We start from the raw sequence: 52,824 nt of genomic DNA on the forward strand, positions 1-52,824 counted from the left end.
CGCCTCGGCGAGGGGGCGTTCGTCGTGGCGGAAGCGGTAGGCGTGGTGACCGTCCGTCAGGTCAGCCAGGCAGGCGCGCAGGGTGGCCACTGTCCGGGGGTCGTCCGCTGCCGGGGCGCCGCGCAGCGGGGGCAGCAGGAGGGCGAGGTCGACGGCCGGGTCCTCCGGGGAGCGCTGCCAGCGGCCCGAGGGGTGCAGGGCGTGCCGGGTGGTGTGGGCCAGGATCCGGTCCGCCAGGCCGGACCAGCGGGCGGCCGTCCCGGGGGAGAGGCCGGCCGGGCCGGCGGTGTCCGGGGCGGCCACGGCGCGCAGGCCGGCGGCGCAGATCAGCCGGCTGTGGGTCCAGGCGCGCGGGGAGAGCTCCCAGATCCCCGCGTCCGGTTCGCGCCAGCGCCGGGTGATGGTGTCGGCGGCGGTGTGCAGGGCCCGGTGGTCCTCGGGCCCGAGGCGTCCGTGCCGGGCCGCCGCCGCGTACAGCAGCAGTGCCTCGCCGAAGGCGTCGAGCTGGAACTGGTCGGTGACCTGGTTGCCGACCAGGTCGTGGCCACCCGGGTAGCCCGGCAGGTCGATCCGGCGCTGCTCGGGCACCCGGCCGCCGCCGACGGTGTAAGCCGGGGCCAGCTGGGGCCCGTCCTCGGCCAGGCGGGCGGTGGTGAAGCGGACCGCCCGGTCGAGCAGCGGGTACGGGCCGCAGGCGGCCACGGCCTGGCCGGCCAGGCACTGGTCGCGGATCCAGACGTACCGGTAGTCGTAGTTGCGCCCCGCCTCGGCCCGCTCCGGGAGGCTGGTGGTGGCCGCCGCGACCATGCCGCCCGAGGCGGACGAGGTCAGGCCGTGCAGCACCGCGTAGGCGTGCCGCGCATCGCGTCCGCTCCACACCTCGCCGAGCGGCGGCACGGCGGCCCGCCAGGCGCGCTCGGTGGCGCGCCAGCAGCGCCCGGGCTCGGGCGGCGGCCCGTCGAAGGCGCGGTCGGAGACCTCGAGCACCAGGTCGAGCCGCTCGCCCGGGGCGAGGGTCGGCTCGGCGGTGAGGCCCTCGTCCGGGGCGGGGTGGGCGTCCGGGCGGGACCAGCGGAGGTGGAGGCCGCCGACGCGCTGCTCCCAGGTGCCGTCCGGGGTGCGGTGCGGGGCGCCGACCCGGCGGGCGCCGAAGCCCGGGCCCGGGCTCAGGACGAGCCGGAGGCGGGCCGGGCCGTGCTCGGCGGTGATCCGGCGGAGCAGCACCAGGCGGTGCGGGTCGGCGGGCAGGGCCAGGGCCTCGCGGCACTCGACCGGACCGCTCTCGGTGACCCAGCGCCCGCGCCGGATCAGGCTGCCGTCCTCGTAGTAGCCGCCGGGGACGTGGCGGCCGAGGGGGGTCACGGCGTAGACCCCGCCGCCGCCGATCAGACCGGCGAAGAGGGGCTCGTCGTGCCAGCGCGGGGCGCAGAGCCAGGCGATCTCGCCCTGCGGTCCGACCAGCGCGCCGCGCTCGCCGTCGGCGAGCAGGGCGTACTCGCGCAGGCTCTGGGGTGGGTAGCCGGTCATCGGACCTCCGGGGCGGGGTGGGCGGGCGGGTGCGGGAGCTCGGCTCGACCGGCCCTGGGTTCAGCGCAGCCGGGGCAGCACCTGTTCGCGGTAGAAGGCGAAGAAGCCCTGCTGGGCCTGGCCGATCTGGCCGACGTACACCTCGTCGAAGCCGGCCTCGGCGTAACCGTGCAGCCGTTCGACGTGCTCCTCGGGGTCGTCGCCGCAGGTCACGGCGGAGGCGACCATCTCCTCGGTGACCAGCTCGGTGGCCTGTTCGAAGTGCCGGGGCGTCGGCAGCACCTGGGCCAGCTCGCCCGGCAGCAGTTCGCTGGGCCAGAGCCGGTGGACGGTGCCGACCGCCTGCTCGCGGTCCGGACCCCAGCAGACCTTGACCCCGCCGATCACCGGGCCCTCGCCGCCGGCCGCGCGGTAGCGGCCGATCAGCTCGCGGTCCGGGGTCATGGTGACCAGCCCGTCGGCGAAGCCGGCGGCCGCCTCGGCGGCCCGGGGGCCGAAGGCGGAGACGTACACCGGCAGCGGCCGGCTGGTGGGCGGGGTGTAGAGGCGGGCGTTCTCCACCGTGTAGTGGACGCCCCGGTGGGAGACCTGCCCGCCGGTGAACAGCTCGCGCATCACCGCCACCGCCTCCGCCAGCATCTCGGCCCGGACGGCGAACGGCGGCCAGTGGTCGCCCAGGATGTGCTCGTTGAGCGCCTCGCCGGTGCCGACGCCCAGCCGCAGGCCACCGGGCAGCAGCACGTCCGCCGTGGCCGCCGCCTGCGCCGTCACCGCCGGGTGGAGCCGGACGGTCGGGCAGGTGACCAGGGTGGTCACCGGAAGGTCGGTCACCTGGGAGAGCGCGCCGAGCAGGCCCCAGACGAACGGGCTGCTGCCCTGGGCCTCGTTCCAGGGGTGGAAGTGGTCGGAGACGGCCAGGTGGGTGAACCCGGCCGCCTCCGCGAGCCGTGCCTGGTCGAGCAGTTGGGCGGGGGTGAACTCCTCGCAGGAGAGGAAGTAGCCGCAGGCGGTCATGGCGGCCTCGCGGGGGTCGGTGGGAGTGCCTTCCGCAGGCGGCTAACCGGGGCAGGGGCGCTGAAACCCCGTTTCCGGCGGGCCGAGGCGGGTAGCCGGGAGGGTCATCGGTAGCCCGCACCCGGGCTCCCCGACCGGATTTCGGAGGTGACCTCGATGGACGCGCGCGAGGGCGACGGGCCTGGCCGAGCCGTACGCATCCCCGGGCAGCCGGGGCGGCACTCGGCGGCGCAGCGCCGCCCGGGGCCGGAGGCGGCGCCCGTGCGGCAGCCGGCGCTGGTCGAGCAGAGCGAGGAGCCGGGCGATGCGGAGCGCTACGCCGTCCTCGGCGAGGACTGACCGGCGGGCCGACCGGCCCGCGCACCGACCGGCTCACCACCGCCCCGGGCGGCGGCGGCCGGTGGCCGGGCACAGCGCCCACTACCCGGCGCAGTGCTGGCGGCCCGGGGCGATCGCGTACGGGCTCGGCTGAGCGGGCGTGGTTCGCGCAGTGGCGGATGGGTAGCCGCCCGGCATGACGGATGGTGGAGCACCGAGCGCAGGAGGATTCGACGCTGCGGCCTGCGAGGCCTTCGACCTGTGCGACCTCTGTGGGGAGATCGTGGCGGATGAGGACCTGCTCGGGGCGCTGGTGCCGGACTCCTCGGCGCTGCACGAGAGCGACCCCGACCTGGACGGCAAACGGGTGGTGACCGCCTGCACGGCGGCGCACCTGGTCGTCCTGGTCGAACAGTACCGGGACCGGCCCTTCGTGCCCGAGGAGCAGTGGGCCGCCAAGGTCTGCCGTGCCCTGGCCGAGTTCGACGAACCGGTCACCCTGAGTCTGGTGGCCGAACTCAGCGGCCTCTCGGAGCAGCAGGCCCAGTCGGGGGTGGACTGGCACAACGACCGCGCCCGCGAGTGGCGGGCGCGGTACGGCGGTGCGGATTCCGGCGGTGCGGATTCCTGAGCTCCCGGGGCCCTCAGGGGGAGACGCTCTGCGCTGCCGGGGGCTCGGGCTGGTCATCCCGATCGTCCCGATCGTCCCGGTCGTCCCGGTCGGGAGGCTCTGGCGGGGCCGGGTGGTGGCGGGCGTCGGAGTGCTCGTCCGGGGTCGGGGTGGTCCGCTGGTCGTCGGCCGTCATGGCCCAGGACCGTCGTCTGGCGTTCACGTTGCCTCCCAAGGTGGTCGGTGGTCGGCGGGTACCCCCGATGGGTCCTGGCAACCAGGGGTGAACGGGGTGCATGAGGGAGTCGGTTCGGGGCAGGCGCGTTTGGGAGTCCGAACGACGGACCGGAATGGAGGTCACCGGGATGAGCATGGTGCAGGAATCCGTGGAGGTGGAGGTGCCGCTGCGGGCCGCGTACAACCAGTGGACGCAGTTCGAGGAGTTCCCCCGGTTCATGGAGGGGGTCGAGGAGGTCACCCAGCTCGACGCCAGCCACAACCACTGGCGGACCAAGGTCGCCGGGGTGACGCGCGAGTTCGACACCGAGATCGTCGACCAGCTGCCGGACCAGAAGATCGCCTGGCGCACGGTGGGCGGCGAGGTGCAGCAGATGGGCGTGGTGACCTTCGAGCGGCTGGACGAGCACCGCACCGCCGTCCGGCTCGCGATGGAGTTCGAGCCCGAGGGGATCGCCGAGAAGGCGGGCGCCGCGATGGGCGCCGTGGACCGGCGGGTCAAGGGAGACCTGCGGCGGTTCAAGTCCTTCATCGAGGAGCGGGGCGTGGAGAACGGCGGCTGGCGGGGGCGGATCAGCCCCGGGTGAGTCGCGTCGCCGCGCCGCCGCCCCCGTCCGGAGTGGGTTTCCGGGCGGGGGCGGCGGTCTGTGCGGCGGCGGTCAGGGAGTGGTGGGTGGGCCGGGGTTGGGGGTGTCCGGGATGTGTGGCTGGTGCGGGCGGCCGTCTGGTGGGCCGGGGTTGGGGGCGTCCGGGGTGTGCGGCTGGTGTGGGCGGCCGTCCGGTGGGCCGGGGTTGGGGGTGTCCGGAGTGTGCGGCTGGTGTGGGCGGCCCTCGGGTGGGCCGGGGTTGACGGTCATGGTGCTCCTTCGGTGTCGGAGGCGGGCGCGCGTCGACGCCCCACGACTCGGCTGCCCGGGCGCGGCCGAGGGAAACCGGGTTTGCTGCCCTCCGGTCAGGGGAGACGCCGGTCCCCGACCGTGAGGAGAGGGTCATGTCGAACGACGCCATCGTGCTGCTGCGGGAGGACCACAAGGAGGTGCGCCGGCTGTTCCGCGCCTACCGGGAGTCGGCGGGGGACGATGCGGCCCGGGAGGGGACGGTCGAGCGGATCGTCGAGGCGCTGACCGTGCACACGTATCTGGAGGACGAGCTGGTCTACCCGAAGGTCCGGGAGCAACTTCCGGCGCTGGCCGGGGAGATGCGGCGGGCTGAGCAGGAGCACCACGTGGCCGATCTGCTCTGCGAGGAGCTGAGCCGGATGAGCAGCGGGGACGAGGAGTACGACGCGAAGGTGCTGGTGCTGATCGACGCGGTCGAGCGGCACATCGAGGAGGAAGAGGGCAGCTGGTTCCCGCAGGTGCGGGCCGCGCTGGGCCGCAAGGAGCTCCAGGAACTGGGCGAGCGGATGCTGGGCGTTCGGGAGACCGCCCCGCGCAAGCCGGAACGGGCCGGGGTGCTGCACCGGGTGGCGGACGCACTGGAGGGCTGAGGGAGGTGTCGAACGACCGGACCGGTGCGGCCGGGGCCCGAGGCCACGGCCGCACCGGTCCGAGGGGGTCAGTCCTGCTCGCTGAGCCGCTGCATGCCGACGCGGGCGAAGTGCAGGAAGTCCGCAGCGGTGAGGGCGGAGAGGCCGGAGCCGACCAGCCTGGTCGCGCCCGGGGCGAGCACCTGGCCGGCGGTGAAGCCGGTGGCCAGCCAGAGGCCGGTGCAGAACGGGCAGGTGATCAGCTCGCCGACGGCTCGCCGCAGGCCGCTGCCGCGGACCTCCTCGTCGAGCTCGGCGGGCCTCGACTGGCCGCGGACGTGGGTGAAGGGCAGCCGCAGCGGGCTGGTGACCGGGTCCTTGGCGACCAGCCGGGCCAGCCGGTGCACCGCACCGGCGGTCAGGGTGACGTCCCAAGGACCCGGGGCGGGCAGCGGCCGGCCCTTGGCCCGGGCGGCCGCCGCGAGGGCGGCCACCCCGGTCGGGTAGACGCCGACCGCGGCCAGGTAACCGGCGATCGGCTGCTCGCCGTCCGGTTCGTACGCCGCGCGCTCGGCGCGGGCGGCTGTCGCGACGGGCTTCACCACCGGTACCACCGGCGGCCGCCGCCCCGGCCCCCGGCCGGGAGCAGGAAGCCGATCAGCCAGATGACGAGGATCGCCAGGGCCACCCACCACAGTACGTGAACGGCGAACCCGACACCCCCGAGGATCAACGCCAGCAGAAGGACGAGGATGAGGACCAGCATGACCGTCACCTTTCGTAGCACGGGACTCGGCCAAGGGCGCGTCTGCCCTGGTCGGGCGAGTTCATGCCTGGGGGAAGCCGGTCCGGTGACCAGGGGGCGTCGGTGGTTTCCGGCGGCGGGGCGGGGGAAGGCGCGGGGTGGCCGGCGGTGACCGTGCGTGAGATCGGCAGGGAGAGTGATGAGCAGCCGCCCGATGGTGCTCAGGTTCGGGGTCGAAGAGGAGTTCCTGCTCGCCAACCCGGCGTCCAGGATGACCGTGGCCAAGGCGCACCTGGTGGTGCCGAGGGCCGTGCGGGTGCTCGGTGAACGCGCCCAGCACGAGTTCCTGGACACCCAGGTGGAGGGCTGCACCCCGCCGGTCGGCACGGCTGTCGAGCTCCGGGCCGAGCTGATCGCGATGCGCGAACAGCTGGTGCGGGCGGCGGAGGAGGCGGACTGCCTGCTGGTGGCCTCGGGCACCGCCGTGCTGCCCAGCCGGCACCCCCTCCCGGTGACCGACCGGGCCCGCTACCACCGGGTCGCCGCGCACGTCGGCCCGATCGCCGACCAGGTGGGCGGGGAGCTGTGCGGCTGCCACGTCCACCTCGGCGACCTCGACCGGGCCGAGGCGCTCGCGCTCAGCGCGCGGCTGCGGCCCTGGCTGCCGGTGCTGCAGGCGCTCTGCGCCAACTCGCCGTTCTGCGAGGGCCGCAACGGCGCCGCGAGCAGCCGCTCGCTGCGCTACCGGGCCTGGCCGACCTGCGGGCCGGCCCCCGCGCTGGACGAGGGCGGGTACGAGCGACTGCTGGGGTGGTTGACCGAGCGGAAGGTGATCCTCGACCGGCGGATGCTCTATTGGTACGCCCGCCCCTCCGAGCACCTGCCCACCCTGGAGGTGCGGGTGGCCGACACCAACGCGGACGTGGACACCATCGTGCTGTACGCGGTGCTGCTGCGCGGACTCGCGCACACCATGCTGGCCGCGCAGCACCGGGGGCGGCCCCGGCCGCCGGTCCGGCCCGGGGCGCTGCGCACCGCCCACCGGCTGGCCGCCCTGGGCGGGCTCACCGGCACCGGGGTGGACCCGTGCACCGGGGCGGCCGTACCGATGGAGCGGCTGGTGGAACGCCTGCTCGAGCAGGCCGCGCCGGGGCTGGAGCTCACCGGCGACCTGGTGCTGGCCCGGACGCTGACGCACCGGCTGCTGGCCACCGGGACGGGGGCGCAGCGCCAGCGGGCGGTCTTCGCCCGGAACCGGTCGCTGCCGGAGGTGGTGGACCACCTCGCGTACCTGACCGCCCGGTCCGGGCGGTCGGTGGTGGGGCGGGGCTGACCGGGGGTCAGCTGGGGGTGAGGAAGGCGCGGAGCCTGGCGGCCAGGCCGCGTTCGGGCGGCGGGAGACGGTCCGGGGGCTTCACGGCCGGGGGCTGCGGCTTGGGGTGGACGGCCGCGTGGGCCAGGGCCGCGCCGGTCTTCTCGCCGAGCCGGTGCAGGGTGGCCGCCGGGACGGCCGCCCGGACGGCCGGGAAGAGCTGAGCCTCCTCCTCGCCGAAGTGGCGGGTGGTCTCCTCGACCAGCCGGGCCACCAGCCGGTCGAACAGGGCCGAGGCGACGTCCGCGTACCGCAGGTCGGCCAGCAGCCCCTCCACCGTGCGGTGGGCGGCCAGGTTGAGACCGGCCAGGGTGCGGCCGTCGGCGAGGTGCCGGCGCACCACCGGGTGCAGCAGCCGCTCCTCGACGGCCAGGTGGCCCATCAGCTCCGCGCTGACCAGGTCGACCAGCCGCCGGCGCTCCGGATCGCCCAGCGGCACCCCGCCGAGGGCGCTGAAGTGGACGCGGACGGCGTCGTGCTGGACGAGGAGTTCCTCCAGCAGGTCTCCTTGGGGTGCCATGGCGAGTGCTCCCTTCGCGGGTGGCGCACGGGTACGGGACCCGCGGCTACCCGGTCAGCGGGCGGCGACACGTTCAGGCGGCCGCCAGGGCGGTGTCGATGCCGTGCAGGAAGGCGTCGAGGTCGTCCGGGCTGCGTGAGGTGAGCAGGCGCCAGCCGCCGTGGTCGTCGTCGACCAGCTCCTGATCCGTCCAGTGGGCACCGGCGTTGGTGAGGTCGGTGCGCAGGGACGGGAAGGAGGTGAGCCGCTTGCCGCGCACCACGTCGGCCTCGACCAGCAGCCAGGGGCCGTGGCAGATGGCCGCCACCGTGCGGCCCCCGGCGACGAATGCCCGCAGCAGCTCGACCGCCTCCGGCTCGGTGCGCAGGCTGTCGGCGTTGAGGGTGCCGCCGGGGATCAGCAGCAGGTCGTACCCGTCCGGGCCGACCTGGTCCAGGGTGTGGGTGGGCTCGACGCTCACGCCCGGCTCCTTGTCCCGCACCGTGGTGCCGACCTCGGTCAGCCCGGTGGTCGCGAGGTCGACCCAGGCGCCGCTCTGCCGCAGGTGGCGGACCGGGACGAGCAGTTCGTCCTGCTCCACGCCGTGGTCGGCCGTGATCGCGAGCGCGCGGATGCCTTCGTGGGTGAGGTCCATGGGTCCTCCAGCGGTCGGGTGTGGTCTGACCGGCGCGGGTACCCGCTCGGCGGGATCCGAAGCCGGGCGGGAGCCGGCGGTGTGGGCCGTCCGGGTGGGCGCGGTGGGGTGCGGGGCGGGGGCCGGAGACTGCGGGGGGTCGGTCGGGGGAGACTGGGGGATCCGACGGGCGGCGGTGGGAGGCAGGGCGTGCGGGGGCGGTTCGTGCCGGTGGTGTGGACGTGGCGGCGGGTGCTGGTCGCGGCGGTCGGGGAGGCCTGGGAGCGGGGCAAGTCGGTCGAGCTGCTGCAGCGGTCGATGGCCTTCGCGGCGCTGTTCTTCGTGACGCTGGTGCCGCTGCTGGTGGTGATCGCGGCGGCCTTCCCGGCACGCAACAGCGGGATCACCGAGTGGATCACCGAGGCGCTGGGCCTGAGCGGCCGGGGCGCCGACGCCGTGCGGGCGCTGTTCGCCTCCCGGGGGCAGGTGCTCAGCACCACCACCGCGTTCGGCCTGGCCGCGCTGGCCGTCTTCGGGATCTCGCTGATGGCCGCGATCCAGGGCGTCTACGAGCGGATCTGGGGCCTGGACCGGGGCCCGTGGCACGCCGTCTGGCGCCAGGTGCTGGGGCTGGCCGGGCTGACCGGCTACATCGTGCTGGCCGGCTGGAGCGGCACCACCCCGCTGGCGCAGCCGGCGCTGCGGATCCTCGGCTCGACGGTGGGCGGCCTGCTGCTGTTCTGGGTGCTGCCGTACCTGCTGCTGGCCGGCCGGGTGCCGTCCCGGCAACTGCTGCCCGGGGCGGTGGCCACCATGCTGGGGCTGGCCGGGTTGCGGCTGTTCTCCCGCTGGGTCTTCGCTCCGCTGCTGGTCTCCAACGCCGTCTCGTACGGCACGGTCGGCACGGTCCTGGTGGTGCAGTCCTGGCTGATCGGGGTCGGCTACACGGTGTACGGCGGAGCGCTGGTGGGGCGGGCGGTGGTGCGGGCCCGCCGGGTGTAGTGAGACCGGGCCCGTGGCCTTCACCCGATCCACCCATCGGAGGCGGGTGAGGCCGGGAGTTCGGGGCAGACGGGTGCCAGGAGTCCGGTCGGAGCGTGGTGGGTGGAGAGGTGGGGTGCCGGTTGTACTGGCTGAGCGTGCGGATGACGATGCGACTGCTGGTGGTGGAGACGTGGCACGAGTTGGAGGTCGAGTGCCAGTACTGGCCGGAGGATCCGTACGCCGTGCTGCTGGACTTCGGCACCGGGCGGACGGAGTGGATCCTCTCCCGGGAGGTGCTGACGGCCGGTCTGGTCGGGCCGGCCGGGGAGGGGGACGTGCACGTCGAGCCGGCCGACGGCGGCAGAGTGCACGTGGCGCTGGGCAGGGGCGAGCGGGTGGCGCTGTTGAGCCTGCCCGCCGACGGGTTGGACCGGTTCCTGGCCGAGACGCGGGAGCTGGTGCCGCCCGGCGCGGAGCCCGGCCGGATCGACTGGGACCTGTGCATCCGGGAACTGCTCTCGGCCTGAGCCGACTCCGGGGGTTGAGGCGGCGGAACCGGGACAGACGAGGGGCGGTCGGGTACCCCACAACCGAGAGGACGTCGCCATGACGCACATAGCCCGTCTGCCCGGAGCCTACGCCCGCCACTGGGACTGGCAGTTCCTCGGCGCCTGCCGCGAGTACGGCACCGAGCTGTTCTTCCACCCCTCCGGCGAACGCGGGCCCGCCCACGACGAACGGGAGCAGGCGGCGGTGGCCGTCTGCCGCCGCTGCCCGGTGCAGGTCGAGTGCCTGACCCACGCGCTCGCCGTCCGGGAGCCGTACGGAGTCTGGGGCGGGCTCACCGAGGACGAACGCCAGCGGTTGCTGGCCAGGAGGCCGCAGCGCCGGCGGCCGGCCGGTACGCGCAGCCGGGCCCGGCGGCAGGAGGTGGCGTGAGTGCGGGGGTCCGTGCTCGCCAGCCGCACCGGAGGTACGTCCGCGGCAGCGCGGTGGGCCGGGAGCGACGGCCCTGAGAGAAGACCGTGACGCGGACGGCGTCGCCGAGAGCAGAGCGGCCCGATCGGGGAGACTCCCCGGCCGGGCCGCTCTCGGCTGTCCGTACCGTTCCTGCTCGTCGTCACCGGCTCCGGCCGGGCTCAGCCGCCGGACGGGAGGTCGAACTCGGCCCAGACCGTCTTGCCGGTGCCGCTCTCGTGCGGGGTGGCGCCCCAGCGGCTCGCGAGCAGGGTGACGGTGTGCAGCCCGTGGCCGCCGACCTGGGTGGGGGAGTGCGGGCGGCGCGGCTGGGGCGGGGTGGTGGAGGCATCGAGCACCTCGACCCGAAGCAGCCGCTGGGTGGCGTGCAGGACGAGCTGGTCGGGCCCGCCGCCGTGGCGGCAGGCGTTGGTGACCAGCTCGGAGACCACGATCAGCACGTCGTCGGCGCGGGCCAGCCGGTCCGGGTCGGCGGTCGGCAGCCAACCCCAGTCGTGCAGCGCCTGCCGGGTCTGGTCGCGGCACCAGCCGACCGTGCCGGCGGCTCCGGTGAGGCCCAGCCGGCGGGTCTGGCCGTGCGGCGGGAGCGAGAGCAACACCGGCTGGTCGCTGGTCTGCGGATCGCTCACTCTCATCTGTCCTCACTCTGACGGCGGTGCGACGGGGGAGACGGCTCGGGCCGCTCCGGGGGTCTTCTGCCCGCTCAGCCCGAGCGGACACACGACCGGACAGGTCTACCGGGCGACGGCGGACTCCAGATCGGGTCGGATCTCGAACACGGCCCCGGCTCCGGTGATCTCGAAGACCCGGGCCACGGCAGGCTGGAGATCGGCCAGCACCAGCTCCCGGCCAGCCGACTCGGCGTCCCGCCGCGCGGTGAGCAGGGCGTTGAGCCCGGTGGAGTCGCAGAAGAGCAGCCGGGCACAGTCGACCACCAGGCGGTCGGCGCCGGGCGTGCCCAGGGCCTCGACCAGCCGTTCGTGCAGCAGGCCGACACTGTCCTGGTCCAGCTCGCCGGCCGCGGAGACGACCACGGCGCGGTCGTGCAGCCGGAGGTCCACCCTCAGGCGGTCGGCGGCGGGCCCGGGGCCCTCGGTGGCACTGCTCGGCATGACACTCCTCTGCGATGGGCGTGGCGCGAGCGCCAGTCTGCCACGAGGACCGCCCCCGGCGGCAGGGTGCTCCGCAGGTCGCCCGGTCGATGTGGATCAATCGGAAGCCCTTGGTGAAGAAGTCGTGAAGGCAGCTTTGGGTTCGGAGAACGCGGGCACGCGATGGCCTGTCACCTGTCGTCGGAACCGAAGGAGCGGGACATGTCGGCTGCCACTGCCGTGTCCGTAACCGTCACCCAGCTGGCCGAGATGGACGACCGGAGGAGCACCGCTGCCCTGATCGCTGAGGCCGGAGACCTGGCGAAGGTCTGCCCGGCCGATGCGCGGGAGCTGTCGAAGGTACTCTTCGAGCGGCTGCGCGCCGTCGGGGAGGAGAGTGACGAGTACGGGTACGTCCGGGCCACCCTGATCGAGCTCAACATGGCCCTGGTGCACTTCTGCGTGGGCCGTTTCGGTCACCGGCACGAGCCCGCCGAGGACATGGCCCAGGTCGGCACGGTCGGCCTGATCAAGGCGATCGACCGGTTCGACCCCTCGTACGGGGTGGAGTTCTCCACCTTCGCCATCCCCACCATCACCGGGGAGATCAAGCGGTTCTTCCGGGACACCGGCTGGATGGTGCACGTGCCGCGGCGGCTCCAGGAGCTGCGGATCAGCCTGGCCAAGGCCTCGGACGAGCTGGAGCAGTCCCTCGACCGGGCGCCCACCAGCGCCGAGCTGGCCGAGCACCTGGAGCTGCCGGAGGAGGAGGTCCGGGAGGGCCTGATCGCCGCCCAGGCGCAGAACGCGCACTCGCTGGACGCCCCCGCCACCGAGGGCGAGAGCCAGGCCGCCCCCGCGCTGGCGGCCAAGCTGGCCGTGGAGGAGAGCGCCTACGACCGGGTGCTCGCGCTGGAGACCCTGCGGCCGGTGATCGCGGAGCTGCCCGAGCGGGAGCGGCGGATCCTGTCGCTGCGGTTCTGCGAGGACCTCACCCAGGCCGAGATCGGCCGGGAGCTCGGCCTCTCGCAGATGCACATCTCCCGGCTGCTGGCCCGGACCCTCGGCACGCTGAGGGAGGCGCTGTCGGCCTGAGCCCCGTCCGATCCGAGTCCTGTCCGGTCCGAGCCCAGCTGGGCTCGGACCGGACAGGACTTCGTCGTCAGGCGGCCGGCTCCTCGGCGGGGAGGTCGAGGCCGCGCGAGGTGACCAGGTGGGCGGTGCCGTCGGTCAGGCGGTAGGCCAGGCCTACCACGGCGGCACGGCCGGCCGCCACGGCGTCGGCCAGGGTGCGGGAGCGCTCCATCAGCAGGTCGACGGTGTGCCTTATGTGGGCGTGGATGAACTCGCTGTCCTCGGTGCAGCCGGCCGCCCGGGCGGCGAGCACGCTCGGGGTGACCCGCTCGATCACGTCGCGGACGTAGCCGACGGCGGTGGTGCCCTCCTCCACCGCCGCGCGGGTGGCCGCGACCGCGCCGCACGCGTCGTGGCCGAGCACGACCACCAGCGGACTGCCGAGCACGTCGATCCCGTACTCGATGCTGCCGAGCACCTCGGAGCCGAGCACGTGGCCGGCCGTGCGGACCACGAAGAGGTCGCCCAGGCCGCGGTCGAAGATGATCTCGGCGGCGAGCCGGGAGTCGGAGCAGCCGAACAGCACCGCGAACGGACTCTGGATCGGCGCGGTGGCGGCGCGGCGGGCCGCGTCCTGGTTGGGGTGCTCCGGGGAGCCGTCGGTGAAGCGGAGGTTGCCGGCCAGCAGGGTGTCGAGGGCCGCGTGGGGAGTCATCGGGTCACCGTTCATGGGGCAAACCCTAGGGTGCGGCTCGTACGGACGTGTGGTCGGGTTCCCTCGCTCGGCCCTATCCGGCCCGGAGCGGGTGCGCACGGGGTCAGCGGGTCGGGCGGCGGCCGCCGCTGCGGAACCGGAGTGCGCCCAGCAGCAGCGCGGCCAGGAACACGACCACGCCGATCACCAGCAGGTAGAACAGCCCCTTGGCCACCGCGCCGATCAGGCCCAGGGCGACGGCGATCAGGATCAGCAGCAGGATCCAGGCCATGACGGCCTCCTCGGTCGGTCAGCGGCGGGCCAGGCGGCGTTCGCCGCTCGCGCCCGGGGTGTGGGTGAGTTGGTAGTGGGCGAAGACCGCCGGCTCCTGCTCGGCGGCCAGGACGCCGTCGAGCGGGATCCAGGGCGCCCGCTTGACCTGGGAGCGGGGGAAGGCCACCCGGAGGTAGCCGGGGCCGGCCACCGCCTCGTCCAGCGGGACGAAGACCAGGTGCCGTCTGGTCGGCAGGCCGGTGGTCACGGTGGCGAAGGCCGGTTCGTCGGTGCCGGTGTCCACGTACACCGACTCCAGCGTGCCGATCTTCTTGCCGCCCTCGTCGAGCACCGGCTGCTCGCGCCACTCCCTGATGTCGGCGGTGCGGATCATTCTCGGACCTCCCGTCAGCCGTGGCTGTCCATCTTCCCCGGCGGATACCCGCCGCGCGCGCCGTCAGGCATGGGCTCGGGCAGGACGGGCACCCGATCACCGGACCGAGGCCGTCGGACGGGAGGAGTGTTTCGTGGATCGGTGGGCCTGGCTGCGGTTGGCCGTGGTGGTGCTGCTGGTGGTGGGAGCGGGCTGGGGCGTGGACCGGCTGGTGAAGCTGGCGATCGGCCGGCTGCCGGCCGCCGCCGAAGGGGTGCCGCTCTCGCTGCTGCGGCGCTGCCGGGTGCCGGTGTTCGCGGCCTGCGCCTCGGCGCTGGCGCTGGCGGTGGAGCCCTCCTTCCCGCTCTCGCCCGGCACCCGGGGCGGGGTGCGGCACCTGCTCCTGCTGCTGACCATCGGCAACTGCGGCTGGCTGGCCGGGCGGGTGGTGGCCCTGGTGGCCGAGGCCGGCGTGCGGGTGACCGTGCGGCGCCGGGACGCCACCCGGGCCCGCCGGGCCCGGACCCAGGCCGACCTGCTGCGCCGGCTCAGCCAGGCGGCGATAGCCCTGGTGGCGCTCGCCGCGATGCTGATGACCTACCCGCAGGTGCGCACCCTCGGCACCAGCCTGCTGGCCTCGGCCGGCCTGGCCGGGGTGGTGGCCGGGGTCGGTGCCCAGAGCACGCTGGCCAACCTGTTCGCCGGCCTCCAGCTCACTTACGGCGACATGGCCCAGATCGGTGACGTGGTGGTGGTCAACGGCGAGTGGGGCACGGTGGAGGAGATCACCCTGACCTACGTGGTGATCGCCACCTGGGACCAGCGGCGGATCGTCATGCCGGTCTCGTACTTCACCAGCCGCCCGTTCGAGAACTGGTCGCGCCGCGACCCCGGCATCACCGGCACCGCCCTGCTGCACCTGGACCACAGCGCCCCGGTGGCGGAGCTGCGGAAGGAGTTCGAGGAGTTCCTGGACGGCCACGAGCTCTGGGACGGCCGCGGCCGGGCCTTCCAGGTGGTCGACACCACCCCCACCACGGTGGTGGTCCGCGCCCTGATGACGGCCCGGGACGGGGGCGACGCCTTCGAGCTGCGCTGCCAGGTCCGCGAGCGCCTGATCGCCCACCTGCGCGACCACCACCCGCGCGCCCTGCCCCGGCTCACCATCGCCGGCCCGCTCGGCCGACCCGGTGGCCCGGCGGACGGGACGGCCGGCTTTGCGCATGGAACCGGCGGGACGGGGCAGCCGAGCGGGGACGCACCGCGCCGCAGCGGCGCCGCGACCCGAGGAGGGACATGAGCGAGACCGAGATCTGGGGCTTCCGGCCGACGTCGGGCCACCTCGCCGGCAGCGATCTGGTCGGCTTCCAGGTGGAGGCCACCGACGGCCACATCGGCAAGATCGACCGGCACTCCGACGAGGCCGCCGCCTCCTACCTGGTGGTGGACACCGGGCCGTGGATCTTCGGCCACCTGGTGCTGCTGCCGGCCGGCACCGTGGTGCGGATCGACCACCAGGAGCAGCGGGTGTACGTGGACCGCACCAAGGCCGAGATCAAGGACGGTCCGCGGTTCCTGCCCGAGGAGCTGGTCACCGAGCCGGACATCCGGGACCGGTACAGCCTGTACTACGGCCCGTTCTACGGCCCGCCGAACCGCTGAGCGAAGCCATGACCCCGACCGGAGCGGGCCCCGAGGTCGGTGACCTCGGGGCCTACGTGGTGGACGACGGCGGGCGGCTCACCACGGTCAACGAGCGGGCCCTGCGGCTGCTCGCGCTGGAGCGGGCCGCGGTGCTCGGCCGGGACCACCACGAGCTGCTGCACCGCGCCCCGGACGGCAGCACCCTGCCCCGGGCCGGCTGCCCGCTGATGGACGCCGTGCTGGCCCGCACCGCGTGCAGCGGCTCCGGCACCAGCTTCCTGCGCGGGGACGGCCGGCTGCTGCCGGTGCACTGGACCGCCACCCCCTACCCCGGGGGCGGCCCCGGCGCCACCCTGGTGCTCTTCCACCCCAGTGCCGCCGACGCCCTGATCGGCGCCCCCGGCACGCTCACCGAGCTGGAGCGGCTCGGCCTGCTGGCCGAGACCACCACCTCGCTCACCTCCACCATGAACGAGGAGGAGACGGTGGACCGGCTGGCCCCGCTGGTGCTGCCCCGGCTGGCCGACTGGCTGGTGGTCGACCTGGTCGACGAGACCGGCGACGTCCGGCGGGCCCGGGTGGTCGAGCACCGGGACGGCCGGGTGGTGCGGCACCCGGGCCTGGAGGGCCCGATGCCGGTGGTCACCCAGCGCTCGCCGCTGCCGCTCTCGCGCGCGCTGCGCGGCGGGGCCGCCTCGGTGGCCGGCCCCGAGGTCTACCGGGGTGAGCCCGATTCGGGCATCGCCGTGGTGCAGCGCGAGCTCTTCGCCGCCACCGGCATGCACTCCGCCGCGATCGCCCCGATCCGTGGCGCCCGGGAGGTGCTCGGCGCCCTCACCCTGGGCCGCAGCACCAACCCCGTCCGGTTCGCCACCCGCGACCTCTCGCTGCTCGAGGACCTCACCCGCCGGACCGGCCTGGCCATCTCCAACTCGCGCCTCTACCAGCGCCAGCGCCGGGTCGCCGAGACCATGCAGCGCCATCTGCTGCCGCAGCTGCCGCGGGTGCCCGGGGTGGAGCTGTGCGCCCGCTACCTCTCCGCCCCGGACGCCTCGCAGGTCGGCGGCGACTGGTACGACGCCTTCGCGCTCTCCGAGGAGGCCACCGCGCTGGTGATCGGCGACGTGGTCGGCCACGACCTGGAGGCCGCCGCCGGGATGGCGCAGCTGCGCAACATGCTGCGCGCCCTGGCCTGGTCGCAGCAGGGCCCGCCGGGCAGGGTGGTCGACCTGCTGGATGCGGCGATGGGCCGGGTCGACGCGCTCACCACCGCCACCCTGGTGCTCGGCCGGCTGACCCGCCTGCCCGAGGCCGGCTGGCGGTGGGACTGGACCAACGCCGGCCACCCGCCCCCGCTGCTGGTCACCGCAGACGGCCGGACGGAGTACCTGCGGGCCCCGCGCAGCCTGCTGCTCGGCACCGGCGCCCGGATCGCCCGGGGCGAGACCTCCGTCCGCCTGCCACCCGGCTGCACCCTGCTGCTCTACACCGACGGCCTGGTCGAATCCCGCCACGAGGGCATCGAGCCGGGCTTCGCCCGGCTGCGCCGCCACGCCGCGAGCCTGGCCCACCACGGCCTGGAGGGCTTCTGCGACCGTGTCCTGGAACGCGTCCGGCCGCCGGACAACGACGACGACGTGGCCCTGCTCGCTCTCCGGGTGCCCCCGGAGGGCCGCTGAGCCCGGCCTCGGGTGGGGACGGGCTCAGGCGAGGGCGGCCAGCGCGAGCAGGAGGGCGGCCAGGCCGACGGTGAGCCAGGCGACGTAGTCGCCGATCAGGCCGGAGTGGAGGCGGCGGAGGGGGTGGAGCAGGGCGCGGTGGAGGCGGCTCGGGGAGCGGCGGGGGTCGCGGCGGGGGGCGCGGCGGACGGCGGCCAGGGCGAGGGCGGTGGCCAGGGCGGCGGAGAGCAGGCCGAGGGCCAGGCCGGAGGCGGTCCACCAGGCGGAAGGGGGCGGGGTGCCCGGGGGTGGGCTGGCGGTGGTGAGGGTGGCCGCGAGGTAGGCGCTGCGGTCGGTGAAGGCTGCGGCGGCGGTGGCCAGGGCGCGGGAGAGCGGCGGCAGCAGGCCGGTGGCCAGCCCGGCCAGGAGCAGGGCGGCCGGGACGGCGACCATCGGGACCGGGATGCGGCGGTGGGGCCCGCGGACCTCGGGTGCCTCGCCCTCGCCGGAGGTGGCGACCGGATCGTGGCCGACCGGGGGTGAGCCGAGGCCGGCGAAGACCCGGAGGGCGGCGCGCAGGGCGGCGCCGCCGGTGAGGGCGGAGACCAGGACGAAGACGGCCGGGAACCAGGGGGAGTGGCGGGCGGCGGCCTCCTCGGCCACGGCCTTGCCGAGGCCGGTGCCGAACGGCGGCAGCCCGGCCAGGGCGAGCGCGCCGAGGCCGTACAGGACGCCGACCAGCGGGAGTTCGCGGGCCCGGCCGTGCAGGCCGGTCTCGTCCACCGAGCCGTAGCGGTCGAGCAGCACGCCGGTCAGGCCGAACAGGGCGGCCTTGGTGCCCGCGTGGGCCAGGACGTAGAGGGCGGTGCCGGCCAGGCCCTCGGGGGTCAGCACGGCCAGGCCGATCAGGAAGAGGCCGACGTGGGCCACGGTGGAGAGGCCCGAGGCGGTCAGGTGGGCCGAGGCCGGGGCGGCCGTCATCCGCGCAGGCCGGTGAGGCGTTCGGGGTCGACGGTGCCGTGGCGTTTGCGGAGCTGGATGACCAGGGAGAGCAGCAGGGCGGTGACGGTGGCGCCGACCACCACGTCGGTGAGCACCAGGGCCTGGACCACCGGGTCGACCACCGGTGAGCCGGTGGGCAGATCGGCGTAGACCGGGGCGGTGGCGCCTTGGCGGTAGCCGACGGCGAGCAGCTGCACGTAGGTGGAGGACTGGGCGACGGCCAGGCAGCCCACGGCCTGGACCAGATCGCGGCTGGTCACCAGGCCGTAGAGCCCGGCGAGCAGGATCCAGACCGCCACCAGGTAGGGCAGCACGCTCATCGGGCCTCCGCTCCGGTCGGCACGACCTCGACGGCCTGGTCGAGGAAGTGGGCGAGCAGGACGATCACGCCCGAGCCGACTTCGATGCCGACGGCCGCGTTGATCACCGGGACCAGGCCGCCCGAGGAGAGCTGGTTGAAGGTGCCGAGCGCCAGGGTGTTGGCGAGGTAGGAGGCGCCGGCCGCCAGGCCGACCAGGCCGAGGGCCGCGTAGGAGCCGGCTGCCACCGCGTCGGCCACGTCGAGCACGGTGAGCGGGCGGATGCGCCGCAGCGCCCGGTAGTCGGCGGCCACGTAGGCCAGGTGCAGACCGGTGGCCAGCACCACGCCGCCCTGGAAGCCGCCGCCGGGGCTGAGCTGGCCGTGCGCGACCAGGTAGCCGCCGGTGAGCAGGGCGACGGGGAGCAGGGTGGCGCCGAACAGGCGGGTGGTGGGCAGCACCGGTTCGGGGGCCGGTCGGCGGCGGTGCTCGTCCCGGGCCGGCCGGAGCAGCAGGGTGGCGCCGAGCACCGAGGCGAAGAGGATCGACTCCTCGCCGAGGGTGTCGAAGGCGCGCTGGTCGAAGTTGACGGCCGAGACGATGTTGGCCGTGCGGTGGCCCAGACCGGCCGCCACCGCCCGGTCGCCGTACGGGTGCACCAGGGCCCCGAACTGCGGGAGCTGGGTGACGGTGACGGCCAGGGCCACGGCGAGGACGGCGGCGCCGAGCAGGAAGAGGCGCCGGCGGGCGGAGTGGCTCACTCGGTGCCGTCCCCGGGGGCCTGGCGAGCGGAGTCGCTGTGGGGGCGGCGGCCGTGGCGGTGGTGGCGGTGAGCAGCAGGGCGATCACGATCAGGGTGTCGGTCACCGGCCGGCTCCCCGGTCGGTGAACTCGTCGGTGAGCCTGGTGGTGCGGCCGACGGCCATGGTGGTGACGGTGCCGCCGACGGCCGAGAGCAGGCCGATCACCAGCAGCTTGACGGCGGCCCGGCCGGGGCCGGTATCCACGGCGAGCGCGAGCGCGATCAGGGGGACGCCCAGGGTGCCGGCGATGGAGAGCGCGTGCAGCCGGGTGTACGGCCCCGGCAGGCGGATCAGCGCCACGGCGGCGAGCAGCAGCGCGGCGGTACCCGGCCAGAGCAGGGCGAGGGCGAGATCGGTGTAGGAGGGCCGGCTGAAGCCCTGGGCGAGCAGGAGGAGCACGGTGGTGGTCACGGCCGAGGCCAGGTTGAGCGCGGCCAGACGGTGCTGGGGCGCGCCGCGCAGGCCGAGCAGCAGGCAGGGCCCGAGGCCGCCGAGGGCGAGCACGGCGGCGGCGAGCAGCCAGGCGTTCACCGGCGGCTGCCGGGGGCGGCCACGGTGCGGCGGTTCACGTCGGCTCGCCGGTCAGCGCGTGCTCCAGCGGGGAGACCCGGGAGTCGAGCGCGTGCACGGTGAGGGTCCGTCCGTCGGTGGCGACGGCGTAGGCGCCGGGGGTGGCCGAGAGCAGGGCGGCGGCCCAGGCCGGGCCGGCCCCGGGGGCGAGGGTGAGTTCGCGGAAGACCGGTCCGTGGGTGCGCGGGTGGAGCAGCAGCACCGCCAGGCGGCCGGTTTCGGCGAGCAGGGTCCAGGGGAAGGCCCGGAGCGCGCGGAGGGCGCGGGCCGGCGGGCCGGGAGTGGCGCCGGAGGCGCGGTGGACGGCGACGGCGCCGAGCGCGCCGAGGGCCGCCGCCACCCCGCCGACGGCCAGCTCGAGCGGGGTGACCGGGGTGATGAAGACGGTGTTCAGCCCCTGTTCGGTCGCGGGCCCTCCCGGCCGGGGCCGAGCGATCCGTCGGGGCGTCGGCCTGTCGGGGTACCGGTCTACCGGCGGGCGGGCGCGGGCGTCCCGTGCGCAACGCCCTCGCGCACGGGAAAGACGGGCCGGATCACCCGTTCGGGGGCGGTCAGTCCGGCGTCTCGTGAGGGTCGGGGTCCTCGGCCGGTTCGGCCACCTCGCCGCCCGGGTGCTCCTGGTCGCCCGGCTCCGCGGGCGGGGGCGGGGAGCCCTCGCCGGTCATCCGGGATTCGGGGGTCTCGACCGTGACGGGCGGGTCCTTCGGGGTGGGGGTGCCCTGCTCGGGCGCGGTGCTCTCCTGGTCGGTCATGGCGGGGAGGCTCCTCTGCGGTGGTGGTGGACGGCGCCGGCCAGCAGGGCGGCGGCGCCGGTGAGAGCCAGCAGGGTGTGGTGCTGGGAGGCCCGGACCTGGACGCTGCGCGGGTGCGCCTCGTCGTCGAAGCGGCCGTGCGCGCCGTGGTCGGTCCGCTCGTCGGCGGGGGACCACAGGTTGACCGGGTCGGTGGCCCGGCGCGGCCGGTCCTCCTGCTGGGCGTCCACCCCGGTCCGGGCCAGGTAGCGGTCGAGCAGGCCAGGCGCCACCGCGTTGGCCAGCAGGGTGGCCGCCGTGCTGCCGCCGACCCAGTACTCCCGCCGACGCGGGTGGTCGGCCGCGTACCGGATGCCCCGGGCGACCACCTCGGGCTGGTAGACCGGGGCGACCGGGCGGGCCCGGCCGGGCAGGCGGTTGAGCACCCAGTCGAACTGCGGGGTGTTGACGGCGGGCAGCTGGACCATGGTGACCCGCACGTGCGAACGGTTCGCCAGCAGTTCGCAGCGGAGCGCCTCGTGCCAGCCCTGGATCGCGTGCTTGGCGCCGCTGTAGGCGGTCTGGAGCGGGATGCCCCGGTAGGCGATGGCCGAGCCGACCTGCACCACGGTGCCGCGGTCGCGCGGCAGCATCCGGGTCAGCGCGGCGCGGGTGGCGTTGACGTACCCGAGGTAGGTCACCTCGGTGACCCGGCGGAACTCGGCCGGGGTGATCTCGGTGAAGGGCGCGAAGACCGAGGCGAAGGCGGCGTTGACCCAGACCGTCAGGGGGCCGAACTCCTCGGCCCGCTCGGCCACCCGGTCGCAGGCGGCCGGGTCGGAGACGTCGGCCGGGACGACGGTGGCCTCGGCGCCGAGCGCCCGGGCCTCGGCCGCCGCCGCGTGCAGCCCGGCCGCGCCGCGTGCGACCAGCACCAGGTGGGTGCCGGGCTCGGCGAAGGCCGAGACGCAGGCCCGGCCGACGCCGCCGCTAGCTCCGGTGATCACCACGGTGCGGGGCTCGGGGGGCTGAGGACGGGGACGGATGCGCATGGCCATCGTCTTGCCGGGTTGCCCGGGCTGAAACACCGGGCGGGGCCGGAGGCTCCGGCGGGCCGGTGGTCAGTCCCGGCCGTGGTTCTGGCGGCGCAGGTGGCGCAGCGGCAGGATCAGCCAGCAGGTGAGGAACCAGAACATCACCCCACCGGTGATCCAGCCGGCCGCCGCCGAGCCGGTGGCGGCCCGGAGCAGCAGGAGCATCGCGGAGCCGATGGTGAGGGCCAGCAGCACCACCCCGACCACCACCAAGCTCGAGGCGGCGTCCACGAGTTGGGGCTTGAAGCGGTGGCCGGTGAAGATCCGGTGGTAGGCCACCGGGGCGGTCAGTGCGCCGACTGCGAGGGCGCCGAGCACCACCGTGACCACGTACAACCCCTGGTCGAAGCCGTCGAGTCCGGTGAAGCGGGGCGTGAAGACCACGCTCAGCAGGAAGGCGAAGAGCACCTGCGAACCGGTCTGGGCCACCCGGACCTCCTGGAGCAGATCCGTCCAGCGGCGGTCCGCCCGCTCCTCCGCCGACTCCCGTCGGCCGGAGCGGGGATGGGCCTTGGTGCCGTCGGGTGTGGTCATCGCTGCTCCTCCGTCATCGGGTGGCGTGTAGCCGACCGGCGGCCGGGCAAACGCGCGGCATGAACGAGAGACAGACGGTCTCCCGGGCCGGCCCCGAGCCGCCCGGACCGTCCGGGCCGAACCGGCCGAACCGGCCGAGCGGGCCGAACCGGCCGGTCGGATCGGTCGGGTCGGTCGGATCGGGCGAGGCCGACCGGTCGGCCCGGGGCGGGCCGCAGGAGGGCGGGCGGGGGCCGGGCTGGGAGGAGCGGTTCGGGCGGCTGCGGGTGGCGGTGCGGCGGATCGGGGCGGTGCGGATCGTCACGGTGGCCGGAGAGCTGGACCGGGACTCGGTGGCCGGGCCACGGGCCGCGTTGGCGGTGCCGGAGCGCGAGGCCGGGGTGGAGCGGATCGTGGTGGACCTGGCGGGAGTGACGTTCTGTGACTCCACCGGGTTGAACATGCTGCTCCGGGCCCGGCTGGACGCGCTGACGGCCGGTCTGCGACTGGACGTGGCGGGGCTGCGGCCGGCGGTGGCGCGGCTGTTCGAGATCACCGGGGCCGATGCGGTGCTGCGGGTCCATCCGGACGTGGCCGCGGCGTTGGCCGACGACGGAGGACCAGTACCCGGCGGGGCCGGGGCGAGGTGAGGAGGCCACATGGACGGGCCGGTGGTGACCCGCGCGCAGAACGGCGCCCGAAGTCGGCGACTGACGATGACCGCGGCGTACGGTGCCGTGCGGCGGTGCCGGGACTTCAGCCGGGGGGTGCTGGCCGATTGGGGTTGGCGGCCCGGGCAGGCGGAGGAGGACGTGCTGCTGATGGTCTCCGAGCTGGTCACCAACGCCTGTCTGTACGCGCCCGGCGGTCCGCGGGAGCTGCGGCTGGACTGGGACGGCCGGCGGCTGCGGGTGGAGGTCGCCGACGACGCGGCCACGCCGCCCCGGCTCCGCGGCGAGCCGGATCCAGCCCGCCCGGGCGGCCACGGCCTGCGGGTGGTCGAACAGCTGGCGGACCGCTGGGGCTCGCAGCCGACCGGGGACGGGAAGGGCAAGCTGGTCTGGCTGGAGGTGGACCACCCGGCAGGGCCTCGACCGCCGGACCAGCGGTAGCCGGTCCGGCGGGGACCGGTCCGGCCTGAGGGGGGCATCGGCCGGCGCCCGTCGGCCCTGGCGCCGAGAGCTGCCGGCTCCCGGTGGGGTACGTCACGGGAGCCGGTGGCCGGCTCGGCGGTCTCAGCGGCCGAGGGCCTTGGCGAGTTCGCGCTTGTTCATCTTCGAGCGGCCGTGGATGTTGCGCTGCTTGGCCTCGTTGTAGAGCTGGTCGTAGGTGGGGCCCTGCGAGCCGCTGTGGGAGCGAAGGCCGCCGCGTCGGCTGGAGGACATGTCGTGGGTAGAGCTGCGGCTGGCGGTCTTGGACTCGCCGTGGCGGGCGCGTTCCTTGTTGACGGTGCGGGCGGCGATCTCCTCGGCCCGCTTCTCGCTCTCGCCGCGGTCCAGCGCGCTCTCCTTGATGTGCTCGTACTGCCGCTCCCGCTTGGGGCTCGATCCGCGTGGCATGGCTTCCTCCTGGCTACTGGTCGGGGTCAGTACGCGCTACGTCTACCCGGGTGAATCGCTATAAATCGGTTGATATGACGACTGGGGTGGGAGGGGCCGGGTAGGAGGACTAGGGCGGGAGGGCCTCAAGGAGCAGGAGATGCGGCCGTGTCCATCACAGGAGAGATCGGCGAGCGGTACGTCCGACCGGACACCGACCTGCCGCGACGCCTGAGCGAGGTCGAGCTGCGCGGGATGGGCAAGCTGGAGGCGCGCGCGCTGAGCGACGCGCTCTTCGCCCGGCTGGCCGGGCTGCCCCGGGAGAGTGCCGCGTACAGCTACGTCCGCGGCACGGTGATCGAGCTGAACATGCCGCTGGTGCGGTTCATCGCCGGGCGGTTCCGGCACCGGGCCGAGGACATGGAGGACATCGTCCAGGTCGGCACGGTCGGCCTGATCAAGGCGGTGGACGCCTTCGACCCCGAGCGGGGCGTGGAGTTCGTGACGTACGCGATCCCGACCATCGCGGGTGAGGTGAAGCGGTTCTTCCGGGACACCTCCTGGCCGGTGCGGGTGCCCCGGGCTATGCAGGAGCTCTACCTGGCGGTGGCGCGCGGCTCGGACCGGTTGGAGCAGGAGCTCGGCCGGCGGCCCAACCCGGAGGAGATCGCCGAGGCGCTGGGCCTGGAGATCGAGCAGGTGGTCGAGGGCCTGGTCGCGGTGCGGGTGTACCGGCCGACCTCGCTGGACGCGCTGCACGAGCACGACGGGGAGGAGGCCGGCACTGCGCTGCTCGACCGGCTGGGCGGGTGCGACCCCGAGCTGGAGCTGGTGGACTTCCGCACCGCCGTGCGGCCGCTGCTGGCGGAGCTGCCCCGGCGCGAGCAGGTGATCGTCAAGCTGCGGTTCTGGGACGGGCTGACCCAGTCGGAGATCGCCGGGCAGGTCGGCGTCTCGCAGATGCACGTCTCCCGGCTGCTCTCGGGCGTGCTGGCCGGGCTGCGGGAGCAGCTGGAGGACCGGGAGGCACCGGGCTGGGCGCCCGGCTGACCGGGCCGGCGGTGTTTGGGGCCCCCGCAGCGGATAGCCGCGCTGCGGGGGGCCTGTCGTCTGCTGAGGAGGAACCGTCGTGTCCGTCAAGGTCTCCGACCACATCCTGGAGCGGCTGCGCGCCTGGGGTGTCGAATACGTCTTCGGCTATCCGGGTGATGGCATCAACGGGCTGCTCTCGGCCTGGGGCCGGGCCGACAACCACCCGGTCTTCGTCCAGGCCCGGCACGAGGAGATGGCCGCCTTCGAGGCCGTCGGCTACGCCAAGTTCTCCGGCCGGACGGCCGTCTGCGCCGCCACCTCCGGCCCGGGCGCGATCCACCTGCTGAACGGCCTCTACGACGCCAAGCTCGACCACGTGCCGGTGGTGGCCCTGGTCGGGCAGACCAACCGGAGCGCGATGGGCGGCTCGTACCAGCAGGAGGTGGACCTGCTCAGCCTGTTCAAGGACGTGGCCGCCGAGTACTGCCAGATGGTCACCGTGCCCGAGCAGCTGCCGAACGTGCTGGACCGGGCGATCCGCACCGCCACCGCCCGCCGCACCGTCACCGCCGTGATCGTGCCGGCCGACGTGCAGGAGCTGGACTACAGCCCGCCCGAGCACGCCTTCAAGATGGTGCCCTCCAGCCTGGGCTCCCCGCGCTGGCAGGTGCTGCCCGAGGCGGAGGACCTGAAGCGGGCCGCCGAGGTGCTCAACTCCGGGCAGAAGGTGGCCATGCTGATCGGCCAGGGCGCCCGCCAGGCCCGCCCGCAGGTCGAGCAGGTGGCCGAGCTGCTCGGCGCGGGCGTGGCCAAGGCGCTGCTCGGCAAGGACGCGCTGCCCGACACCCTGCCGTACGTGACCGGCGCGATCGGACTGCTGGGCACCCGTCCGTCCTACGAGCTGATGCGCGACTGCGACACCCTGCTGACGGTCGGCTCCAGCTTCCCGTACACCCAGTTCCTGCCCGAGTTCGACCAGGCCCGGGCGGTGCAGATCGACCTCGACCCGTTCATGGTCGGCCTGCGCTACCCGTACGAGGTCAACCTGGTCGGCGACGCCGCCCGGACGCTGGACGCGCTGCTGCCGCTGCTCGAGCGCAAGGAGGACCGCAGCTGGCGGGAGACGGTGACGGGCAACACCGAGCGGTGGTGGGAGGTGATGCGCGGGCGGGCCGAGGTGGAGGCCGAGCCGATCAACCCCGAGTGGGCGGTGCACTGCCTGGACGGGCTGCTGCCCGAGGACGCGATGGTCACCGCGGACTCCGGCTCGGCGGCCAACTGGTACGCCCGGCACCTGCGCTTCCGCGGGACGATGCGCGGCTCGCTCTCCGGCACGCTGGCCACCATGGGCCCCGGGGTGCCGTACGCGATCGGGGCGAAGTTCGCCCACCCTGGCCGGCCGGTGATCGCGCTGGTCGGGGACGGCGCGATGCAGATGAACGGCCTGGCCGAGCTGATCACGATCGCCAAGTACTGGCGGGAGTGGGAGGACCCCAGGCTGATCGTCGCGGTGCTGGACAACCGGGACCTCAACCAGGTGACCTGGGAGATGCGGGCGATGGAGGGCGCGCCGAGCTTCCTGCCCTCACAGGAGCTGCCGCCGGTGGACTACGCGGGCTTCGCCACCTCGCTCGGCCTCGGCGCCGAGGACGTCACCGAGCGCGGCCAGGTGCCGGAGAGCTGGGAGCGCGCGCTGGCCGCGGACCGGCCGTACCTGCTCCAGCTGCACACCGACCCGGCGGTGCCGCCGATCCCGCCGCACGCCACCTGGGACCAGATCAAGGCCGCTGCGGCCTCGGTGCTGCACGGCGACCCGGACCGGGCCGGCATGGTGCGGCAGGGCCTCAAGGCCAAGGTGCAGGAGCTGGTGCCGGGCCTCGGGAGTCACCATGGGCGCCGCTGAGAGCTCTCGGTTCGGCGCGACGCGGATCGGGCGGCGGCCGGGGAGGGCCGGGCCGAGCCTGCCGCGGCCGGGGGAGGGCCTGGTCGGGGCGCTGCTGGGGAACGTGCGGACGGGGCGGTTCCAGCGCTCGCTCGCGCTGGCCACCGGGCTCGGCTCGCTGGTGACCGGCGCCGAGATCTTCCTCGAGCACGACCGGGCCGGCTTCGGCAACAGGGTGATGTGGTGGCCGGTCGTGCTCGGCCCGATCGGCGGCGCGGCCGGGCTGGCCGGGGCGGCCAGCCCGCGCGCGGCCAGGACCCTGCTGCCGGTCGCCTCGGCGGCGATCGCCGCCAACGGGCTGCAGGGCACCTGGCTGCACGTGCGGGGCATCGCGCAGAAGCCGGGCGGCTGGGCGATGGCCCGGTACAACGTGGAGCTCGGGCCGCCGCTGTTCGCGCCGCTGCTGATGAGCATGGTCGGCGGGATGGGCCTGGTGGCGGCGGTGCTGCGGCGGGAGGGGACGGCGGATGAGTGAGCGGAGCGGCCGAGGGCCGGGCGGGGTCGCCGCCGGGTGCGGGCCGGCGGCCCGCGGGCGGCACGGCGCGGCGGGGGAGGCGTGATGGCCGGGCGTGGCGGGAGCGAGCGGCGGACGGGAGGCGACGGGCGGGCCGAACGGTTCCCCGGGTACGACGTGCTCGGGCAGGCGAAGCACTGGGACGGGGCGACGGCCTCGGTGGTGCTGGCCCGGGCCGGCGGGCCGCAGCCGCCGCTGCGGTTCTTCACCCCCGCCGAGGAGGCCACCGCGCGGGCGCTGCTCGACCAGCTGCTCGACCGGCCGGCGGTGCCGGTGCTGGCGATGATCGACGCCCGGCTGGCGGAGCTGCAGACCGACGGCTGGCACTACGCCGACATGCCCATGGACGGCGAGGCCTGGCGCCGCTCGCTCGCGGCGCTGGACGCGGACGCCGACGGCTCCTTCGCCGCGCTCCGCCGGGTGCAGCAGCACGCGCTGGTCGGCCGGATCCAGGAGATGAGCGGCGAGCGCTGGCACGGCCTGCCCGCCCAGCACGTCTGGAGCCTGTGGACCCGCTACGCCTGCACCGCTTACTACTCCCACCCCGAGGCCTGGAACGAGATCGGCTTCGGCGGCCCCGCCCACCCGCGCGGCTACCTGCGCCTCGGGGTGGACCAGCGCGAGCCCTGGGAGGTGCGGGACGTCCGGAACGAGCCGCCGCGCCCGCCGGACCGGGAGCCGCCGAAGCCGCCCCCGCCCGCCACCGACCCCGGGCGGCACTCGCGGCTGCGGGCCGCCGCCGAGACGGTGGCCGCCAACGCCCGGGCCGAGCGCGAGGTGCGGCGGCGCAACCTCTCCGCCTGGCTGCTGCCCGAGCACGGCGAGGGCTTCGACCACAGCCTGCGGCGGGCGATGCGCCGCCACCGGGAGAGCGAGGAGGTCGACCTGGTGATCGTCGGGTGCGGGGCCGGCGGCAGCCTGCTCGCCCAGCGGATGGCCCGGGCCGGCTGGTCGGTGGTGGTGCTCGAGGCCGGCCCGTTCTGGGATCCGCTCAAGGACTGGGTGAGCGATGAGGCCGGCTCGCACCACCTCTACTGGACCGAGCCCCGGGTGATCTCCGGCACCGACCCGGTGCCGCTGGGCTCCAACAACTCCGGCCGGGGCGTGGGCGGTTCGATGGTGCACTTCGCCGGGTACACCCCGCGGTTCCACCCCTCCGACTTCGAGACCCGCACCCGGGACGGGGTCGGCGCCGACTGGCCGATCAGCTACGCCGACCTGCGCGAGCCCTACCGCCGGCTGGAGCAGGAGCTGCCGGTGGCCGGCCAGTACTGGCCTTGGGGCGAGCCGCACCCCTACCCGTACGCCCCGCACCCGGTCGGCGGCAACGGCGAGGTCTTCCTGCGCGGGGCCGCCGCGCTCGGCATCCAGGCCCGGGTCGGCCCGGTGGCGATCACCAACGGCCGGTTCGGCCGCCGCCCGCACTGCATCTACCGGGGCTTCTGCCTCCAGGGCTGCAAGGTCAACGCCAAGGCCTCCCCACTGATCACCCACGTGCCCGACGCGCTGATCCACGGCGCCGAGATCCGGGACGGCTGCATGGCCTCCGGCATCGAGCTCGGCCCGGACGGGCTGGCGTGCGGGGTGCGGTACTTCCACCACGGCCGGGAGCACCTGCAGTGGGCCCGGACGGTGGCGGTGGCCGGGTACGCGATCGAGACCCCGCGCCTGCTGCTCAACTCCACCAGCCGGCGCTTCCCCGAGGGCCTCTGCAACGACCACGACCTGGTCGGCCGGTACGTGATGGTGCAGGGCGCCCCGCAGACCTCCGGCCGGTTCGAGGAGGAGATCCGCGCATACAAGGCACCGCCGCCCGAGGTCACCACCGAGCAGTACTACGAGACCGACCCGGCCAAGCCCTACAAGCGCGGCTTCGCGATCCAGAACATCTCGCCGATGCCGATCACCTGGGCCGAGCACGTGGTCGCCCAGGGCCACTGGGGCGCCGACCTGCGCGCCTACCTCTCCGACTACGTGCACTGGGCCACCTTCGGCGCGATGGCCGAGCTGCTGCCCCAGCCCGACAACCGCGTCACGCTGGCGGCGGAGACCGACCGCAACGGGCTGCCGGTAGCCGAGTTCGCCTTCTCGCAGTGCGAGAACGACCGGCAGCTGATCGCCGCCGCCCGCGAGGTGATGGAGTCGATCCTGCGCGCGGCCGGGGCCGGCGAGGTGATCACCATCGACCGGTACGCCCACCTGGTCGGCGGCTGCCGGATGGCCCGGCGCGCGGAAGACGGGGTGGTGGACCACTCCCTGCGCAGCTTCGCCGTGCCCAACCTGCTGATCACCGACGGCAGCGTGCTGCCGACCCAGGGCAGCGCCAACCCGGCGCTGACCATCATGGCCGTGGTCGACCGGGCTGCCGCGCTGCTCGCCGCCGGCGCCCGGGCCGGGACGCGGGTGCCGACGTGACCACCGACCGGAGGGCCCCGTCATGAGCGCGGTGGAGCGGATCGGGGCGCGGGTCTACACCGTGCCCACCGACGACCCGGAGGGCGACGGCACGCTGACCTGGGACAGCAGCACCCTGGTGCTGGTCGAGGCGGTGAGCGGCCCGCACACCGGGCTGGGCTGGACGTACGGGGCGGCGGCCACGGCGGCCGTGGTGCGGCAGGAGCTGGCCCGGCTGGTCACCGGGCGGGACGCGCACGACACCAGCGGCGCGCAGGAGGCGATGGGCCGGGCGGTGCGCAACACCGGCCGCCCGGGCCTGGTGGCCGGCGCGATCTCGGCCGTGGACCTCGCGCTCTGGGACCTGCGCGGCCACCTGCTGGGCCTGCCGCTGGCCACCCTGCTCGGCGGCGCGCCCCGGCCGGTGGCGGTCTACGGCAGCGGCGGGTTCACCACGTACTCGGCCGAGCGAGCTGCCCGGCAGCTGCGGTACTGGACGGCCGGGCAGGGCATCCCCCGGGTGAAGATCAAGATCGGCGAGTCCTGGGGCGGCTGCGAGCGGCGGGACCTGGAGCGGGTGCGGGCCGCCCGGGCCGTGATCGGTGACGAGGTGGAGCTGTACACCGACGCCAACGGCGGGTACCGGCGCAAGCAGGCCGTCCGGGTCGGCGCGGCGCTGGCCGAGGAGGGGGTGCTCTGGTACGAGGAGCCGGTCTCCTCCGACGACCCGGCCGGGCTGGCCGAGGTGCGGGCGGCCGTGCGGCCGGACGTGACGGCCGGCGAGTACGGCTACGACCCCGCCGCCTTCGCCCGGATGGTGCCGGTGGTGGACTGCCTGCAGGCCGACGCCACCCGCTGCGGCGGCCTGACCGGCTGGCTGCGGGCCGCCGCGCTGGCCCAGGCGTACAACCTGGACGTCTCCGCGCACTGCGCGCCGCACCTGCACGCCCACGCGGCCGCCGCCGTGCCCAACTGCCGCCACCTGGAGTGGTTCCACGACCACGTCCGGGTCGAGCGCCTGCTCTTCGACGGCACCCTCGACCCCGGCGGCGGCACCGTCACCCCCGGCGCCGACGGCTCCCCGGGCCACGGCCTGCGGTTGGCGCAGGAGCGGGCCGCGCCCTACCGGACGGGCTGAGGCGATGCCTGGGCCGCGCGTGACGGGGTAGCCGCCGCAGTGGAGAAAGGAGGGCCCGATGACCCGGAACACGGCGGCGCTCTTCGACGTGGACGGCACCCTGCTGGACACCGCGTACCTGCACACCCTCGCCTGGTGGGAGGCACTGCTCCAGTACGACCGCGAGGTGCCCGCCGCGCGGGTGCACCGGGCGGTGGGGATGGGCGCCGACCAGCTGCTCGACCACCTGCTCGGCGAACACCGCGACCACGAGGAGGACGAGGCGATCACGGCGGCCCACGACGCGCTGTACGCCAGCTCCTGGCCCAAGCTGCGCCCGCTGCCGGGCGCCGCCGAGCTGCTCCGGGCCTGCGCCCGGCGCGGTTGGCGGGTGGTGCTGGCCAGCTCCGCCTCCGGGCGGGAACTGGAGGTGCTGCGGGCCGCGCTCGACGCCGAGGACGCCATCACCACGGCCACCTCCGGCGATGACGTGGCCGCCACCAAGCCCGCCCCCGACCTGGTGCACGCCGCCCTGACGGCCGCGGAGACCCCACCCGGACGGGCGGTCTTCGTCGGGGACACCGTCTGGGACGTGATCGCGGCGGGCGAGGCCGGGGTGCCCTGCGTGGCGGTGCAGAGCGGCGGCTTCGCCGCCCAGGAGTTGCTGGGCGCCGGGGCGGCCGAAGTGCACCGGGACACCGGCGAGCTGCTGGACCGTTTGGACGGCAGTCTGCTGGCCCGGCCGCCGGTCTGAGCGGGCTCCCGGGTCGATTCGGCGCTCAGGTGCCCCTGACAGGTGCGGGGGCCGGTGGGAGAGTTGGGGGAGGTGATCGGAGGTGCCGTGACCGCAGAGCCGGAAGCCGGCCGCCCGGGGGAGCCGGGTCGGGAGGAAGCCGCCGTGCGGGCGCTGACGCTCGCGGTGAGCCGGCTGCAGGCGGCGGCCGAGCAGACGCGGGCGGCGGCGCCGGGCCGCAGTGCGGTCGATCTGGCCATCGGGGTGCTGGCCGAGCGGTTGGGCCTCACGCCGGTGGAGGCGGCGGCGCAGCTGGCGGAGCTGGCGCGGGCGGCGCGGGTGCCGGTGGCCGTCCTGGCGGCGGACATCGTCGGGCAGGGCGCGGGAAGCACGCCGTCGAGGGTGGCCGAGCCGGCGGAGACGGGCTCGGGCGGTGGGGGGCCGGTGGAGTTCGGGGAGGGGGCGCCCGGGGACCTGCGGGAGGTGGGGGCGGGGGTGCTCGATCAGGTGCTGGGGGTGCTCGGGGCAGAGGTGGTGTTGGTCTGGCAGGTGCTGCCGGACGGGGCGCTCGGGCTGGCCGCGCAGGCCGGGTTGACAGCGGGGGAGGCGGTGGCCTGGGGGCGGGTGCCGCCCGGGGTGCGGACGGCGGCCGCGGTGGTGGCCTCGGGGGAGGAGGAATGGTGGCCGGACCGGCCCGGGGCGGGGGAGGTGTCGGTCAGGTCGGGGGCGCGGGTGGTGGTGCCGCTGACGGTGGGCGGGCGGCGGCGCGGGGCGCTGGAGGTGGTCTGGCCCGGCGCGGCGCCGGTGCTGGGGACGGCCGAGCGGCGGCAGCTGTACGCCCTGGCCGATCTCTGTGCCACGTTGCTGGGGGAGCCCGGACCGGTGCTGACGGTGGACGGGCGGGTGGCCGTGGTGGACGGCCTGCTGGAGGCGGCGCTGCTGCTGGACCCGGTGTCGGTGGACGGGGTGGTGGTGGACTTCGTGGTGCGGCGGGTCAGCCCGGCGTTCCGGGACCCGCTGGGCCGGCCGGTCGGAGAGCTGCTGGGGGTCACCTTGGCCGAGGCGTACCCCGTGGCCTGCGGGAGCGGGCTCTTCGACTGGGTGCTGCGGGCCCATGCGGCGGGCGTGGCCCGGCCGCCCGAGGAGCTGCGCCTGGTCTTCCGCACCGGCGCCTTCACCACACCCACCCCTGTGCGGCTGGCCGCCGCCCCCCTCGGCGGCGGCCTGCTGCTCAGCTGGCGGCTCGACCCGGAGCGGGTCGGGGCCGAGGAGCAGAACGCGCTGCTGCGGCAGGCCCAGCGGCTGGCCAGAGTGGCCGGGTTCGAGGAGGAGGCCGACACCGGCCGGCTGCGCTGGACGGAGGGCCTGGCCGAGCTGTACGGGCTCTCCCCGCACGCCGCCCCGCCCACCCTGGACCGGCTGGCCGGCCTCGCCCTGCCCGACGACCGGGCGGCCGTGCGGCGGCTGGCCGACACCGTGCGGCACGGCCGCCGGGTCTCCTCGGCGGTGTTCCGCACCGCCCGCCCGGACGGCGGCCACCGGTACGTCCGGGTGGTCGCCGAGCCGCTGCTCGACGGCCGGGGCCGGCTCACCGGGGTGCGCGGCGCCTGCCAGGACGTCTCCGCACTGCACCGCACCGAGGTGGCGCTCGGCGCCACCCGGGCCCGACTGGCCGACTCCGAGCAGCAGACCGCCGACAGCGAGCGCCTGGCGCTGGCCCTGCAGACCGCCATCCTGCCCGTCGCGCCGCCGCCGCTCGGCGAGCTCGGCCTGCGGGCGGCCGTCCGCTACCGCCCGGCCGCCCAGTGGGAGCGGGTCGGCGGCGACTGGTACGACGTCCTGGTGCTGCCCGACCAGCGGGTGCTGCTGGCCGTCGGCGACGTGGCCGGCCACGGCCTGGTGGCGGCCACCGGGATGGTGGCGCTGCGGCACGCGCTGCGCGGCCTGGCGGTGACCGGCGCGGGCCCCGGGCAGTTGCTGGAGTGGGCCAACCGGGTGGCGCTGCGCGAGCCCGGGCAGGTGACGGCCACGGCGGTCTGCGTGCTGTTCGACCCGGCCGACGGCCGGCTGCGCTGGGCCCGGGCCGGGCACCTGCCGCCGGTGCGGTACGGCGCCGAGGGCGGGCGGCGGCTGCCGCTGCCGCAGGGCGTGCTGCTCGGGGCGCTGGAGGAGGCCGAGTACGAGGAGCGGACGGCGCACCTGGGCCGGGGCGAGGTGCTGCTGCTCTACACCGACGGCCTGGTGGAGCGGCGGGACCGGCCGGTGGAGGAGTCGGTGGACGAACTGGTGCGGGCCGCCGGGGCGCCCGGCCCGGAGCTGGAGGCCTACCTGGACCGGCTGCTCGCGCTGAGCCCCTCGGACACCGAGGACGACACCTGCCTGGTGGCGGTGGGTGTGATCTGAGTTACTGGGCCGGGACGCGCCGGGGGAAATCCGTCGCAGTGGGTGGCGGGGGCGGGTACGGTCGCGAACGCTGTGCAGAACGTCCGAGTGTGAGAGTGGGTCAAGTCCATGGCGTGTCGTATCGGTGAGCTGGTCGTCGGTTGCCGGGAGCCGGAGGTGCTGGCGCGGTTCTGGTGCGAGGTGCTGGACTTCGTGGTCCTGGGCAGCGAAGAGGACGGCAGCGTCGAGATCGGGGCCCTGGACGGGTTCGGCGGCTCGCAGTCGACGATCTTCTTCAGCTACCGGGAGGAGCCGGAGCCCGGCAAGTCCCGCCTGCACATCGACCTGAACCCGACCGACCGCGACCACGATGCCGAGCTGGAGCGCCTGCTGGCGCTGGGCGCGCGGCCGGCCGAGATCGGGCAGACCGGGGAGGAGTCCTGGCACGTGCTGCTCGACCCCGAGGACAACGAGTTCTGCCTGCTCAGGGCGCGGATCAAGCCGGTGCCGGAGCCGGTGCCGGCCGCCTGATCGGGTCCGTTGGGGTGTCGGTCTCGGCGGTCTCGGCCGTCTCGTTGGTCTCCGCGGTCTCGTCGGTCTCGTCGGTCTCGGTGGCCAGGAGGTCGGTGAGGTCGGTGCGGGAGACCGTGCCGAGCAGGCGGCCGGCGGCCAGGACAGGGAGCCGGGGCCTGGCGTGACGGCGCATCAGGTCGAGGGCGCGGGCCGGGGCCTCGTCCGGGCCGACGCTCAGCGGGGTGCTCTCGCAGAGCTCGCCGACGGTGGTGGTGACGGGGTCGCGGCCCTCGGCGAGGGCGCGGATCAGCAGGTCGCGTTCGGTGAGCAGCCCGCAGAGCCGGCCGGCCTCGGTCACCAGCACCTCTCCGGTGTCGGCGTCCCGCATCCGCCGGGCCGCCTCGCGGACGGAGGCCCGGGCGGCCACGGTCAGCGGGTTGCCGGTCATGAGCTCTCTGATCCCGCTGCTCATGGCCGGCTCCCGGGGTTCGGTGCTGCGGCCCTGCGCCTGCCCGGGGAGGGGAGCGGGAAACCCGGTGGGCGCGGGCCGGGCCGGGCACCGCGCGGCGCGGCCGGGGACTGTCGGCCGGACTCGGGCGGGGGCGCGTCAGTGCAGCAGGGGGAGGACGGTGACCAGGGCGAGGAAGAGGACGGTGAGCAGGACGGCGCGGGGGTTGCCTAGGTTGAGGCTCCAGCCGATGCCGAAGCGCTTGGGGACGAGGAGGGCCGGGTCCTGGCGGTTGAGGTAGACGGTGCCGCCGAGGCGCCAGTGGCGGTCGTCGTCGGTGTGGACCAGGCCGGTGTCGGGTTCGGCGGGGGTGGTGGGGTCGGCGGGGAGGCGGCTGCCGCCCTGGCCGGTGCGGACGGCGACGGTGGTGAGGACGGCCAGGCCGAAGGCGACGGGGGCGAGGAGTGGGAGGGGGGAGATGGTGGTGGCGGCGGACCAGATGGAGCGGGCGGCCAGCAGGAGGGTGAGGTCGACGGCGGCGGCGAGGACCAGGAGGGCCGCGCCGAGGCGGGCGAGGTAGCGGCGGTGGCGGGCGGCGCCGGTGGCTGGGCGGGCCGGGTCGAGGTCGGCGCGGCTGCGGGCGGTGGCCCGGACGCAGGCGGACAGGACCGCGGTGACCAGGAGTTGGGCGAGCACCGGGGCGAAGGCGGAGAGCGGTGACTTGGCGGCGAACTGGTCGGCCGTGCCGTCGGCGCCGAAGTGGGTGGGGAGCCGGGCCGGCAGGTCGGCGTAGCGCAGGGCGCCGAGCACGGCCGTGGCGAGGGTGATCAGCAGGGCCGGGAGGGCCCAGAGCCACCGGACCGGGTGCGGGCCGGTGCGCAGCGAGGTGTCGGTGGCCACGCCCTGGCGCAGGCCCTCGTACCAGCCGCCGGCCTGCTTGGCTGCGAGCACCGCGCGGCGGGCCAGCACGTAGCAGGTGAGGGTCGCGGCCAGCGCGGCGAAGGCCGGGGCGAGGAGGAGGGCCGGGTGCGGCCGGGGGCCGGCGGTGGCGGCGAGGACGCAGCCGGCCGCGAGCACGGCGCCGCCGGAGAGGGCCAGGCGGCGGTGGTAGCCGCGGCGCTCGGCGGCGAGCACCGGTTCCTCGCGGCGGGCGAGCGGGATCCGGGCGCCGAACGGGAGGTCCGGTGCGGCGAGGGCCGGCATCAGCCAGGCCAGGAGCAGGACGAAGGCCGGGACGAGGATCCCGGAGACCACCATCGGCGTGTTCATGATTCCCCCTTGGTACCGAAGTCGGCGGCCGTGGCCGCGCAGGTGGCGAGCACCGTGGGCACGTCCAGACCCTGGGCCACCGCCTCGGCCAGCAGCGTGCGCAGCCGGCCGCTCCACTCGGCGGTGAAGGCGGGCTCGGCCGGGCCGGAGGCCGGATCGCGGCGGACCACCGCGCCGCTCTTGCGGTTGATCTGGAGCAGGCCCTCGCGGCGCAGCAGGTCGTAGGCCTTGGTGACGGTGTGGAAGTTGATCCCGAGGTCGGCCGCGAGCTGGCGGGTCGAGGGCAGTGCGCTGCCCCGGGCCAGCTCGCCCTCGGCGACGGCGAGCACCACCTGGTCCCTGATCTGCTGGTAGATCGGGACCTCGCTGCTCAGGTCGAGACTCAGGATCACGTCGGACACCCACCTGTCGGCTATCTGCTCTAGTACTTATAGAACAGCTAGCGTCGGCGGGCAAGGGGCGACTCTGCCGACCGCTACGCCGGCCACTTCTGACATGTTGCTGCCAGCAGGCTCTGTCGGGTCTGCCGGCGGCGTCGGCGCGGGTGCTGACAGGCTCTGAAGCCTCATTGGCTCTACGAGTTGAGGAGGCGTCAGATGATTTCTGTTCGGCACGCCCTGTCCCGGTGGGTGGCGGTGCTGGCCCTGGTGGTGGGTGGTCTCGCCGTGGTCGGCGCACCGGCGGCGCAGGCCGCACCGACTGCCCAGGCCGCACCGACTGCCCAGGCCGCACCGACTGCCCAGGCCGCACCGCGGGCCGGTGGTACGACGACGATCTGCGGCTACACCCAGGTCCCGGCCGGGTGGGCGATCACCAGCGAGGACTGGGCCGGCTGTAGCGGCTACGGCCTGTTCACCATCACCGACCTCTCGGGCCGCACCTCGATCGACGTCTGCTCCAATACGCCGATGCCGGGCGGCTGGGTCATCACGGCGATGCAGAACGGCTCCGTCTGCGGGAGCTACCCGGTCTACTCGCTGCTGAAGGTCACCGACCAGACCGTGCTCCAGGATTGCGGCCAGTCGCCGATCCCGGCCGGCTGGGTGATCACCGCGATCGCCGCCAACACGGCCGCCTGCGGCACCTACGGGACGTACACCGTGCTGCTGCCCTCCACCCAGACGACGCTCGACGTGTGCGGCGTCTCGGCGGTCCCGGACGGCTGGGTGATCACCACCACGCGGAGCGGGTCCGGGGCCGGCTGTGGCAGCTACCCGCTCTACTCGCTGCTGAAGGTGACCACGGAGACCGCCCTCCGGATCTGCGCCCAGGGCGACGTGCCGGCCGGGTGGGTGGTCACCGCCGTCCAGAGCAGCAACTCGGCCTGCGGTGCGTACCACTACTTCGGCATCGTCAAGGTCACCACCCAGACGAGCATGCAGGTGTGCGGCCCCTCGACGATCCCGGCCGGGTGGACGATCACCCGCCAGGTTTCCGGGTCGCAGTGCGGTGTACGTCACCTACCTCATCACCAAGACGGGTCCGTGATCGCCGGGGCGGGCTGAGCGGCTCCGGAGACGGAATGGTCTGCCGATCGGCCGGTGGGCATTGAGGCTGGTCGGCGGGGGTGGCTACGGTGAATTCCGGGCGCCCCCGTACCTTGCACGTCTCTGGAAGGAGCCCACTGTGCTCACCTCCGTCCGTCTTGCCCGGGATCCCCTCGGGCTCTTTCGAAGTCTGGCTGCGGAGGGGCCCCTGGTGCCCCTCCGGGTCGGGCCGTTCAAGGCCCTGGTGGTCACCGATCCGGAGCTCGCCGGGGAGTTGCTCGCCGACGACCGCACGTACGACAAGGGCGGGGCGCTGTACGACCGGATCCGGGAGCTCACCGGTGACGGTCTGGTCAGCTGCCCGCACCGGCAGCACCGGCGTCAACGCAGGCTGCTGCAGCCGGCGTTCAGCCGGGCCAGGATTGCCGGCTACACCGAGGTGGTGAGCGGGCGGGCGGCGGCCGTGGCGCTCGCCTGGCGGGAGGGGCGCCCGGTCGATCCGCTGGCCGAGATGCTGGCGCTGACCACGGGATCGCTGGTCGAGACGATGTTCGCCGGAGAGCTGACGGAGCGTCAGATCGTGTTGGCAGTGGCGGACTACGGCACCGTGCTGGACGGGCTGTACGTGCGGGCGGTGCTGCCCCGGGTGCCGGCGCGGATCCCGGTGGCCGCCAACCGGCGGTACCGGCGGGCCGGGGCGCGGCTGCGGGCGACGCTGGCCGGCGTGGTCGCGGAGCGCCGGCGCTCGGGGTGGACGGCGGGGAACGACCTGCTCTCCGCGCTGCTGGCCCCGGGGGAGAGCGGAGGGGCCGGGTTCGGCGATCGGGAGCTCTGCGACCAGCTGGTGACCTTCCTGGTCGCGGGCTCCGAGACCACGGCGGTGGCGCTGGCCTGGGCAATCCACTTCCTGGCCGCCGACCGGGAGTTGCAGCGCCGGGTGCAGGCCGAGGTCGACGGCCGGGGGCTGGACGGGCGGGCGATCGGCGGCGCGGACCTGGCGCGGCTGCCGCTGACCCGGAACACTGTGCTCGAGGCACTGCGCTACTACCCGCCGGGGTGGCTGTTCAGCCGGGTGACCATGCGGGCCACCGTGCTGGGCGGGCAGGCCGTGCCGGCCGGCCGGACGTTGCTCTACAGCCCGTACCTCGTGCACCACCGGCCCGAGTCGTACCCCGACCCCGAGCGGTTCGACCCCGACCGGTGGGCGTCCGAGGCCCGGCACCGGCCGCCGCGCAGCGCCTTCCTCGCCTTCGGCGCGGGCGCGCGCAGCTGCATCGGCGAGCAACTCGGGCTGGCCGAGGCCGTCCTGGTGCTGGCCACCCTGGCCGCGCACTGGGAGTGGACCGAACTCCCGGACTCGGACGCCACGCCGGTGGCCGCCGTCTCGCTGCGGCCCAAGCGGCTGCGGGTGCGGCCGACCGCGCGAGTCCGGGGAGTCGTGCCGGCGGCGCAGCCGTGACGGCCGGGCCGCCGGAGCTGGTGATCCCCTTCCCCAGTCGGATCAGCCCGGACTACGAACGGGCCCGGGAGGCCCACCTGGCCTGGCCGCGCTCCTTCGGGCTGCTGCCGGGTGCGGCCGAGGCGGCGTGCCATCTCCTGGGTGACTACGCGGGGTTGGCGGCGCGGTTCCATCCCCCGGCCACCGGGCGGGACCTGGACCTGGCCGTGGACCAGCAGAGCTGGTTCTTCCTCTTCGACGACGGCTTCGACGGGCCGCTCGGGCGGCGGCCGCACCAAGTGCGGGCGGTGGTGCGCGGGTTGGCTGCAGTGCTGGCCGGCAAGCCTGGCGTGGACCCGCTGGAGCGGGCCTTCGCCGATCTGCGGCGGCGCAGCTGCCGTGGGATGTCCGGGAGTTGGCGGCTGCGCTCGGCGCTCGCCTGGCGGGAGTACTTCACCGGCCACATCGCCGAGGCGCTGGCCCGGCGGGAGGGCGTCAGGTACTCGCTCCGGCAGTACTTCGAGATCCGGCGGGCCACCATCGGGGTGCTGCCGACCCTCGACCTGGGCGAGCGGGCCCGGCACGCCGAACTGCCCCGGGCGATCCACCGCCACCGGGCGCTGGAGGAACTTCGCACGCTGGCAAGCGACATCGTCGTCATCGACAACGACATCACCTCACTGGCCAAGGAGTGCGCGGCAGGCGAGGTCAACAACGCCGTGCTGCTGCTGCGGCGGGACCGGGGCTGCTCCACGGCCGCCGCCATCGCCGAGCTGCGGGCGCAGGCCCGGGCCCAGCTCGACTGCTTCGAGCGGGCCCGGCTGCGGCTGACCGGCGGGCGTGCCTACCAGACGCTGCCGGTGACCGAGCGGCAGTGGGTGGACGGCTACCTCGCGGACGGGCTGCAGGCGATCGTCCGGGGCGCGAGCGACTGGCACCGGCTGTCGAGGCGGTACGTGCCGGGGTAGGGGGTCGGTCGGCAGGCTTTCCGAAGACACCGTGGGTCGACCTGCGCTGCAGCGTCCCCGACGCCACCGGCGTGGGCGCTGCCGCCCTGCGCGGCCGGTGGTGGGTCAGCCGAGGTCGTGGGCGGCCAGGGCGGCGCGCAGGGTGAGTTGGTCGGGGCCGCGGGCGGCGTCGAGGCCGGTGAGTTCGGCGGCTCTGCGCAGGCGGTAGTCGACGGTGTTGGGGTGCACCTGGAGGCGGGCGGCGGCCTGGCGGCGGTCGAGGCCGGCGCCGAGGAAGGCGCGCAGCGTGTCGAGGAGTTCGGGCCGTTGGAGGAGGGGGGTGAGGCGGGCGGCCAGGCGGTCGCGGGCCGGGCCGGGGCGGCTCAGCTGGTACTCGAGCAGCACGTCGTCCAGCAGGTGGAGCCCGGGGCCGCGCCCGGCACCCGCGGCCAACTCGCGGATCTCGCCGACCAGGCGGGCCGCGGCGGCCACGCCGGCCGGCGGTGCGGCGGCGGCCGCCGCCAGCAGTTCGCCGCCGCAGGCCCGGCCGAGGTCCTCGACCAGCCGGGCCAGGGCGGGCCGGTCCAGGTCGCCGAGGTCGGTGGGGGCCCGGTCGGCGGGGAGGAGGACGAGGCCGCCGCTGCCGGAGAGGGCCGAGAGCAGGTCGCCCGGGAGCCGGCGTTGGAGTTCGCCGCGCAGGCGGCGGAGCTTGCGGCGGGCGGCCACGGCGTGGTTCACCCCGGGCAGCAGCTCGTCCGGGTGCGGGCCGACGGCCAGGCCCAGCACCACGTACCCGGGCGGGAGGGCGAGGCCGGCCCGGTCGGCGGCGGCCCGGGCGTCGCCGCCCGCGAGCAGGCTGGAGAGCAGGGCCTGGCGGGCCACCTGTTCGTCGCTCAGCGCCGCCTGCCGCTCCCGGACGTAGCCGGCCGCGACGGCGCAGCTCACCAGCCGGAGGTAGTCGAGCAGCCGGTGCTGGACGAGCAGCACGTCGGCCAGGTCGGCCGGCCCGGCGGCGGCGAGCACCCGGTCCGAGCACTCCTGGGCCCCGAAGTGGTAGGCGCCGACCACGGCTTCGAGCGGTACGCCCTCGTCCGCGCGCCGGGCCGAGGACTCGCTGATCCGGGCGAGCTCGGCCTCGTCGGGCAGGGCGCCGGTGCGCAGCACCTCGGTGAAGGCGCGGATGGCGCGGTCCACCTCGCGGGTGATCTCGCCGCGCAGCTGCTCGGAGGGCAGGGCGCCGTAGGCGGGCAGCGCCGCGACCAGACGGGCCAGCACGGCGGGGGCGAGGGCCGGGGCGGCGGCCCGGAGCAGCTCGTGGACGGGCACGCCGCCGAGCTCGGGCACCCGTTCGGGGCGTGGAGCTCCGGCCGCCCCGTCGTGCGCGGTCTCGTTGTGCGCGGTCACAAACCACCTCGCGAATCTCTGGGGTCCGGCCCGGGGACACCGGGCCGCACCGCCGCCATGATGTTTTCCGGGACGTTACCTACCAGTTGGTAACACGCCCGCCGACGGACCACCAGAAATCCCACCACCCGGGGGAGCCATGCGCCCGAAAACGTCCCGACTGCTCGCCGCCGCCGTCACCTCCGTCCTGGCCGCGACCGCCGCCGTCGCCACCGCAGGCCCGGCCGTCGCGGCGACCTCCACCGCCACCCGCGCCGCCACGGCCTCGGCCGACCCGTTCTACCGTTACGACGGCAGCGCCCCGCTGGCCTCGTTCGCGCCCGGCACCGTGCTGAAGACCCGCACCCTGCCGTACCACGTGCTGGGGCTGCCCACCCCCGTGCGGGCGATCCAGCTGCTCTACCGCACCACGGACGCCCAGGGCCGCCCGGCGGCCAACGTCACCACCGTGGTGCGCAGCCTGACCGGTGACACCGGCAAGGCGGTCTCGTACCAGTCCTTCTACGACTCGCTCAACCCGGCGGACGGCCCCTCCCGGGCCGTGGCCGGTGACCTGAGCTTCGGCGGGCTGATCCCGAACGCCGAGGCGCTCTTCCTGGTGCCGGCGCTGCTCCAGGGCTACAACCTGGTCATCCCCGACACCGAGGGCCAGACCGCCGACTTCGCGGCCGGCCCCGAGTACGGGACCAACACGCTGGACTCGATCCGGGCCGCCACCTCCTCCGCCGACACCGGCATGGGCGCCGACACCCGGGTCGGGCTGATCGGGTACTCCGGCGGGGCCATCGCGACCAACTGGGCGGCGGCGCTGGCGCCCTCGTACGCGCCGGACGTCAACCGCAGACTGGTGGGCTACACCGAGGGCGGGCTGCTGGTGGACGCGGCGCACAACCTCGAGTACGTGAACGGCTCGCTGGTGTGGAGCGGGGTGATCCCGATGGCGGTCATCGGCGCCTCGCGCTCCTACGGGATCGACCTGACGCCCTATCTGAGCGACTACGGCCTGTCGGTCTACCGGCAGTTGGAGCACGGGTCGATCACCGACGCCGTCGGCCACTACCCCGGGCTGACCTGGCAGAAGATGGCGAAGCCGCAGTACGCCGACCCGGATTCGGTGCCGGACTTCCTGATGGCCGTGAACAAGATCAACCTCGGCTCGGCGCCCACTCCGACCGCGCCCGGGTACATCGCCCAGGGCGGCGGCGGGGTCTTCGAGGGCACCTTCGGCAACCCGGCCGGGGTCGGCACGGGCGACGGCGTGATGGTGGCCGGGGACGTCCGGGCGCTCGCCCGGCAGTACTGCGCGACCGGCTCCGGCCCGGTCAAGTTCCAGCAGTACGACCTGCTGAGCCACGTCGGCGCCACGGTGCCCTGGGCGCCGCAGGCCTTCCTCTGGCTGAACGACCGCTTCGCCGGCAACCCGGCCCCGTCCGACTGCGGCCGGATCCCGGCCGGCAACTCGCTCGCCCCGGAGCAGCCGGCCGGCTGAGGCCAGTGAGGTGGTGCCGCCGGGGTGGTCAGACCGGCGGCACCAGGTCGCTCGCGCTGAGCGTGTAGCCGAGGTGGGGGTAGGCGAAGTCGGTCTCGGTGTTCTCGCGGCGGCGGAGGGCGTAGAACTCGCGCTGCTGCTCCTCCTCGGCCGGGGTGAGGCGGGCGCCGTCCGGGAGGCGGGGCGTGCCGTCGGTGAACCGGAGGCGGGTGCCGGCGGTCCGGAAGGTGAGGCCGAGCCACTCGTTGTCGGCGGCCTCGGGCGCTTTGTCCAGGACGATCCGGTGCCGGAAGCGGCGATTCGCCTCGAGGGTGAAGGTGACCACGCTGCCCTGGAGGAGGGGCAGTTCGAACTTCTCGCCGGTCGTTTTCGCCTCGAAGAGGAGCTTGCGAGGTGGGCCCGCGTCCGGGTGGCGGTAGCAGGAGAAGACGGCGATGGACGAGCCCTCGGCGAGGTCGAGGGCCTGGTCCGAGTGGGCGCCCATGGTGGTGTAGGCGTTGGTGTAGGTCTCGAACAGGGCGTTGTCCAACTCGGCAGGCAGCCCTGCGCGTTCGGCGATCCGGTCGGCCAGGTGGCGGTGCACCGGGCGGAAGTGCTGCGGCGGCGCGGCGTAGCGGGTGGTGGTGCGGACCAGCGGTACGTGACCGGCCGCGTCGGCGCGGGTGAGCACCGCGCCCCGGCGGCCCTTGCCGGTGGGCTCCAGGGCGGCGGAGTCGGAGAGCCCGGCGAACACCCCCGGGTCGGTCGGGAGTACGAACGCGGCGAATCCGTCCGGGAGTTCAGGCCACGGGTGCACGGTAGTCCCCCTCGTTCATGCTGAAGCCGAAGTCGTCGCCGTAGTGGACGAAGGCGGTGCTCCGGTTCTCCTCGGCGTACCGGCGGCGCAGCTCGTCCATGCCCTCCTGGGTGGGCGGCTCCAGCGGCACCAGCTGCCCGTGCCGGGTGAGGAAGGTCCGGCCCTCGCGGTGGACGGCCTCGGTGGCCGAGCAGCGCACCACGTACCCCAGGCGGGTCGGCAGCAGTGCGGCGTCCAGCGCGGCGGGCCTGATCTCGTGCGTGTAGCGGCGGTTGGTGGAGAGCGGCATGAAGAACACCGAGCCGGGGTGGAGCGTCACGGTGAACTGCGCGGGGATCGAGTCGTCCTCGGCGTCCTTGCGGCGGAAGTGGAGCCTGGTCAGCGCGCTGGTCCTCTTCAGGCCGTGGTCGAAGGGGTCGTCGGCCAGCGGGTGCAGCCCGTCGAGCCGGTCGTAGAAGGTGCAGAAGGCCATCACGCCGTTGGCCGGCATGTCCTTGGTCTTGTCGGCGTGCGAGGAGATCCTGGCCTTGGCCTGCTTGCGCTCCGCCGTGGCCGGGGTGTTGTGGTAGATCTGCGCGAGGACGTGGTTGAGCGGCGCGTGGCCGCGGAAGACGGTGGCGGCCTCGCGGTTCACGGCCTCGACGATCTCGGTGTCGGCGGGGCGGAAGCCCTCGGTCGGCCCCGAGAGGTTGGTCGAGCAGCGCAGCAGGCGGAAGGTGAGGTCGCCCTCGGCGGTGCGGGTGACGGGCGTCAGGTAGATCCCGCTCCGGTGGGCCGCCCCCGGCTTGTTCGACTCGGTGAGGGGCTGGAAGACGTGCTCGGCCTGCACACGCCCGAAGTGGTCCTCCGCAGGCTCGAAGTACCGGGGGTAGTACGCGCCGACCCCGTGCACCCGCCGGGGCACCCGGCCAAGGCCGACGACCGGCCACGGGCCACCGCCCCGCGACAGCTCGCGGACGGCGAACACCCTTGCCGCCGGCTCGAGCCGGCCGTCCTCGAGCTCGGCGAGATCGCCGGTGAGGTAGACCGTCCGGCCGGCGAGGTCGACCGCGCCGGAGGCGAGCTCGGCCGGGGAGACGGTGGTGCCGAAGAAGTCCGGTACTTCGCCGGACGGCGCGACCAGGACGTTGGCCGAGTCGTCGAGGCGGGCTTCGGCCGGCTCTGCTGCGTACATCGGTGGACACCCGTCGTCGTCTGGTGGGTAGTTGATGATCCCACGGGGTCTCAGGGCGGACAAAGGAGTTCCGGGCGCCCGGCGCCCTGGCGCCACGCTCAGTGCAATGTGTAATGTCACACGCCATGATGCTGAGCCCACGTGCCCCTCGTACCACCGGCCGTCCATCCACCGGCGCGCTGACCGTCCTCAGCGCCGTCACCGTCCTCGCCGCCCTGCTCGGCCCGGGCGTCGGCCCGGCCGCCGCCGAGACCGGCTGCCGGGCCGACACCACCGTGACCCCGGACCGGGAACAGGCCAGGCTCGCCGATCCCCGCACCTCGGCCCTGGTCGAGGGCGGTGGGTTCGGCACGTTCGTGCGCCGCTTCCCGGCCGCCCTGTGCACCGCCCGTACCGCCGCCGAGGCGCAGCAGCTGGTCGAGGACTGGGGGCAGGCGCTGTGGCAGTCGGCCGTCGACCGGGCGCAGGGCCGGCGTACCGGTGGGGCCCTGCCCGCCCAGGACGACCGGCCGCTGTACTGGACCCGGTTGGCGATGACCGCCCAACTCGCCCAGTGGCAGCCCGGTTTCACCATCGGCCGGGCCGCGCTGCGCCGCGCGTTCGAGGACGCCTCGCGCGGGCTGGTGGAGAACCAGTTCCGCGGCGCCCAGGGCGTGCGGCGCTACTTCGTCAGCGGCTTCGACCCCTTCGGCCTGGACGCCGAGCTGCGCCGGGCCAACCCCTCCGGCTCGGCCGCCCTGCAGCTCGACGGGCGCCGGATCACGCTGGCGGACGGCAGCCAGGCCGAGGTCCGCACGGTGGTGCTGCCGGTCCGGTACGGGGACTTCGACCAGGGGGTGGTGGACCGGGCCTTCGCCCCGCGACTGACGCCCGGGCCGCGGGCGGCCGACCTGATCACCACGGTCAGCCAGGGCTACCCGGGCCTGTTCACCCTGGAGGCCTGGGCCGGCCGGGCCCGCTCCGCCGACCCGTACCCCGACAACCTCGACGCGCTCGGCGGTGGCAGCTACGACCACCCCGCCGATCCGCCCGGCCTGGCCGCCGGCCCCGAGTTCATCCCGACCAGCCTGCCGACCGGTGCCATGACCGCCGTCCAGCAGCCCTACCCCGTGCTCCGCAACACCGAGGTCACCGAGATCCCGGCCGGCGGCACGGACCCCGTCCTCCGGGAGGACGGCCCGACCCCGGGCTCGCGCTCGGTCGAGGGCGGCGGAGGCGGCTACCTCTCCAACGAGGTCGCCTACCGGTCCAACCTGCTCCGGCTGGCCCTGGCGCCCGGGACGCCCGGCGGCCACCTGCACACGCCCGTGCTCACCGGCCTGCCGGCCGACCCCGCCCAGCTGACCGGCCCGGAGTTCGAGCAGGCCGAAGCCGGGATCACGGGGGAGGTGCTGGACATCCTGCGCCACACCGCGCCTTGACCGCCGAGCAGGGCCTGCCCGGGCTCACCGACTGATGAGTCGTCAGGGACTCAGTCGGTGAGCAACAGTTGACGATGCGTCAGATGGTGGCGGCGTCGATGACGAAGCGGTAGCGGACGTCGCCGTCGAGGAGGCGGTCGTAGGCCTCGTTGATCCGGTCGGCGGTGATGAGCTCGATCTCGGCGGTGAGGCCGTGGGCGGCGCAGAAGTCGAGCATCTCCTGGGTCTCCGCAATGCCGCCGATGCCGGAGCTGCTCATGCTGCGGCGGTGGCCGAAGAGGGACTGGAGGGTGAGCTGGACGGGCTCCTCGGGGAGGCCGACGTTGACCATGGCGCCGTCGGTGCGCAGGAGGGCGAAGTAGGCGGCGAAGTCGAGCGGGGCCGAGACCGTGTTGAGGATCAGGTCGAAGGTGCCCTTGAGCTGCTCGAAGGTGGCCGGGTCGGCGGTGGCGTGGTAGTGGTCGGCGCCCAGGCGCAGGCCGTCCTCGCGCTTGCGGAGCGACTGGGAGAGCACGGTGACCTCGGCACCGAGGGCGTGGCCGATCTTCACGCCCAGGTGGCCGAGCCCGCCGAGGCCGACCACGGCCACCTTCTTGCCGGGGCCGGCCTGCCAGTGCCGCAGCGGTGAGTAGGTGGTGATGCCCGCGCAGAGCAGCGGTGCGGCCGCGTCCAGCGGGAGGGCGTCGGGGATGCGGACCACGAAGTCGGCGTCGACCACGATCTCGCGGGCGTAGCCGCCGTAGGTGACCTCGCCGTCCTTGCCGCGGGAGTTGTACGTCCAGACCGGGCCGCCCCCGGTGCAGTACTGCTCCAGCCCGGCCCGGCAGTTCTCGCAGCTGCGGCAGGAGTCGACCATGCAGCCGACGCCGACCCGGTCGCCGACGGCGTACCGGGTCACGCCGGAGCCGACCTCGACGACCAGGCCGGCGATCTCGTGGCCGGGCACCATCGGGAAGATGGCGGCGCCCCAGCCCTCGCGGACCTGGTGGAGGTCGGAGTGGCAGATGCCGCTGTAGTGGATCTCGATCCGGACGTCCTGCTCGCGGACGGCGCGGCGCTCGACGGTGGTGCGCTCCAGCGGCGCCTTGGCGGCGGGGGCGGCGAAGGCGGCGACGGTGGTGGTCATGGGTCGGTCCCGTTCCATGGTCGTGGTGATCTTCGGTGCACTTCAGACGGTACCCGGATGGTTAAAGGGTGAACCTTCGGAAGCTATTCGGGTACCCGAATCCCACCCGCGTATCGAAGGGCAAGCCTAGTGGCCACCAAGGGCAACAGAGGTGGAACTCGATTTGATTCGGTGTCAACTGTGTTCCATGATGTGGACGAGCGCCAGGCGGGGGGCCTGCACGGCGCAGTGCGCGTGCACGAACTGCGCGTACCCGAAGGAAGTTTAACGGTGAAGCAGACCGGCCCCGGGGAATCCCGGGTCGGTTGGCGCGTCCGTGCCCGCCCCCGCCTCCCTTGAGCCTTCCTCTCTTCAGGAGAAAATCCGCATGCCCATCCACCAGGTTTTGGACCTCATACGTTTCGTCCGGGACCGCTCTCCTTTCTATACGGACCTCTATGCCGACCTGCCGGCCGAGGTCGACCGCCTCACCGACCTGCCTGTGGTGGACCAGAGCGCGTTCTGGGCCGCCAACACGCTGACCGGCAACCGCGTGCTGACCGGCTCGCTCGACGAGGCCGTGGTGTTCCGGACCGGCGGCACCACCGGCGCGCCCAAGTTCTCCTGCTACACCCGGGAGGAGTGGCAGGAGTTCACGACCGCCTTCGGCGCCGGGCTGGTGGACGCAGGGCTGCGCCCCGGCCACCGGGTGGCCGACCTCTTCTACGCCGGTGAGCTCTACGCCAGCTTCCTGTTCGTCCTGGACTCGCTCGCGCAAGCCCCCGTGGCCAACGTGCGGCTGCCGATCGGCGGCGGTGCCCCGCTGGAGTCCACCGTGGCCACCCTGGCCGAATTCGCCGCCCAGGTCGTGGCGGGCACCCCGAGCACGCTCTGCCGGCTCGGCGAGCACCTGATCGAGACGGGGCGTCAACTCCCTGCGGTGGAGCTGCTGTTGTTCGGCGGCGAGGCCCTCTACGAGGACCAGCGCCGTCTGCTCGCCACCGCCTTCCCCGGCGCCGAACCCCGCTCGCTCGGGTACGCCAGCGTGGACGGCGGCCTGCTCGGCCGGCCGGTGGCCGGGCCGGACCAGCGCGTCCACGGCAGCTTCACCCCGCACACCGTGGTCGAGATCCTGGACGAGACCACCGGCGAGCCGATCCGCGAGAACGGCCGGCCCGGACGGGTGGTCGTCACCCAGCTGTTCCGCCGCCTGATGCCGATCATCCGCTACCCCGCCGGCGACCGCGCGGAGTGGACCGACGCCGAGGCCGGCCGCTTCCGCATCCTCAGCCGGGCCGAGGAGGGCGTGCGGGTGGGCCCCGTCTCGCTGGCTCCGCAGGACGTGCAGGCCGCCGTGGCCGAGGCCGACATAGCCGGCCGGGTGACGGGCACTCAACTGGTGGTCCGCCGCTGGGAGAGCCGGGACGGACTCGTGCTGCGCCTGGCCACCGCCCCCGGCGACCAGGACCGGGCCGAGCTGGAGGTGCTGGCCAAGGCGATCGTCGCCGAGCTGAACGCGGCCCGCCCGTTCTACCCCGAGAGCGCCGCCGCCGGGTTCATCCACCCGCTGCGGGTGGAATGGGCCAGCCAGCGCGAGCTGGCGGTCAACCCGCGCACCGGCAAGCTGCTCCGGGTGATCGACGAGAGGCCGACCGCGTGACCAGCCCCACGAGCCCCGGCCGCCGCGGCCCGCTCGTCCTGCGCAACCGCGCCTTCGGAGCGGTCTGGCTGGGGCAGGTGTGCACCCAGGCCGCGGTCCGGATGTTCCAGGTGGGCATCGCCTGGTGGCTGGTCGCCTACGCCGCCACCGGCGCCGGCGGGCTCGCCGCCGGGCTGTTCATGGCGGTGAGCACCCTGCCCGCCGTGGCCCTCGCCCCGCTGGTGGCCCGGGCGATCGCCCACTACGCCCACCGCTCGCTGCTGCGCGCGGCCGCCGGCGCGGCCGGGGCGGTCGCCCTGGCGCTGGCCGGCTGGGCCTGCGCGAGCGACCTGCCCGTCCCGGCCGCGTATGCGGCGACCCTGGCCCTCGCCGCCTGCCAGTCCTTCTTCGACCCCTGCCTGACCACTGCGGTGCCCGAGCTGGTGGCGGACGAGGACATCGAGGCCGCCACCGGCTTCGAGCTCGCCACCCAGTCGCTGGCCGGTCTCGGCGGCGCGCTGCTCGGCGCCCTCGTGGTGGACCGCGCCGGGGTGGCCGGCCTGGCCGTCGGCTGCGCCGCCGCGTACACCCTCGCGGCGCTGCTGGTCGCGACCGCGCGGTTCCGGGCCGCAGGCCCGGCCGAGGCGGCGGCCTGGTCCGACTCGGCCACCTCAGCAGAACCGGCCGTCCCGGCTGCCTCGGCCGCCTCGGCCGAGCCGGCGGGCCCGCAGCGGACACTGCGTCAGATCCTGGGCGGCCTGCCATACGTGCGGGCGATCCTGCTCTGCTTCGCCGCGGCCAACCTCTTCACCACCGCCGTGTTCGTGGTGATGCCGCTGTACACCGCCGACGTGCTGCACGGCGGGGGCGGCACGGTCTCGCTGCTCGAGGCCGCGCTGGGCGTGGGCACGCTGGTCGGCTCCTTCACCGGCGCCCGGGTGCCCGGCCGGCCCACCGTGGTCGGGGCCGGCTGCCTGGCCGCGATGGCCGTGGCCCTCGCCGTACCGGGCCTGGTCGCCGGGCGGGCCGCCCTGCTCGGGGCGCTGCTGGTGGCCGGCTGGTGCGTCGGGGCGATCGGGGTCCGGTTCGTCGCGCTGTTCCAGCGGCTGGTGCCGCCGGCCGACAAGCCCGCCTTCTTCGCCGTCATGCAGGCCGTGCTCGGCGCCACCTTCCCGGTCGCCTCGCTGCTCTTCGGCCTGCTCGGCGACCACCTCTCGGCCCAGACGCTCTGCCTGATCCAGGCCGCCGGGCTGCTGCCCGCCGCCCTGCTGCTCGGCTCGGTGCGCGACGCCTCGGCGGTGGCGGACCGGCTGGTCACGGTCGGGGGCGGGCGATGAGCTACACCATCACGCCGGCCGCCACCGCCGATGTCGCCGACCTGCGGCAGCTCTACTACGCCGTCTACGGCCCGCACTACCCCACCGCCCTCGGCACCGACCCCGCCGAGATGTCCCGGCTGATCCGGGACCCGTACACCCTCTGGCTGGTCGCCCGCTGCGCCCGCACCGGCGTGCTGGCCGGCTCGGCCGCCGTGCACGGCGAGCCCGGCAGCCGGATCGGGCGGCTCGAAGGGCTGGCCGTCCACCCCGACCAGCGCGGCACCGGCCTGGCCGGGCAGCTCACCGAGGCGCTCTGCGCCCGCACGCTGGAGGCCGGCACCCACGACTCGGTGTACGCCACCGTCCGTACGGTGAGCGTCGGCCCGCAGCGGGTGGTGGCCCGCAACGGCTTCCGTCCGCTCGGCATCCTGCCCAACGCCGTGGACCTCAGCAGCCGGGAGAGCCTCGCGCTCTACGCCCGCCACTCGCCGGGCGTGCTCGACCGCCGGGTGCCGGTCACCGAGGTGCCCGCCGCGCTCGCGCCGCTGCTGCGCTCGGTGGAGGGCAGCCTCGGCATCAGCTACGCCCGGACCCGGACCACCGCCCCGCAGCCCGCCCCGAGCGGCGCCGGACGGGCCCCGCTGGAGATCGTCGACGCGCCGGCCTTCGTCCGCCGCCGCTTCCACGAGCGCTTCCCCGAACCCGGCCGCTGGTTCTACCCGTTGCACACCCCGAACGTGCTGCTCACCCCGGAGGACGGCAGCTTCGAGGTGTACGCGTACCTCAACCGCACCGGCGGCTACTGCGCGCTGGTGGCCGCCCACCCCGACCCGGCCTTCGCCAACGGCTGGCTGGAGTCGGTCACCCGCACCCTCACCCGGGCGGGCGCCGGCTACGTCGAAGCCCTGGTCCCGCTCGAACACCACGGCGCGCTCTCGGCGTTCGGCGCCCAGGGCTTCATCGCCGGGGCGCTCTACCCCGCGATGCGCCGGGAGGGCGACGGCTTCCACGACTACGTGGTGATGTCCCGCACCGCCGAGCACATCGACTTCCACGGCGTGGTGGTCGACACCCCGCTCCAACCCTTCCTCGACTCCTGCGTGTCGGCCTGGGCGTCGACCTACCTGCCCTCCCGTGAGGTGGCCCCGTGACTGTGACGAACCCTCATCTCGCCCCCGTGCACGTCCCCGACGGCGCCGCCCTGGCCAAGGTGCAGCAGCTCTGCGACCTGGCCGACCCGTACTCCGCCGGGCCAGGCCACGAGGAGCTGTTCGCCGCCGCGATGGCCGAGTCCAACGCCTGGCACCGCGAGCGCTCCCCGTTCTTCCGCAGCCTGTACGACAGCGAGCGGCCGGAGACCCCGTACGGCGCGCCGCTGGTGCACGCCAACTTCTTCAAGCGCCACGAGGTGCTCTCCATCCCCCGGGAGGAGGTGTACCTGCACCTGACCTCCTCCGGCACCACCGGGCAGAAGTCGCAGATGTTCTTCGACGAGTGGACCATCCGGTCCGCCCAGCGGATGGTCGCCCGGATCTTCGAGCACAACGGCTGGATCACCCCCGACCAGCCGGTCAACTACCTGCTCTACAGCTACGAGCCCGCCCGCGACCTCAAGTTGGGCACCGCCTTCACCGACAACTACCTCTGCGACTTCGCCCCCGCCCGCCGGGTCGAGTACGCGCTGCGGGCCACCGGGGAGGGCCACGAGTTCGACCCCTTCGGCTGCGTGGCCGCGCTGCTGCGCTACGCCGAGGAGGGCCTGCCGGTGCGGATCCTCGGCTTCCCCGCCTTCCTCTGGTTCACCCTGGAGCGGATGCGCGCGCTGGGCCTCCCCGCCTTGGAGCTGCCCGCCGACTCGCTGATCGTGCTCGGCGGCGGCTGGAAGGGCCACGCCGACCGGCAGATCGGCAAGCAGGAGCTGTACGCCCGGGTCACCGAGCAGTTGGGCATCCCGTCGGAGCGGATCCGCGACACCTTCGGCTCCGTCGAGCACTGCATCCCGTACGTGGAGTGCGCGCGGCACAACCTGCACGCGCCGGTCTGGTCACGGGTGTTCATCCGCTCCACCCGCACCCTCGACCCGCTCCCGTACGGCGAGCGCGGCTACCTGCACCTGGTCTCCCCGTACATCACCTCGGTGCCCGCGCAGAGCGTGCTGATGGGCGACCTCGCCTCGCTGCACCCGGGCCAGGAGTGCGGCTGCGGGCTGGGCACCGACTGGTTCACCGTGCACGGCCGCGCCGGGGTGAGCCGGAACAAGAGCTGCGCCGCCGCAGCCGCCGAACTGATGAAGGGCACCTCATGAGCGACTACTACTGGCAGGGCGAGTTCATCGGGGAGGAGGAGGCGGCCCGTCGGCTGACCGAGCTGCCCGCCGCCGTCGAGGCCGCGCTGGCCACCCCGCTGGAGACCGAGACCGTGCTGGCCGCCTGTGAGGCGCTGGCCCGGGCGCTGGGTGAGGTGGGCCACCCGGTGCGGGAGCGGCTGGCGCCGTACCTCGGTCCTTCCGACGGCGGGC

The 52,824-nt window shown here is 74.8% G+C and carries 61 protein-coding genes (2 of these 61 cut by a window edge); 32 read left to right on the forward strand and 29 right to left on the reverse strand.

The window, feature by feature from the left end:
- On the reverse strand, positions 1-1,527 hold the 5' portion of the coding sequence (locus tag CFP65_RS35515) for a glycoside hydrolase family 15 protein (RefSeq protein WP_104820030.1). Its footprint begins 234 nt before the window's first position; only the first 1,527 of its 1,761 coding nucleotides appear in the window; the start codon lies at positions 1,525-1,527; its stop codon lies beyond the left edge, outside the window.
- A 60-nt stretch (positions 1,528-1,587) separates the two neighbouring features.
- The gene (locus tag CFP65_RS35520) at positions 1,588-2,541 is read right to left on the reverse strand and encodes a TIGR03557 family F420-dependent LLM class oxidoreductase (protein WP_104820031.1); all 954 of its coding nucleotides are present in this window, start codon (positions 2,539-2,541) and stop codon (positions 1,588-1,590) included.
- Between the two features lie 156 nt (positions 2,542-2,697).
- Between CFP65_RS35520 and CFP65_RS35525 the strand changes: the two genes are divergently transcribed.
- Together CFP65_RS35525 and CFP65_RS35530 are read left to right on the forward strand one after the other, a co-directional pair.
- Positions 2,698-2,880, forward strand: a complete 183-nt coding sequence (locus CFP65_RS35525) for a hypothetical protein (RefSeq protein WP_158702535.1) — start codon at positions 2,698-2,700, stop codon at positions 2,878-2,880.
- A gap of 175 nt (positions 2,881-3,055) precedes the next feature.
- Entirely contained in the window at positions 3,056-3,490 is a 435-nt protein-coding gene (locus CFP65_RS35530; RefSeq protein WP_158702536.1) for a hypothetical protein, read from the forward strand.
- A 13-nt stretch (positions 3,491-3,503) separates the two neighbouring features.
- Here CFP65_RS35530 and CFP65_RS39480 read toward each other — a convergent pair whose 3' ends face one another.
- A complete protein-coding gene (locus CFP65_RS39480) occupies positions 3,504-3,692 on the reverse strand; it encodes a hypothetical protein (RefSeq protein ID WP_158702537.1) in 189 nt (62 codons plus the stop codon).
- A gap of 142 nt (positions 3,693-3,834) precedes the next feature.
- Here CFP65_RS39480 and CFP65_RS35535 point away from each other — a divergent pair, with 142 nt between their 5' ends.
- A complete protein-coding gene (locus tag CFP65_RS35535; protein ID WP_104821357.1) occupies positions 3,835-4,293 on the forward strand; it encodes an SRPBCC family protein in 459 nt (152 codons plus the stop codon).
- A 72-nt stretch (positions 4,294-4,365) separates the two neighbouring features.
- Here the strand turns inward: CFP65_RS35535 and CFP65_RS40325 are convergent, their stop codons facing one another.
- Positions 4,366-4,563 (reverse strand): hypothetical protein, encoded by a 198-nt coding sequence (locus CFP65_RS40325; protein WP_217368220.1) that lies wholly within the window; start codon positions 4,561-4,563, stop codon positions 4,366-4,368.
- Positions 4,564-4,697: 134 nt separating this feature from the next.
- Here CFP65_RS40325 and CFP65_RS35540 point away from each other — a divergent pair, with 134 nt between their 5' ends.
- Positions 4,698-5,195 (forward strand): hemerythrin domain-containing protein, encoded by a 498-nt coding sequence (locus CFP65_RS35540; protein WP_104820034.1) that lies wholly within the window; start codon positions 4,698-4,700, stop codon positions 5,193-5,195.
- Between the two features lie 68 nt (positions 5,196-5,263).
- Here CFP65_RS35540 and CFP65_RS35545 read toward each other — a convergent pair whose 3' ends face one another.
- Positions 5,264-5,779 carry a DUF1360 domain-containing protein gene (locus CFP65_RS35545; protein WP_254552735.1) on the reverse strand — a complete coding sequence of 172 codons (516 nt, stop codon included), beginning with the start codon at positions 5,777-5,779 and terminating at the stop codon, positions 5,264-5,266.
- On the reverse strand, positions 5,773-5,940 hold the full coding sequence (locus tag CFP65_RS35550) for a hydrophobic protein (RefSeq protein ID WP_104820036.1): 168 nt from the start codon (positions 5,938-5,940) through the stop codon (positions 5,773-5,775). The genes CFP65_RS35545 and CFP65_RS35550 overlap by 7 nt, the downstream gene beginning before the upstream one ends.
- 178 nt (positions 5,941-6,118) lie before the next feature.
- Here CFP65_RS35550 and CFP65_RS35555 point away from each other — a divergent pair, with 178 nt between their 5' ends.
- A complete protein-coding gene (locus tag CFP65_RS35555; RefSeq protein ID WP_254552736.1) occupies positions 6,119-7,252 on the forward strand; it encodes a YbdK family carboxylate-amine ligase in 1,134 nt (377 codons plus the stop codon).
- 7 nt (positions 7,253-7,259) lie between these two features.
- On the opposite strand, the gene CFP65_RS35560 is transcribed toward CFP65_RS35555, so the two are convergent.
- Together CFP65_RS35560 and CFP65_RS35565 are read right to left on the reverse strand one after the other, a co-directional pair.
- On the reverse strand, positions 7,260-7,811 hold the full coding sequence (locus CFP65_RS35560) for a hemerythrin domain-containing protein (protein ID WP_104820037.1): 552 nt from the start codon (positions 7,809-7,811) through the stop codon (positions 7,260-7,262).
- A gap of 73 nt (positions 7,812-7,884) precedes the next feature.
- Entirely contained in the window at positions 7,885-8,445 is a 561-nt protein-coding gene (locus CFP65_RS35565; protein WP_104820038.1) for a type 1 glutamine amidotransferase domain-containing protein, read from the reverse strand.
- Positions 8,446-8,634: 189 nt separating this feature from the next.
- Here CFP65_RS35565 and CFP65_RS35570 point away from each other — a divergent pair, with 189 nt between their 5' ends.
- From CFP65_RS35570 to CFP65_RS35580, 3 genes are all read left to right on the forward strand, one after another.
- Positions 8,635-9,426 (forward strand): YhjD/YihY/BrkB family envelope integrity protein, encoded by a 792-nt coding sequence (locus CFP65_RS35570; RefSeq protein ID WP_254552737.1) that lies wholly within the window; start codon positions 8,635-8,637, stop codon positions 9,424-9,426.
- Between the two features lie 143 nt (positions 9,427-9,569).
- On the forward strand, positions 9,570-9,935 hold the full coding sequence (locus tag CFP65_RS35575; RefSeq protein WP_158702538.1) for an SsgA family sporulation/cell division regulator: 366 nt from the start codon (positions 9,570-9,572) through the stop codon (positions 9,933-9,935).
- A gap of 79 nt (positions 9,936-10,014) precedes the next feature.
- On the forward strand, positions 10,015-10,347 hold the full coding sequence (locus tag CFP65_RS35580; protein WP_104820040.1) for a WhiB family transcriptional regulator: 333 nt from the start codon (positions 10,015-10,017) through the stop codon (positions 10,345-10,347).
- A 200-nt stretch (positions 10,348-10,547) separates the two neighbouring features.
- On the opposite strand, the gene CFP65_RS35585 is transcribed toward CFP65_RS35580, so the two are convergent.
- A complete protein-coding gene (locus tag CFP65_RS35585; protein ID WP_104820041.1) occupies positions 10,548-11,015 on the reverse strand; it encodes an ATP-binding protein in 468 nt (155 codons plus the stop codon).
- A 105-nt stretch (positions 11,016-11,120) separates the two neighbouring features.
- Positions 11,121-11,498 (reverse strand): STAS domain-containing protein, encoded by a 378-nt coding sequence (locus CFP65_RS35590; RefSeq protein ID WP_104820042.1) that lies wholly within the window; start codon positions 11,496-11,498, stop codon positions 11,121-11,123.
- 201 nt (positions 11,499-11,699) lie between these two features.
- Here CFP65_RS35590 and CFP65_RS35595 point away from each other — a divergent pair, with 201 nt between their 5' ends.
- Entirely contained in the window at positions 11,700-12,572 is an 873-nt protein-coding gene (locus tag CFP65_RS35595) for a SigB/SigF/SigG family RNA polymerase sigma factor (protein ID WP_371682498.1), read from the forward strand.
- Between the two features lie 67 nt (positions 12,573-12,639).
- Here the strand turns inward: CFP65_RS35595 and CFP65_RS35600 are convergent, their stop codons facing one another.
- The 3 genes from CFP65_RS35600 to CFP65_RS35605 all read right to left on the reverse strand — a co-directional run bounded on the left by CFP65_RS35600 (position 12,640) and on the right by CFP65_RS35605 (position 13,912).
- Positions 12,640-13,281: a carbonic anhydrase gene (locus CFP65_RS35600; protein ID WP_104820044.1), complete on the reverse strand. Its 642-nt coding sequence runs from the start codon at positions 13,279-13,281 to the stop codon at positions 12,640-12,642.
- Between the two features lie 88 nt (positions 13,282-13,369).
- Complete coding sequence (locus CFP65_RS39885) at positions 13,370-13,537, reverse strand: hypothetical protein (RefSeq protein WP_168219645.1); 168 nt, start codon at positions 13,535-13,537, stop codon at positions 13,370-13,372.
- An 18-nt stretch (positions 13,538-13,555) separates the two neighbouring features.
- Positions 13,556-13,912: a PRC-barrel domain-containing protein gene (locus tag CFP65_RS35605; protein ID WP_104820045.1), complete on the reverse strand. Its 357-nt coding sequence runs from the start codon at positions 13,910-13,912 to the stop codon at positions 13,556-13,558.
- Positions 13,913-14,045: 133 nt separating this feature from the next.
- Between CFP65_RS35605 and CFP65_RS35610 the strand changes: the two genes are divergently transcribed.
- Genes CFP65_RS35610 through CFP65_RS35620 form a run of 3 tightly spaced genes read left to right on the forward strand, consistent with a single transcriptional unit; the run spans position 14,046 to position 17,214 of the window.
- Positions 14,046-15,191, forward strand: coding sequence for a mechanosensitive ion channel family protein (locus CFP65_RS35610; protein WP_254552738.1), 1,146 nt, complete (start codon positions 14,046-14,048; stop codon positions 15,189-15,191).
- A complete protein-coding gene (locus CFP65_RS35615) occupies positions 15,188-15,553 on the forward strand; it encodes a PRC-barrel domain-containing protein (protein WP_104820047.1) in 366 nt (121 codons plus the stop codon). Before CFP65_RS35610 ends, CFP65_RS35615 begins: the two co-directional genes overlap by 4 nt.
- An 8-nt stretch (positions 15,554-15,561) precedes the next feature.
- Positions 15,562-17,214: a SpoIIE family protein phosphatase gene (locus CFP65_RS35620; RefSeq protein ID WP_104820048.1), complete on the forward strand. Its 1,653-nt coding sequence runs from the start codon at positions 15,562-15,564 to the stop codon at positions 17,212-17,214.
- Between the two features lie 24 nt (positions 17,215-17,238).
- Here the strand turns inward: CFP65_RS35620 and CFP65_RS42280 are convergent, their stop codons facing one another.
- The 8 genes from CFP65_RS42280 to CFP65_RS35660 form a co-directional block, all read right to left on the reverse strand.
- Complete coding sequence (locus tag CFP65_RS42280) at positions 17,239-18,174, reverse strand: proton-conducting transporter membrane subunit (RefSeq protein ID WP_104820049.1); 936 nt, start codon at positions 18,172-18,174, stop codon at positions 17,239-17,241.
- Positions 18,171-18,515, reverse strand: a complete 345-nt coding sequence (locus CFP65_RS35630; protein ID WP_104820050.1) for a sodium:proton antiporter — start codon at positions 18,513-18,515, stop codon at positions 18,171-18,173. The genes CFP65_RS42280 and CFP65_RS35630 overlap by 4 nt, the downstream gene beginning before the upstream one ends.
- Positions 18,512-19,255: an MnhB domain-containing protein gene (locus CFP65_RS35635; protein WP_104820051.1), complete on the reverse strand. Its 744-nt coding sequence runs from the start codon at positions 19,253-19,255 to the stop codon at positions 18,512-18,514. Before CFP65_RS35635 ends, CFP65_RS35630 begins: the two co-directional genes overlap by 4 nt.
- Before the next feature lie 102 nt (positions 19,256-19,357).
- Positions 19,358-19,828 carry a monovalent cation/H(+) antiporter subunit G gene (locus CFP65_RS35640; RefSeq protein ID WP_104820052.1) on the reverse strand — a complete coding sequence of 157 codons (471 nt, stop codon included), beginning with the start codon at positions 19,826-19,828 and terminating at the stop codon, positions 19,358-19,360.
- Between the two features lie 34 nt (positions 19,829-19,862).
- The gene (locus tag CFP65_RS35645) at positions 19,863-20,207 is read right to left on the reverse strand and encodes a Na+/H+ antiporter subunit E (protein WP_104820053.1); all 345 of its coding nucleotides are present in this window, start codon (positions 20,205-20,207) and stop codon (positions 19,863-19,865) included.
- Positions 20,208-20,418: 211 nt separating this feature from the next.
- The gene (locus tag CFP65_RS35650; protein ID WP_104820054.1) at positions 20,419-20,619 is read right to left on the reverse strand and encodes a hypothetical protein; all 201 of its coding nucleotides are present in this window, start codon (positions 20,617-20,619) and stop codon (positions 20,419-20,421) included.
- The gene (locus CFP65_RS35655) at positions 20,616-21,650 is read right to left on the reverse strand and encodes an SDR family oxidoreductase (RefSeq protein WP_104821360.1); all 1,035 of its coding nucleotides are present in this window, start codon (positions 21,648-21,650) and stop codon (positions 20,616-20,618) included. The genes CFP65_RS35650 and CFP65_RS35655 overlap by 4 nt, the downstream gene beginning before the upstream one ends.
- A 69-nt stretch (positions 21,651-21,719) precedes the next feature.
- Positions 21,720-22,226, reverse strand: coding sequence for a DUF6328 family protein (locus CFP65_RS35660; RefSeq protein ID WP_104820055.1), 507 nt, complete (start codon positions 22,224-22,226; stop codon positions 21,720-21,722).
- Between the two features lie 59 nt (positions 22,227-22,285).
- On the opposite strand from CFP65_RS35660, the gene CFP65_RS42670 reads away from it, so the two are divergent.
- A complete protein-coding gene (locus tag CFP65_RS42670) occupies positions 22,286-22,855 on the forward strand; it encodes an STAS domain-containing protein (RefSeq protein ID WP_104820056.1) in 570 nt (189 codons plus the stop codon).
- A 9-nt stretch (positions 22,856-22,864) separates the two neighbouring features.
- A complete protein-coding gene (locus CFP65_RS35670; RefSeq protein ID WP_104820057.1) occupies positions 22,865-23,317 on the forward strand; it encodes an ATP-binding protein in 453 nt (150 codons plus the stop codon).
- A gap of 123 nt (positions 23,318-23,440) precedes the next feature.
- Here the strand turns inward: CFP65_RS35670 and CFP65_RS35675 are convergent, their stop codons facing one another.
- Positions 23,441-23,764 (reverse strand): plasmid stabilization protein, encoded by a 324-nt coding sequence (locus CFP65_RS35675; RefSeq protein WP_104820058.1) that lies wholly within the window; start codon positions 23,762-23,764, stop codon positions 23,441-23,443.
- A gap of 147 nt (positions 23,765-23,911) precedes the next feature.
- Here CFP65_RS35675 and CFP65_RS35680 point away from each other — a divergent pair, with 147 nt between their 5' ends.
- The 8 genes from CFP65_RS35680 (at position 23,912) to CFP65_RS35715 (ending at position 34,388) form a co-directional block, all read left to right on the forward strand.
- A complete protein-coding gene (locus CFP65_RS35680) occupies positions 23,912-24,793 on the forward strand; it encodes a SigB/SigF/SigG family RNA polymerase sigma factor (RefSeq protein ID WP_254552739.1) in 882 nt (293 codons plus the stop codon).
- A 79-nt stretch (positions 24,794-24,872) separates the two neighbouring features.
- Positions 24,873-26,678, forward strand: coding sequence for a thiamine pyrophosphate-requiring protein (locus CFP65_RS35685; protein WP_104820059.1), 1,806 nt, complete (start codon positions 24,873-24,875; stop codon positions 26,676-26,678).
- Entirely contained in the window at positions 26,665-27,192 is a 528-nt protein-coding gene (locus CFP65_RS35690; protein WP_254552740.1) for a hypothetical protein, read from the forward strand. The genes CFP65_RS35685 and CFP65_RS35690 overlap by 14 nt, the downstream gene beginning before the upstream one ends.
- A gap of 84 nt (positions 27,193-27,276) precedes the next feature.
- Positions 27,277-29,646, forward strand: coding sequence for a GMC family oxidoreductase (locus CFP65_RS35695; protein ID WP_104820060.1), 2,370 nt, complete (start codon positions 27,277-27,279; stop codon positions 29,644-29,646).
- A 22-nt stretch (positions 29,647-29,668) separates the two neighbouring features.
- The gene (locus tag CFP65_RS35700; protein WP_104820061.1) at positions 29,669-30,763 is read left to right on the forward strand and encodes an enolase C-terminal domain-like protein; all 1,095 of its coding nucleotides are present in this window, start codon (positions 29,669-29,671) and stop codon (positions 30,761-30,763) included.
- Positions 30,764-30,821: 58 nt separating this feature from the next.
- The gene (locus CFP65_RS35705; RefSeq protein ID WP_104820062.1) at positions 30,822-31,496 is read left to right on the forward strand and encodes an HAD family hydrolase; all 675 of its coding nucleotides are present in this window, start codon (positions 30,822-30,824) and stop codon (positions 31,494-31,496) included.
- Between the two features lie 87 nt (positions 31,497-31,583).
- The gene (locus CFP65_RS42285) at positions 31,584-33,878 is read left to right on the forward strand and encodes a PP2C family protein-serine/threonine phosphatase (RefSeq protein WP_158702539.1); all 2,295 of its coding nucleotides are present in this window, start codon (positions 31,584-31,586) and stop codon (positions 33,876-33,878) included.
- A gap of 108 nt (positions 33,879-33,986) precedes the next feature.
- Positions 33,987-34,388 carry a VOC family protein gene (locus CFP65_RS35715; protein WP_104820064.1) on the forward strand — a complete coding sequence of 134 codons (402 nt, stop codon included), beginning with the start codon at positions 33,987-33,989 and terminating at the stop codon, positions 34,386-34,388.
- Here CFP65_RS35715 and CFP65_RS35720 read toward each other — a convergent pair.
- From CFP65_RS35720 to CFP65_RS35730, 3 genes are all read right to left on the reverse strand, one after another.
- Entirely contained in the window at positions 34,354-34,842 is a 489-nt protein-coding gene (locus tag CFP65_RS35720; RefSeq protein WP_104820065.1) for a CBS domain-containing protein, read from the reverse strand. The two genes, CFP65_RS35715 and CFP65_RS35720, sit on opposite strands and share 35 nt — an antisense overlap.
- A 135-nt stretch (positions 34,843-34,977) precedes the next feature.
- Entirely contained in the window at positions 34,978-36,087 is a 1,110-nt protein-coding gene (locus tag CFP65_RS35725; RefSeq protein WP_104820066.1) for a DUF1648 domain-containing protein, read from the reverse strand.
- Positions 36,084-36,488 carry a GntR family transcriptional regulator gene (locus CFP65_RS35730; RefSeq protein WP_254552741.1) on the reverse strand — a complete coding sequence of 135 codons (405 nt, stop codon included), beginning with the start codon at positions 36,486-36,488 and terminating at the stop codon, positions 36,084-36,086. The genes CFP65_RS35725 and CFP65_RS35730 overlap by 4 nt, the downstream gene beginning before the upstream one ends.
- A gap of 195 nt (positions 36,489-36,683) precedes the next feature.
- Between CFP65_RS35730 and CFP65_RS35735 the strand changes: the two genes are divergently transcribed.
- From CFP65_RS35735 to CFP65_RS35745, 3 genes are all read left to right on the forward strand, one after another.
- On the forward strand, positions 36,684-37,592 hold the full coding sequence (locus tag CFP65_RS35735; protein WP_158702540.1) for a hypothetical protein: 909 nt from the start codon (positions 36,684-36,686) through the stop codon (positions 37,590-37,592).
- Positions 37,593-37,713: 121 nt separating this feature from the next.
- Positions 37,714-39,033, forward strand: coding sequence for a cytochrome P450 (locus CFP65_RS35740; RefSeq protein WP_305778268.1), 1,320 nt, complete (start codon positions 37,714-37,716; stop codon positions 39,031-39,033).
- Positions 39,030-39,980 (forward strand): pentalenene synthase, encoded by a 951-nt coding sequence (locus tag CFP65_RS35745; RefSeq protein WP_104820069.1) that lies wholly within the window; start codon positions 39,030-39,032, stop codon positions 39,978-39,980. Before CFP65_RS35740 ends, CFP65_RS35745 begins: the two co-directional genes overlap by 4 nt.
- A 105-nt stretch (positions 39,981-40,085) precedes the next feature.
- On the opposite strand, the gene CFP65_RS35750 is transcribed toward CFP65_RS35745, so the two are convergent.
- Positions 40,086-41,363 carry a helix-turn-helix domain-containing protein gene (locus CFP65_RS35750; protein WP_104820070.1) on the reverse strand — a complete coding sequence of 426 codons (1,278 nt, stop codon included), beginning with the start codon at positions 41,361-41,363 and terminating at the stop codon, positions 40,086-40,088.
- Between the two features lie 139 nt (positions 41,364-41,502).
- Here CFP65_RS35750 and CFP65_RS35755 point away from each other — a divergent pair, with 139 nt between their 5' ends.
- Entirely contained in the window at positions 41,503-42,852 is a 1,350-nt protein-coding gene (locus tag CFP65_RS35755; protein WP_104820071.1) for a lipase family protein, read from the forward strand.
- Positions 42,853-42,880: 28 nt separating this feature from the next.
- Here CFP65_RS35755 and CFP65_RS35760 read toward each other — a convergent pair whose 3' ends face one another.
- Positions 42,881-43,648, reverse strand: coding sequence for an alpha-ketoglutarate-dependent dioxygenase AlkB (locus tag CFP65_RS35760; RefSeq protein WP_104820072.1), 768 nt, complete (start codon positions 43,646-43,648; stop codon positions 42,881-42,883).
- The gene (locus tag CFP65_RS35765) at positions 43,632-44,822 is read right to left on the reverse strand and encodes a hypothetical protein (RefSeq protein ID WP_104820073.1); all 1,191 of its coding nucleotides are present in this window, start codon (positions 44,820-44,822) and stop codon (positions 43,632-43,634) included. Before CFP65_RS35765 ends, CFP65_RS35760 begins: the two co-directional genes overlap by 17 nt.
- A gap of 125 nt (positions 44,823-44,947) precedes the next feature.
- Here CFP65_RS35765 and CFP65_RS35770 point away from each other — a divergent pair, with 125 nt between their 5' ends.
- Positions 44,948-46,243, forward strand: coding sequence for a pyroglutamyl peptidase (locus tag CFP65_RS35770; RefSeq protein ID WP_104820074.1), 1,296 nt, complete (start codon positions 44,948-44,950; stop codon positions 46,241-46,243).
- 79 nt (positions 46,244-46,322) lie between these two features.
- Here the strand turns inward: CFP65_RS35770 and CFP65_RS35775 are convergent, their stop codons facing one another.
- Positions 46,323-47,369 carry an NAD(P)-dependent alcohol dehydrogenase gene (locus tag CFP65_RS35775; RefSeq protein ID WP_104820075.1) on the reverse strand — a complete coding sequence of 349 codons (1,047 nt, stop codon included), beginning with the start codon at positions 47,367-47,369 and terminating at the stop codon, positions 46,323-46,325.
- Positions 47,370-47,736: 367 nt separating this feature from the next.
- Here CFP65_RS35775 and CFP65_RS35780 point away from each other — a divergent pair, with 367 nt between their 5' ends.
- The 5 genes in view from CFP65_RS35780 to CFP65_RS35800 are tightly spaced (each overlapping or abutting the next) and all read left to right on the forward strand, a layout consistent with a single transcriptional unit that may run on beyond the window.
- Complete coding sequence (locus CFP65_RS35780) at positions 47,737-49,008, forward strand: phenylacetate--CoA ligase family protein (RefSeq protein ID WP_104820076.1); 1,272 nt, start codon at positions 47,737-47,739, stop codon at positions 49,006-49,008.
- Positions 49,005-50,324: an MFS transporter gene (locus CFP65_RS35785; protein WP_158702542.1), complete on the forward strand. Its 1,320-nt coding sequence runs from the start codon at positions 49,005-49,007 to the stop codon at positions 50,322-50,324. The genes CFP65_RS35780 and CFP65_RS35785 overlap by 4 nt, the downstream gene beginning before the upstream one ends.
- Complete coding sequence (locus tag CFP65_RS35790) at positions 50,321-51,457, forward strand: GNAT family N-acetyltransferase (protein WP_168219646.1); 1,137 nt, start codon at positions 50,321-50,323, stop codon at positions 51,455-51,457. Before CFP65_RS35785 ends, CFP65_RS35790 begins: the two co-directional genes overlap by 4 nt.
- On the forward strand, positions 51,454-52,611 hold the full coding sequence (locus CFP65_RS35795) for an acyl-protein synthase (RefSeq protein ID WP_104820079.1): 1,158 nt from the start codon (positions 51,454-51,456) through the stop codon (positions 52,609-52,611). The genes CFP65_RS35790 and CFP65_RS35795 overlap by 4 nt, the downstream gene beginning before the upstream one ends.
- A protein-coding gene (locus CFP65_RS35800; RefSeq protein ID WP_104820080.1) for an acyl-CoA reductase crosses the window boundary here: on the forward strand, positions 52,608-52,824 show its 5' end (the start). It continues 2,270 nt past the right edge of the window; only the first 217 of its 2,487 coding nucleotides appear in the window; it begins with the start codon at positions 52,608-52,610; its stop codon lies beyond the right edge, outside the window. Before CFP65_RS35795 ends, CFP65_RS35800 begins: the two co-directional genes overlap by 4 nt.

Source organism: Kitasatospora sp. MMS16-BH015 (genome assembly GCF_002943525.1).
In the GTDB taxonomy this organism is placed as follows: Bacteria; Actinomycetota; Actinomycetes; order Streptomycetales; family Streptomycetaceae; genus Kitasatospora.

Bases quoted from the DNA above. Each gene is read 5' to 3' on its own strand.
- CFP65_RS35520 (WP_104820031.1), bottom strand. From the start codon at position 2,541: ATGACCGCCTGCGGCTACTTCCTCTCCTGCGAGGAGTTCACCCCCGCC.
- CFP65_RS35525 (WP_158702535.1), top strand. From the start codon at position 2,698: ATGGACGCGCGCGAGGGCGACGGGCCTGGCCGAGCCGTACGCATCCCC.
- CFP65_RS35530 (WP_158702536.1), top strand. From the start codon at position 3,056: ATGACGGATGGTGGAGCACCGAGCGCAGGAGGATTCGACGCTGCGGCC.
- CFP65_RS35535 (WP_104821357.1), top strand. From the start codon at position 3,835: ATGAGCATGGTGCAGGAATCCGTGGAGGTGGAGGTGCCGCTGCGGGCC.
- CFP65_RS40325 (WP_217368220.1), bottom strand. From the start codon at position 4,563: ATGACCGTCAACCCCGGCCCACCCGAGGGCCGCCCACACCAGCCGCAC.
- CFP65_RS35540 (WP_104820034.1), top strand. From the start codon at position 4,698: ATGTCGAACGACGCCATCGTGCTGCTGCGGGAGGACCACAAGGAGGTG.
- CFP65_RS35550 (WP_104820036.1), bottom strand. From the start codon at position 5,940: ATGCTGGTCCTCATCCTCGTCCTTCTGCTGGCGTTGATCCTCGGGGGT.
- CFP65_RS35555 (WP_254552736.1), top strand. From the start codon at position 6,119: ATGAGCAGCCGCCCGATGGTGCTCAGGTTCGGGGTCGAAGAGGAGTTC.
- CFP65_RS35560 (WP_104820037.1), bottom strand. From the start codon at position 7,811: ATGGCACCCCAAGGAGACCTGCTGGAGGAACTCCTCGTCCAGCACGAC.
- CFP65_RS35565 (WP_104820038.1), bottom strand. From the start codon at position 8,445: ATGGACCTCACCCACGAAGGCATCCGCGCGCTCGCGATCACGGCCGAC.
- CFP65_RS35575 (WP_158702538.1), top strand. From the start codon at position 9,570: ATGACGATGCGACTGCTGGTGGTGGAGACGTGGCACGAGTTGGAGGTC.
- CFP65_RS35580 (WP_104820040.1), top strand. From the start codon at position 10,015: ATGACGCACATAGCCCGTCTGCCCGGAGCCTACGCCCGCCACTGGGAC.
- CFP65_RS35590 (WP_104820042.1), bottom strand. From the start codon at position 11,498: ATGCCGAGCAGTGCCACCGAGGGCCCCGGGCCCGCCGCCGACCGCCTG.
- CFP65_RS35595 (WP_371682498.1), top strand. From the start codon at position 11,700: ATGTCGGCTGCCACTGCCGTGTCCGTAACCGTCACCCAGCTGGCCGAG.
- CFP65_RS35600 (WP_104820044.1), bottom strand. From the start codon at position 13,281: ATGAACGGTGACCCGATGACTCCCCACGCGGCCCTCGACACCCTGCTG.
- CFP65_RS39885 (WP_168219645.1), bottom strand. From the start codon at position 13,537: ATGGCCTGGATCCTGCTGCTGATCCTGATCGCCGTCGCCCTGGGCCTG.
- CFP65_RS35605 (WP_104820045.1), bottom strand. From the start codon at position 13,912: ATGATCCGCACCGCCGACATCAGGGAGTGGCGCGAGCAGCCGGTGCTC.
- CFP65_RS35615 (WP_104820047.1), top strand. From the start codon at position 15,188: ATGAGCGAGACCGAGATCTGGGGCTTCCGGCCGACGTCGGGCCACCTC.
- CFP65_RS35620 (WP_104820048.1), top strand. From the start codon at position 15,562: ATGACCCCGACCGGAGCGGGCCCCGAGGTCGGTGACCTCGGGGCCTAC.
- CFP65_RS42280 (WP_104820049.1), bottom strand. From the start codon at position 18,174: ATGACGGCCGCCCCGGCCTCGGCCCACCTGACCGCCTCGGGCCTCTCC.
- CFP65_RS35630 (WP_104820050.1), bottom strand. From the start codon at position 18,515: ATGAGCGTGCTGCCCTACCTGGTGGCGGTCTGGATCCTGCTCGCCGGG.
- CFP65_RS35650 (WP_104820054.1), bottom strand. From the start codon at position 20,619: ATGACCGACCAGGAGAGCACCGCGCCCGAGCAGGGCACCCCCACCCCG.
- CFP65_RS35655 (WP_104821360.1), bottom strand. From the start codon at position 21,650: ATGCGCATCCGTCCCCGTCCTCAGCCCCCCGAGCCCCGCACCGTGGTG.
- CFP65_RS35660 (WP_104820055.1), bottom strand. From the start codon at position 22,226: ATGACCACACCCGACGGCACCAAGGCCCATCCCCGCTCCGGCCGACGG.
- CFP65_RS42670 (WP_104820056.1), top strand. From the start codon at position 22,286: ATGAACGAGAGACAGACGGTCTCCCGGGCCGGCCCCGAGCCGCCCGGA.
- CFP65_RS35670 (WP_104820057.1), top strand. From the start codon at position 22,865: ATGGACGGGCCGGTGGTGACCCGCGCGCAGAACGGCGCCCGAAGTCGG.
- CFP65_RS35675 (WP_104820058.1), bottom strand. From the start codon at position 23,764: ATGCCACGCGGATCGAGCCCCAAGCGGGAGCGGCAGTACGAGCACATC.
- CFP65_RS35690 (WP_254552740.1), top strand. From the start codon at position 26,665: ATGGGCGCCGCTGAGAGCTCTCGGTTCGGCGCGACGCGGATCGGGCGG.
- CFP65_RS35695 (WP_104820060.1), top strand. From the start codon at position 27,277: ATGGCCGGGCGTGGCGGGAGCGAGCGGCGGACGGGAGGCGACGGGCGG.
- CFP65_RS35700 (WP_104820061.1), top strand. From the start codon at position 29,669: ATGAGCGCGGTGGAGCGGATCGGGGCGCGGGTCTACACCGTGCCCACC.
- CFP65_RS35705 (WP_104820062.1), top strand. From the start codon at position 30,822: ATGACCCGGAACACGGCGGCGCTCTTCGACGTGGACGGCACCCTGCTG.
- CFP65_RS35715 (WP_104820064.1), top strand. From the start codon at position 33,987: ATGGCGTGTCGTATCGGTGAGCTGGTCGTCGGTTGCCGGGAGCCGGAG.
- CFP65_RS35720 (WP_104820065.1), bottom strand. From the start codon at position 34,842: ATGAGCAGCGGGATCAGAGAGCTCATGACCGGCAACCCGCTGACCGTG.
- CFP65_RS35725 (WP_104820066.1), bottom strand. From the start codon at position 36,087: ATGAACACGCCGATGGTGGTCTCCGGGATCCTCGTCCCGGCCTTCGTC.
- CFP65_RS35735 (WP_158702540.1), top strand. From the start codon at position 36,684: ATGATTTCTGTTCGGCACGCCCTGTCCCGGTGGGTGGCGGTGCTGGCC.
- CFP65_RS35755 (WP_104820071.1), top strand. From the start codon at position 41,503: ATGCGCCCGAAAACGTCCCGACTGCTCGCCGCCGCCGTCACCTCCGTC.
- CFP65_RS35765 (WP_104820073.1), bottom strand. From the start codon at position 44,822: ATGTACGCAGCAGAGCCGGCCGAAGCCCGCCTCGACGACTCGGCCAAC.
- CFP65_RS35770 (WP_104820074.1), top strand. From the start codon at position 44,948: ATGATGCTGAGCCCACGTGCCCCTCGTACCACCGGCCGTCCATCCACC.
- CFP65_RS35775 (WP_104820075.1), bottom strand. From the start codon at position 47,369: ATGACCACCACCGTCGCCGCCTTCGCCGCCCCCGCCGCCAAGGCGCCG.
- CFP65_RS35780 (WP_104820076.1), top strand. From the start codon at position 47,737: ATGCCCATCCACCAGGTTTTGGACCTCATACGTTTCGTCCGGGACCGC.
- CFP65_RS35790 (WP_168219646.1), top strand. From the start codon at position 50,321: ATGAGCTACACCATCACGCCGGCCGCCACCGCCGATGTCGCCGACCTG.